At 68.5% G+C, this 57,671-nt stretch carries 49 protein-coding genes and 1 tRNA gene (2 of these 50 running past the window's edge); 28 read left to right on the forward strand and 22 right to left on the reverse strand.

Features of this window, described 5'->3' with window-relative positions; translation table 11 throughout:
• Together TA3x_RS14785 and modA are read right to left on the reverse strand one after the other, a co-directional pair.
• On the reverse strand, positions 1-819 hold the 5' portion of the coding sequence (locus tag TA3x_RS14785; RefSeq protein WP_435015419.1) for an MIP/aquaporin family protein. Its footprint begins 33 nt before the window's first position; the window shows 819 of its 852 coding nt (coding positions 1-819); it begins with the start codon at positions 817-819; its stop codon lies off the left edge, out of view.
• Positions 820-951: 132 nt separating this feature from the next.
• Positions 952-1,746: a molybdate ABC transporter substrate-binding protein gene (gene modA, locus TA3x_RS14790; RefSeq protein WP_435015420.1), complete on the reverse strand. Its 795-nt coding sequence runs from the start codon at positions 1,744-1,746 to the stop codon at positions 952-954.
• Between the two features lie 164 nt (positions 1,747-1,910).
• On the opposite strand from modA, the gene TA3x_RS14795 reads away from it, so the two are divergent.
• From TA3x_RS14795 to TA3x_RS14840, 10 genes are all read left to right on the forward strand, one after another.
• Positions 1,911-3,422, forward strand: coding sequence for a hypothetical protein (locus tag TA3x_RS14795; RefSeq protein ID WP_435015421.1), 1,512 nt, complete (start codon positions 1,911-1,913; stop codon positions 3,420-3,422).
• Positions 3,409-4,017 carry a pseudouridine synthase gene (locus TA3x_RS14800; RefSeq protein ID WP_435015422.1) on the forward strand — a complete coding sequence of 203 codons (609 nt, stop codon included), beginning with the start codon at positions 3,409-3,411 and terminating at the stop codon, positions 4,015-4,017. Before TA3x_RS14795 ends, TA3x_RS14800 begins: the two co-directional genes overlap by 14 nt.
• Before the next feature lie 61 nt (positions 4,018-4,078).
• Positions 4,079-4,618, forward strand: a complete 540-nt coding sequence (locus TA3x_RS14805; RefSeq protein WP_435015423.1) for a 2'-5' RNA ligase family protein — start codon at positions 4,079-4,081, stop codon at positions 4,616-4,618.
• A complete protein-coding gene (locus tag TA3x_RS14810) occupies positions 4,615-6,024 on the forward strand; it encodes a DEAD/DEAH box helicase family protein (protein WP_435015424.1) in 1,410 nt (469 codons plus the stop codon). Before TA3x_RS14805 ends, TA3x_RS14810 begins: the two co-directional genes overlap by 4 nt.
• 24 nt (positions 6,025-6,048) lie before the next feature.
• A complete protein-coding gene (locus TA3x_RS14815; protein ID WP_435015425.1) occupies positions 6,049-6,498 on the forward strand; it encodes an SMI1/KNR4 family protein in 450 nt (149 codons plus the stop codon).
• Positions 6,499-6,551: 53 nt separating this feature from the next.
• Positions 6,552-7,805, forward strand: coding sequence for a DUF790 family protein (locus TA3x_RS14820; protein WP_435015426.1), 1,254 nt, complete (start codon positions 6,552-6,554; stop codon positions 7,803-7,805).
• 266 nt (positions 7,806-8,071) lie between these two features.
• Complete coding sequence (locus tag TA3x_RS14825) at positions 8,072-8,941, forward strand: helix-turn-helix domain-containing protein (protein WP_435015427.1); 870 nt, start codon at positions 8,072-8,074, stop codon at positions 8,939-8,941.
• A gap of 60 nt (positions 8,942-9,001) precedes the next feature.
• On the forward strand, positions 9,002-9,979 hold the full coding sequence (locus TA3x_RS14830) for a sigma-70 family RNA polymerase sigma factor (RefSeq protein ID WP_435015428.1): 978 nt from the start codon (positions 9,002-9,004) through the stop codon (positions 9,977-9,979).
• 98 nt (positions 9,980-10,077) lie between these two features.
• Complete coding sequence (locus TA3x_RS14835) at positions 10,078-10,998, forward strand: site-specific tyrosine recombinase (RefSeq protein WP_435015429.1); 921 nt, start codon at positions 10,078-10,080, stop codon at positions 10,996-10,998.
• A 74-nt stretch (positions 10,999-11,072) separates the two neighbouring features.
• Positions 11,073-12,194, forward strand: coding sequence for a hypothetical protein (locus TA3x_RS14840; RefSeq protein ID WP_435015430.1), 1,122 nt, complete (start codon positions 11,073-11,075; stop codon positions 12,192-12,194).
• Here the strand turns inward: TA3x_RS14840 and ribF are convergent.
• The 11 genes from ribF to TA3x_RS14895 form a co-directional block, all read right to left on the reverse strand.
• Positions 12,181-13,125: a riboflavin biosynthesis protein RibF gene (gene ribF / locus TA3x_RS14845; protein WP_435015431.1), complete on the reverse strand. Its 945-nt coding sequence runs from the start codon at positions 13,123-13,125 to the stop codon at positions 12,181-12,183. The two genes, TA3x_RS14840 and ribF, sit on opposite strands and share 14 nt — an antisense overlap.
• A gap of 150 nt (positions 13,126-13,275) precedes the next feature.
• A complete protein-coding gene (locus tag TA3x_RS14850; protein ID WP_435015432.1) occupies positions 13,276-14,562 on the reverse strand; it encodes a hemolysin family protein in 1,287 nt (428 codons plus the stop codon).
• Complete coding sequence (gene ybeY / locus TA3x_RS14855) at positions 14,550-15,071, reverse strand: rRNA maturation RNase YbeY (protein ID WP_435015433.1); 522 nt, start codon at positions 15,069-15,071, stop codon at positions 14,550-14,552. Before ybeY ends, TA3x_RS14850 begins: the two co-directional genes overlap by 13 nt.
• Positions 15,071-17,299, reverse strand: a complete 2,229-nt coding sequence (locus TA3x_RS14860) for an HD family phosphohydrolase (protein WP_435015434.1) — start codon at positions 17,297-17,299, stop codon at positions 15,071-15,073. The genes ybeY and TA3x_RS14860 overlap by 1 nt, the downstream gene beginning before the upstream one ends.
• 147 nt (positions 17,300-17,446) lie before the next feature.
• Complete coding sequence (locus TA3x_RS14865) at positions 17,447-18,478, reverse strand: PhoH family protein (protein WP_435015435.1); 1,032 nt, start codon at positions 18,476-18,478, stop codon at positions 17,447-17,449.
• Positions 18,479-18,736: 258 nt separating this feature from the next.
• Positions 18,737-19,408, reverse strand: coding sequence for a metallophosphoesterase (locus TA3x_RS14870; RefSeq protein WP_435015436.1), 672 nt, complete (start codon positions 19,406-19,408; stop codon positions 18,737-18,739).
• Positions 19,405-21,972, reverse strand: a complete 2,568-nt coding sequence (locus TA3x_RS14875; protein WP_435015437.1) for a DEAD/DEAH box helicase — start codon at positions 21,970-21,972, stop codon at positions 19,405-19,407. The genes TA3x_RS14870 and TA3x_RS14875 overlap by 4 nt, the downstream gene beginning before the upstream one ends.
• Positions 21,973-22,048: 76 nt before the next feature.
• Positions 22,049-23,920 (reverse strand): hypothetical protein, encoded by a 1,872-nt coding sequence (locus tag TA3x_RS14880; RefSeq protein WP_435015438.1) that lies wholly within the window; start codon positions 23,918-23,920, stop codon positions 22,049-22,051.
• Positions 23,921-23,946: 26 nt separating this feature from the next.
• Positions 23,947-24,252: a DUF6881 domain-containing protein gene (locus tag TA3x_RS14885; protein ID WP_435015439.1), complete on the reverse strand. Its 306-nt coding sequence runs from the start codon at positions 24,250-24,252 to the stop codon at positions 23,947-23,949.
• Positions 24,249-24,608 (reverse strand): HYD1 signature containing ADP-ribosyltransferase family protein, encoded by a 360-nt coding sequence (locus TA3x_RS14890; protein ID WP_435015440.1) that lies wholly within the window; start codon positions 24,606-24,608, stop codon positions 24,249-24,251. The genes TA3x_RS14885 and TA3x_RS14890 overlap by 4 nt, the downstream gene beginning before the upstream one ends.
• A gap of 3 nt (positions 24,609-24,611) precedes the next feature.
• The gene (locus tag TA3x_RS14895; protein WP_435015441.1) at positions 24,612-25,580 is read right to left on the reverse strand and encodes an AAA family ATPase; all 969 of its coding nucleotides are present in this window, start codon (positions 25,578-25,580) and stop codon (positions 24,612-24,614) included.
• A gap of 329 nt (positions 25,581-25,909) precedes the next feature.
• Here TA3x_RS14895 and TA3x_RS14900 point away from each other — a divergent pair, with 329 nt between their 5' ends.
• The 6 genes from TA3x_RS14900 (at position 25,910) to TA3x_RS14925 (ending at position 33,585) form a co-directional block, all read left to right on the forward strand.
• A complete protein-coding gene (locus tag TA3x_RS14900; RefSeq protein ID WP_435015442.1) occupies positions 25,910-26,641 on the forward strand; it encodes an ABC transporter ATP-binding protein in 732 nt (243 codons plus the stop codon).
• A 143-nt stretch (positions 26,642-26,784) separates the two neighbouring features.
• The gene (locus TA3x_RS14905; RefSeq protein ID WP_435015443.1) at positions 26,785-29,682 is read left to right on the forward strand and encodes a Gldg family protein; all 2,898 of its coding nucleotides are present in this window, start codon (positions 26,785-26,787) and stop codon (positions 29,680-29,682) included.
• A gap of 69 nt (positions 29,683-29,751) precedes the next feature.
• Positions 29,752-31,293 (forward strand): DUF4340 domain-containing protein, encoded by a 1,542-nt coding sequence (locus tag TA3x_RS14910; RefSeq protein ID WP_435015444.1) that lies wholly within the window; start codon positions 29,752-29,754, stop codon positions 31,291-31,293.
• 163 nt (positions 31,294-31,456) lie between these two features.
• Complete coding sequence (gene ilvN, locus TA3x_RS14915) at positions 31,457-32,053, forward strand: acetolactate synthase small subunit (protein WP_435015445.1); 597 nt, start codon at positions 31,457-31,459, stop codon at positions 32,051-32,053.
• Between the two features lie 226 nt (positions 32,054-32,279).
• On the forward strand, positions 32,280-33,284 hold the full coding sequence (gene ilvC, locus TA3x_RS14920) for a ketol-acid reductoisomerase (RefSeq protein ID WP_435015446.1): 1,005 nt from the start codon (positions 32,280-32,282) through the stop codon (positions 33,282-33,284).
• 70 nt (positions 33,285-33,354) lie between these two features.
• Positions 33,355-33,585 (forward strand): ferredoxin, encoded by a 231-nt coding sequence (locus tag TA3x_RS14925; RefSeq protein ID WP_435015447.1) that lies wholly within the window; start codon positions 33,355-33,357, stop codon positions 33,583-33,585.
• Here the strand turns inward: TA3x_RS14925 and TA3x_RS14930 are convergent.
• A complete protein-coding gene (locus TA3x_RS14930; RefSeq protein ID WP_435015448.1) occupies positions 33,582-34,826 on the reverse strand; it encodes a sialidase family protein in 1,245 nt (414 codons plus the stop codon). The two genes, TA3x_RS14925 and TA3x_RS14930, sit on opposite strands and share 4 nt — an antisense overlap.
• A 217-nt stretch (positions 34,827-35,043) precedes the next feature.
• Here TA3x_RS14930 and TA3x_RS14935 point away from each other — a divergent pair, with 217 nt between their 5' ends.
• The 3 genes from TA3x_RS14935 to TA3x_RS14945 are packed head-to-tail and all read left to right on the forward strand — an operon-like array spanning position 35,044 to position 38,489.
• On the forward strand, positions 35,044-36,198 hold the full coding sequence (locus TA3x_RS14935; protein WP_435015449.1) for an aminotransferase class V-fold PLP-dependent enzyme: 1,155 nt from the start codon (positions 35,044-35,046) through the stop codon (positions 36,196-36,198).
• Complete coding sequence (coaD, locus tag TA3x_RS14940; RefSeq protein ID WP_435015450.1) at positions 36,195-36,716, forward strand: pantetheine-phosphate adenylyltransferase; 522 nt, start codon at positions 36,195-36,197, stop codon at positions 36,714-36,716. The genes TA3x_RS14935 and coaD overlap by 4 nt, the downstream gene beginning before the upstream one ends.
• A 36-nt stretch (positions 36,717-36,752) precedes the next feature.
• The gene (locus TA3x_RS14945; RefSeq protein ID WP_435015451.1) at positions 36,753-38,489 is read left to right on the forward strand and encodes a DUF4091 domain-containing protein; all 1,737 of its coding nucleotides are present in this window, start codon (positions 36,753-36,755) and stop codon (positions 38,487-38,489) included.
• Positions 38,490-38,517: 28 nt separating this feature from the next.
• On the opposite strand, the gene TA3x_RS14950 is transcribed toward TA3x_RS14945, so the two are convergent.
• The 4 genes from TA3x_RS14950 to TA3x_RS14965 all read right to left on the reverse strand — a co-directional run bounded on the left by TA3x_RS14950 (position 38,518) and on the right by TA3x_RS14965 (position 43,423).
• Positions 38,518-40,956, reverse strand: a complete 2,439-nt coding sequence (locus tag TA3x_RS14950) for a hypothetical protein (protein WP_435015452.1) — start codon at positions 40,954-40,956, stop codon at positions 38,518-38,520.
• A 370-nt stretch (positions 40,957-41,326) separates the two neighbouring features.
• A complete protein-coding gene (locus tag TA3x_RS14955; RefSeq protein ID WP_435015453.1) occupies positions 41,327-42,391 on the reverse strand; it encodes a protein arginine kinase in 1,065 nt (354 codons plus the stop codon).
• Complete coding sequence (locus TA3x_RS14960) at positions 42,388-42,879, reverse strand: UvrB/UvrC motif-containing protein (protein WP_435015454.1); 492 nt, start codon at positions 42,877-42,879, stop codon at positions 42,388-42,390. The genes TA3x_RS14955 and TA3x_RS14960 overlap by 4 nt, the downstream gene beginning before the upstream one ends.
• 31 nt (positions 42,880-42,910) lie before the next feature.
• On the reverse strand, positions 42,911-43,423 hold the full coding sequence (locus tag TA3x_RS14965) for a UvrB/UvrC motif-containing protein (protein ID WP_435015455.1): 513 nt from the start codon (positions 43,421-43,423) through the stop codon (positions 42,911-42,913).
• A gap of 325 nt (positions 43,424-43,748) precedes the next feature.
• Between TA3x_RS14965 and trpE the strand changes: the two genes are divergently transcribed.
• Together trpE and TA3x_RS14975 are read left to right on the forward strand one after the other, a co-directional pair.
• Positions 43,749-45,257 carry an anthranilate synthase component I gene (trpE, locus tag TA3x_RS14970; RefSeq protein ID WP_435015456.1) on the forward strand — a complete coding sequence of 503 codons (1,509 nt, stop codon included), beginning with the start codon at positions 43,749-43,751 and terminating at the stop codon, positions 45,255-45,257.
• Between the two features lie 49 nt (positions 45,258-45,306).
• Entirely contained in the window at positions 45,307-45,723 is a 417-nt protein-coding gene (locus tag TA3x_RS14975) for an organic hydroperoxide resistance protein (protein ID WP_435015457.1), read from the forward strand.
• Between the two features lie 120 nt (positions 45,724-45,843).
• Here TA3x_RS14975 and xylA read toward each other — a convergent pair whose 3' ends face one another.
• Positions 45,844-47,154, reverse strand: coding sequence for a xylose isomerase (gene xylA / locus TA3x_RS14980; protein ID WP_435015458.1), 1,311 nt, complete (start codon positions 47,152-47,154; stop codon positions 45,844-45,846).
• A 418-nt stretch (positions 47,155-47,572) separates the two neighbouring features.
• On the opposite strand from xylA, the gene TA3x_RS14985 reads away from it, so the two are divergent.
• A complete protein-coding gene (locus tag TA3x_RS14985) occupies positions 47,573-48,022 on the forward strand; it encodes a hypothetical protein (RefSeq protein WP_435015459.1) in 450 nt (149 codons plus the stop codon).
• A gap of 115 nt (positions 48,023-48,137) precedes the next feature.
• Positions 48,138-49,148 (forward strand): DUF1559 domain-containing protein, encoded by a 1,011-nt coding sequence (locus TA3x_RS14990; protein ID WP_435015460.1) that lies wholly within the window; start codon positions 48,138-48,140, stop codon positions 49,146-49,148.
• 84 nt (positions 49,149-49,232) lie between these two features.
• Here TA3x_RS14990 and TA3x_RS14995 read toward each other — a convergent pair whose 3' ends face one another.
• Complete coding sequence (locus TA3x_RS14995; protein ID WP_435015461.1) at positions 49,233-50,888, reverse strand: N-acyl-D-amino-acid deacylase family protein; 1,656 nt, start codon at positions 50,886-50,888, stop codon at positions 49,233-49,235.
• Positions 50,889-51,093: 205 nt separating this feature from the next.
• Between TA3x_RS14995 and TA3x_RS15000 the strand changes: the two genes are divergently transcribed.
• From TA3x_RS15000 to TA3x_RS15020, 5 genes are all read left to right on the forward strand, one after another.
• Entirely contained in the window at positions 51,094-52,410 is a 1,317-nt protein-coding gene (locus TA3x_RS15000; protein WP_435015462.1) for a serine hydrolase domain-containing protein, read from the forward strand.
• Positions 52,411-52,488: 78 nt separating this feature from the next.
• Positions 52,489-53,544: a ferrochelatase gene (locus TA3x_RS15005; protein WP_435015463.1), complete on the forward strand. Its 1,056-nt coding sequence runs from the start codon at positions 52,489-52,491 to the stop codon at positions 53,542-53,544.
• A 23-nt stretch (positions 53,545-53,567) separates the two neighbouring features.
• Positions 53,568-54,134 carry a UbiX family flavin prenyltransferase gene (locus tag TA3x_RS15010; protein WP_435022370.1) on the forward strand — a complete coding sequence of 189 codons (567 nt, stop codon included), beginning with the start codon at positions 53,568-53,570 and terminating at the stop codon, positions 54,132-54,134.
• Between the two features lie 86 nt (positions 54,135-54,220).
• Positions 54,221-54,291, forward strand: a tRNA-Cys gene (locus tag TA3x_RS15015).
• Positions 54,292-54,809: 518 nt separating this feature from the next.
• Positions 54,810-56,348, forward strand: a complete 1,539-nt coding sequence (locus tag TA3x_RS15020) for a WD40 repeat domain-containing protein (protein ID WP_435015464.1) — start codon at positions 54,810-54,812, stop codon at positions 56,346-56,348.
• A gap of 63 nt (positions 56,349-56,411) precedes the next feature.
• Here TA3x_RS15020 and TA3x_RS15025 read toward each other — a convergent pair whose 3' ends face one another.
• Positions 56,412-56,861, reverse strand: coding sequence for a TIGR03067 domain-containing protein (locus TA3x_RS15025; RefSeq protein ID WP_435015465.1), 450 nt, complete (start codon positions 56,859-56,861; stop codon positions 56,412-56,414).
• A protein-coding gene (locus TA3x_RS15030; protein WP_435015466.1) for a sulfatase-like hydrolase/transferase crosses the window boundary here: on the reverse strand, positions 56,858-57,671 show its 3' portion. It continues 575 nt past the right edge of the window; 814 of the gene's 1,389 nt are visible here — the last part of the coding sequence; the start codon falls outside the window, past its right edge — the gene reads right to left on this strand; the stop codon is at positions 56,858-56,860. The genes TA3x_RS15025 and TA3x_RS15030 overlap by 4 nt, the downstream gene beginning before the upstream one ends.

The raw sequence follows: 57,671 nt of genomic DNA on the forward strand, positions 1-57,671 counted from the left end.
GTCGCGGGGCGGCAGGTGATTGCCGATCGCCCAATCATACAGGGTGGAGCCAACCACGCCTCCCAGGAGGGGGGCGACGATCGGGATCCAGAAGTAAGAATTGTGCGACTGGAACACCGACGGGCCCCAGCCCAGGATGGCCGTCGCCAGCCTCGGCCCGAGGTCGCGCGACGGGTTGATCGCGTAGCCGGTCAGCCCGCCCAGCGACAGGCCGATGGCCCAGACCAACGCCCCCAGGGCGAGCGGCTCGACGTAGCCGCCCGGGGCGGCGTTGCGGCGATCGGTCAGGGCCCGGACGCCGAGCAGGAGGACGGCCGTCCCGAGGAATTCGCTGAAGACGTTCCGCCAGACGACGTCGAACGCGGGGAAGGTCGCGAAGACCCCGGCGCCGCCCGCCCCCGGCCCGGCGAGCTTGCCCTCGACCATCATCCCCCGCGTCAGGTGCTCGGCCGCCTCGAAGGCCCGGAACGCCTCGGCGTAATCGACGTAGATGATCAGGGCCCCGGCGAAGGCGCCCGCCGTCTGGGCGATCCAGTAGGGCAGGACCCGGGACCAGGGGAAGTCGCCGCGGACGGCCAGGGCCAGGGTCACCGCCGGGTTGACGTGCCCGCCGCTGATCCGCCCGCTGAGGTAGACGGCCAGGGTGACCGCCAGGCCCCACGCCGTGTTGATCATCAGCTGGCTGGACGTCTTGTTCAGGAGGAGGTCGCTGGCGACCACGCCGGTCCCGATTACGATCAGGAGGGCGGTCCCGAGGAATTCCCCAGACAGTGCCGCCCCGAGGGGGGGCACGGTCACGACCGGCGATCGCTTCGTCATGGTGATTTCGCAGCCCCTTGCACGACCCGAGCCCTGGAGACGAGGCCCGGATTATCCCCGGCGCGACCGGCGAATGCAAAGCCCGCGTCCGGCGAACTTCATCCATTCTTCACGGACCATCCCGACCGAGGTTCATCCGGCTGAGTTCGAGGATCTCCGCGAGAAGCCGAGTTCCACCAGGAGGGCCTGCCCGGCCTCGCCCAGCAGGAACCGGGCAAATGCCTCCGCCTCGGCGGCCCGTCTCGATCGGGCGACGCACCCCAATCCCTGGATGATCGGTGCGTAAGCGTCCGGGTCCACCGGGACGACCCGCAGGTTGCGGTCGCCGGCCAGGGCCCGGCCCACGAATCCGACCTCGGCGTTGCCGGTGGCGACGAACTGGAACGCCTGCCGCACGCTCTCGGCCCGGACGATTTTGGGCTCCAGCCGATCCCACAGCCTCGCATGCTCCAACGCCTGCCGGGCGGCGAGCCCGTAGGGGGCCAGGTCCGGGTTGGCGATCGCGATCCGGCGGATCTCGGGGCGATCCAGGTCGGCGATCGACCGGACCTCCACGCCCGCCCCCGGATGGACGACCATCACCAGCGAGCCCCGGGCGTATTCGCGCACCGAGTCGGGCCGGATCGCGCCGGAGCGCGCGAGCGTGCGGACGAAGTCCAGGTTGGCCGAGAGGAACAGGTCGAACGGGGCACCCTGCGCGACCTGCTCCGCGAGCTGGCCCGACGATCCGAACGTGGGCTCGACCGGGATCGGGTGATCCACCCGGAAGGCGGCGACGAGGATGGGTAGCGCGTGCTGGAGGTCGCTGGCGGCTGCGATCCGCAGCGGCTCCGGTTCGGGCGGCCCGGATCGGCCCCCGCAGCCGGCGAGCAGGCCGGCGGCCAGGGCGAGGACGTCCCTCCGACCGGGGTGGGAAGAGACCGCCATGCGGGGAGCGTTGGGTTGCATGGGCGGATTATGCCCCGGCCGGAAGGGCTCTGACAACAGGACGATGCGGCACATCCTGGGGCCGCGATGATTGTCGAAACGGGCAAAATCAGGTATCACGGTAGGATTGAATGATCGGACCAGCCCAGGAAAGGCGAGGCGGGATGAAGATCGACCAGTTCCTGAAGCATCACGGGATCGCCGGCAATCCGTTCAGCGAGGAAGACGCCCAGACCGACACGGTCTTCAAGCGGGCCTGCATCGAGACGATCCACCACCCCGCCTGGGATAAGTTCTTCGGAAGCCCCGCGGACCCCTCGACGGCCCTGGTCTTCGGCGAGAAGGGGAGCGGCAAGACCGCGCTGCGGCTCCAGGCCACGTCCGAGTTCGAGGCATACAACGCCGCCCACCCGGACGCTCGCGTCTTCGTGATCTCCTACGACGACTTCAACCCGTTCCTGGACCACTTCCGCGACGCGAACCGCTCGCGCGACGGCGGCGGGGGGCTGGAATCCTGGAAGCTCCAGGACCACATGGACGCGATCATGGCGCTGGGCGTGACCCAGCTGGTCGATGCCCTGTCGGGCGACCGCGTCGACCTGACCGCCCTGAGCCTGGACGAACGCCGCGACCTGCTGCTGCTGGCCGCGGTCTACGACCAGTCGACCCGCGAGCCGATCGAGAAGCGCTGGAGCCGGCTCCGCCGCCGCTCGGGCTTCCGTCCCCTCTGGAGCCGCCGCGACCTGCAGGTCGGCTTCGGGACCACCTTGGCGGTCATCCTCCTGATCGCGCTTTTCCCGGCGGTGCGATCGATGACGGTCCTGCCGTGGCTGCTGGTGCCGATCGTCCTGGGGTGGCTCTACTGGGGCTGGAGGCTGTTCCGCGCCGAGTGGCACGCCCGGTCGATCCGCAAGGCGGTCCGCGTCCTGAGCCGCGACAACGCCGCCCTGCGGTGGGAACTGCTCTGGTTCCAGCCCAGCGAACTGGGCGGCCAGCCGCTCCCCTCGACCAGCCGGGGAGGGGGCGAGGAACGCTACGAATTGCTCCGCAAATTCCAGGGGGTCCTGGAGAAGCTCGGCTATGCCGGGATCGTGGTGCTGGTGGACCGGGTCGACGAGCCGCAGATGATCGAGGGCGACCCGCGCAAGATGCGAGCCCTGATCTGGCCGTTGCTCGACCACAAATTCCTCCGCCACAAGGGCATCGGCTTCAAACTCCTCCTCCCGATCGAGTTAGCCTATTACCTCGAGAAGGAAGACAAGGAATTCTACGACCGCGCCCGGCCGGACAAACTCAACCTGGTCAAGCCGTTGCGTTGGACCGGGCCGTCGCTCTACGACCTGGCGGGCGACCGGCTCCGGGCCTGTGCCGCGCTGTCCAAGCAAGACGGTCGCGTGTCCGACGTATCGACGAACGGCAATGGGGCCGCCGACGGCCCGCGTCTCCGCCAGATCATCGACGAGGCCGTGCCCGACGAGTCCTTGAAGGACGCGCTCGGCAACCTCCGCACGCCCCGGCAACTGTTCAAGTTCCTCCACCGGCTCCTGGAAGAGCATTGCCACCGCCACACCGAGGACGCCCCGCGCTGGACGATCGACCCGGACACGTTCCGGACGACCTATTCCGCCCACTTGCGCGAACTGGATGCGTTCGACCGCGGCTATGGCCACGGTTAAGGGTAGGGGGGTGGGGCGTCATCGGGTCCTGGCCCTGTTCAAGCCCTATGACGTCCTCACCCAGTTCACCGACGAGGGGAATCGGCGCACGCTCAAGGACTTCGTCCCGGTCCCCGGCGTCTACCCGGTCGGCCGGCTCGATCGCGACAGCGAGGGGTTGCTCCTCCTGACCGACGACGGCCGGCTGGCGCACCGGCTGACCGACCCCCGCCACGATCATCCCAAGACGTACCTGGCCCAGGTCGAGAAGATCCCCACGCCGGAGGCCCTGGAGGCGCTCCGGCGCGGGATCGTCCTGGCGGACGGCCCGACCAAGCCGGCCGGCGCGGAGCTGCTGGAAAAGGAGCCGGACTTGCCCGAGCGGCCGGTGCCGATCCGGTTCCGCAAGAACGTGCCTACGGCCTGGATCCGCCTGATCCTCCGCGAGGGGCGGAACCGGCAGGTCCGGCGGATGACCGCAGCGGTCGGGTTTCCGACCCTCCGCCTGGTCCGGGTGGCGGTCGGCCCGATCGGCCTGGGGAACCTCGCCCCGGGCCATTGGCGCGACCTGACCGACGACGAGCGGAAGGCCCTGGATCGGGCCCGCGGGTGGTGAAACGGCCATTTGGGTGGTAAACTTGCGTCTACGTCCGCCCCGCGGCCCCAGGTGATCCGCCGTGCCCGTCGCGCCCGATGCCGTCCTGCTGGTGACCCTCGGTTTCGACTCGCCCACGTTCGCGAGGCTCGACGCCCTGCGCCGACGGTACTTCCCGCCCGAGCGCAACTTCATCCCGGCCCACATCTCCCTGTTTCATCACCTGCCCGGGTCGGAGTTCGCCACGATCGATGAGGCGCTGGCCGCCTCCGCCGCGTCGCGCGGGCCGATCGACCTGGCGTTCCGGACGATCCGCCGGATGGATCGCGGCATGATGGCGGTGGTCGAGGCGGCGGGTCTCGCGGCCATCCATGCCCGGCTCGCGGCCGCCTTCAAAACCTGGCTGACGCCCCAGGACCGCCAGCCGTTCCGGTCCCACGTCACGATCATGAACAAGGCAGAGCGGGACGACGCGGCTCGGGCGTTCGGCGAGCTCCAGGCGACGTGGAATCCCTGGGACGGCGTGGGGGATCGGCTCCTGCTCTGGGAATATCGCGGCGGGCCCTGGGACGCCGTGGCGGAATATCCGTTCTCGGGCACGCCCGGGGGTCGATCCTCATGAGCACCCAGACGGCCACCACGCCGGCCGCGCCGGCGGCCCTCCGGTTGACCTTCGAGGGGGGTACGCTCCTGGTCGAGGGTCTGATCGAGGGGGACACCCGAGGCCTGCCCGGACTGCGCTACGATCCCCGCGCCCGGATGCACCGGGCCGAGGCGATCCACTACCGCGACATCGTCCAGCAACTCCACAACAGCAAGACCCCCTACATCGACGAGGCCAAGGACTACGACAAGAACCCCTGGCCGTTCCGGGTCGTGAAGAACGCCTTCCCGCACCAGACGGAAGGGCTCGACGCCTGGTGGAAGGCGGGCGGGAAGGGGGTCGTCGTCCTGCCGACCGGCACCGGCAAGACCCACCTGGCCAACCTTGCGATCAACAAGACCGGCCGCGCCAGCCTGGTCGTCACCCCGACCATCGACCTGCTGAACCAGTGGTACGACGAGCTTTCGATGGCCTTCGGCGTGGAGGTTGGGCTGGTCGGCGGCGGCTATCACGACATCAAGCCGCTGACGGTCACGACCTACGACTCGGCCTATCAGAACGTCGAACGCCTGGGCAACAAGTTCGGCCTCCTGATCTTCGACGAGTGCCACCACCTGCCCAGCCCGACCGTGAGCGCCGCGGCGCTGGGGGCGATCGCGCCGTTCCGGCTCGGCCTGACGGCCACCCCGGAGCGGGCCGACAACGCCCACGAACGGCTCTACCACCTGATCGGCCCGATCGTCTATCGCCGCGAGATCACCCAGCTTCGCGGCCAGTTCCTCGCCGATTACCGGGTCGAGTCGCTGTTCGTGAACCTGTCCGACGAGGAGCGGTTCCGCTACGAATCCCAGCGCGAGACCTACCGAGCGTTCCTCTCCAGCTCGGGCATCGACATGCGTCGCCCCGGCGCCTGGGGCCAGTTCCTGTTCCAGGCGTTCCGCTCGGCGGAGGGGCGACAGGCCTACCTCGCCTATCGCGAGCAGCGGGCCCTGGCCCTGGCCGCCCCGGCGAAGCTGAGCCTGCTGGCCCGCCTGCTGGAGCGGCACAACGGCGACCGCGTGCTGATCTTCACGCACGACAATGCCACGGTGTACACGATCGCCCGACAGTTCCTGGTCCCGGTCATCACCCACCAGACCAAGACCAAGGAGCGCCGCGACATCCTGCTCAAGTTCAACTCGGGCGAGTACCCGATCGTGGCCACCTCCCGCGTCTTGAACGAGGGGGTGAACGTGCCCGAGGCCAACGTCGCGGTCATCCTGTCGGGCTCGGGATCGGTCCGCGAGCATGTCCAGCGGCTCGGCCGCATCCTCCGAAAGTCGGGCACCAAGGAGGCGACCCTCTACGAGGTCGTCACCCGGGGCACCGCCGAGGAATACACCTCGACCCGCCGCCGCCAGCACAGTGCCTATGGCGGCGAATGACCCTATGCGTTCATGGAGGGTTGAATGTCGATTGCGGATGAAGTGCGCCTGGTCTTCTCTGGATTCGACTTCGGTCCTCCTTGTGATGCGGAGGAAATAGATAGGGCAGAGAACGAGCTCGGCCATCCCCTCCCTGCACTTCTTCGAGAGCTTTACTTATCATTCGATGGATTTCGTGGCCCGACCGACGCTGGCTTCTTCTCTCCACTTTTACGCCGCGACAATTTGGGATCGGAATCTCTGGTCAGCTATACCCTTTGGCTTCGCTGCGAGGATTACTTCCCCGAGGTGCTGCAAGCATCCGTCGTCTTCGGTAATGACGGTTGCGGCTCAGATTGGGGGATGCGCTTCGACTCTGGTCATGAGGTTTTCGAGTGGCGGGCCGGGCAGGGTGAATCATACCTGGTCGTTGGTAAAAGCCCCCTTGATGCATGGCGCAGAGGGAAAGCTTTGTATTCCGACTCGATCACATAAAAATACCACGACGATTTGCACCTCCGGCCATATTTGATAGCGAGCATCGTTTCATGCTGACCGGCACACTCGTCCGCGTCCGGTTCTCCAAGCAGCGGGTGATACCGCTCTACCTCGACCCGGCCTCGCCCGAGTGGCTGGAGGTCGCCGAGAGCTTGCTGCTGATCTTCCGCGAGGGGGTCGGGCGGACCCGGGGCGAGATCGACGCCGAGATCGACGAGATGCTCGGCGAAGGGCTGGCGAACCTCGCCCATCGCGGGCTGGCCAAGACGCTGGAAGACCGCGCCGAGTTCGAGGTCGTGGCCGACGTCCCGCCCGAGGCCGTCCGCGAGAAGGTGTTCACGGCGGCGGCCGAGCACCGCAAGACGCTCCGCGCCGAGGGACGGGCCCGCGACCCGTTCCGCCGCGACGCCGTGCTGGAGGCCGTGGCCAAGGACCTGGGGATGCGGGTCGATGAGGTGGCCACGGCCATGTTCGCCGACCTCCGCGACGAGAACCGGATGCTCTCGTTCGACACCAACCTCGACGCCGAGCGCCTGATCCACCGCTACAACGTCAGCCTCGCCCAATCGATCTTGCTCCGCTCGGTCCTGATCGAGGCCGAGGTCCGCAACGAGCAGCCGGCCCGCTATCGCCAGTTGTTCCGCCAGATCAAGTTCCACCGCCTCCTCTGCCGGGTCGAGGGGGGGATGAAGGACGGCTATCGGCTGTTCATCGACGGCCCCCTGAGCCTGTTCAGCGCCACCAATAAGTATGGCCTCCAGATGGCCAACTTCCTCCCGGCGTTGCTGCATTGCCGCGACTTCCGCCTCGACGCCGAACTGCGGTGGGGGCCGAAAAAGGACCCGCGCACCTTCCATCTCGACTCCAACGACAAACTGGTCTCGCACTATGCCGACACCGGGACCTACGTCCCCGCCGAGTTGAAGGCGTTCGTCGATCGGTTCCGGCAGGTCGCCCCGGGCTGGGAGATCGCGGAATCGGTCGACGTGATCGAGCTGGGCCGCGAGGGCGTTTGGGTCCCCGACTACAAGTTCGTTCATAAGGCATCCGGCCTGGACGTCCACGCCGAAGTCCTCGGCTTCTGGAAACGATCGAGCCTGGATCGCGTGCTGAAGCTCCTCCCCGAACACGGGCCGCCCCGTTATCTCCTGGCCATCAGCGAACGGCTCAAGGTCGACGACGACGTGCTGGGCGAGTTGAACGGCCCCATCGTTCGGTTCAAGGAAATCCCCAACGCCTCCGAAATCGCTGCCCATCTGGATCGGATGATCCAAGAACGGCGAGCGCGGCCCTTGATCGACTGAGACCGCGCAGCGCACTGCTTCTCATTGCGCAGCTCACAGCCCGACAACCGTCCGGCCCCGCTTTCGGAACGGGCTTGAACCCTTTCCATCTCCTCTGCGCCAACCGAATCCGTCAAATCCGGTCAAGGATTCCGTGACTTCGGCCCAAATTCGTCCAAACCGTCCACGTTGGACGTTTCTGGCGCGGTCATTGCTGTATGCTCTCTCCAACTTCGACAGGGATGTCTCCCCCTCAGCCGACCAGTTGGAATCCCATGAAACCGTCCATGAGCGATTCGGACGCTTTGCTGAAGACGGGCCAGGTCGCCGAGGTCCTGGGCGTCAGCGTGAGCACGGCCAAGCGTTGGATCGATTCTGGCCAGATCCAGGGCACCCGGACGGTCGGCAAGCATCGACTCATCCCGATGTCGAGCGTGGTCCGATTCGCCCAGAGGGGGACCTTCCCGCTGGACAGGCTCGCCCCGCCGGCCCCCGTGGCGGCGGCCGACGAATCGCCCGATGCGCTGTGCCGCCGGCTTTACTCCGACCTCAAGGCGGGAGACGCACCCCGGGCGACGTCCCTGATCACCTCCGCCTACGCCTCGATGGGGGCCGCGATGCTGGGCGATGCCCTGATCCGCCCGGTCATGGAGCAGGCCGGCCATGCCTGGATGGTCGGGGATTGGGAGATTTATCACGAGCACCGCGCCTCGCGGATCGTTTCCACGGCGATTCGGACCCTGATCGCGGGCCTCCCGACGGGCGAATCCGGCCGGCCGATCGCGGCGGGGTCCGCGCCCGAGGGGGACATCTACGAACTCCCGGGCCTGCTCGCCGAGTTGACGCTGAGGGAGGGCGGCTGGGACGTCCACAACCTGGGGGTCGACCTGCCGCTCCGCTCGCTCGCGGCGGCCGTCCGCGACCTGAAGCCGCGATTGGCCTTCCTGACCATCAGCCACCTGCCGAGGCCCGACCATTTCGTCCAGGAATATGCCTACTTCTACGAGGCGGCCGTCCGGGCCGACACGGCCATCATCCTCGGTGGACGGGCCTGCGACCCTGCGATCCGCCCGCGTCTCATCTATGCCTCCTGCGGGGAGCGGATGACGCACCTCGCCGAATTTGCCCGACGCCTCCACGGCGTCCCCGGTTGTTGAACGTGATCGGTGTCGATGGAGTTTCGATCGAGTTCGCCCCCCGATGAAGGACAAGGCACGATGCGCACGAACGGACGATTCGACGACGCGGACGGGCTGACGGCCTTGGACAGCTCCGAGACCCAGGTGCTCGAGACCGCCGAGGAGCGGAGCCTGCTTCGGGAGTTGGCGATCTGCAAGGCCAAGCTGGCCGATGCCCTGGCCACGATCCCCGGCAGCGACGTGCCCACCGACGGGGACAACCCCCAGGCCATCGCCCTCCAGATCGCCGAATTTTACGCCTCGCACGATCCGGTCGAGGCTCGGCTCGGGGCCATCTACAGCCGTTATTCCGAGCTTCGCGGCAAGCTCGCCCTGGCCAACATGCGGCTGGTCGCCCACGTCGCCAAGCGGTTCCGCGAACGGGGCGTGTCGTACACGGACCTGATCCAGGAAGGTTTCTGCGGGCTCCTCGAAGCGATCGACCGCTTCGACCTGACCCACGAGACCAAGCTGGCGACCTACGCCACCTGGTGGATCCGCCAGTCGATGCAGCGTGCGGTCGCCTCCGGGGCCTACCCGGTCCGGCTCAGCCCCCGGCACCTCCGCCAGCTCGCGCAGAATCAGGAGGACGTGGCGCCGAATTCCGCCGCCCCGGGAGGCGTCGGCCTCGCCCCCGGCTCGCCGGTCAGCACCGAGACGATCCGCCACATCCATACTGCCACCCGGCCGACCATCTCCCTGGATGCGACCATCGACTCGGACAGCAGCTTCAACCTGATGCAGACGATGAGCGACCCGGAGGGGGACCGGACCTCCGACATCGACATGGACGAGACCGTCGGCAAGATGATGGAATCGCTCCGCCCCCGCGAGCAGCAGGTCCTGGCCCTCCGTTTCGGCCTCGGCGGCGAGGCCCGGCTGTCGCTGAGCCAGGTCGGCAAGGTCCTCGAAGTGAGCAAGGAGCGGGTGCGCCAGATCCAGGACCGGGCCTTGCAGAAGCTTCGCCAGGTGGCCGTCGAGCACAACTGGGACCTCTCGATGCTGGCCGACGCCTGAAGTCGGCCGGCCGTTCCGGTCGATACCACGAGGGGCGGGCGGGGCCGCGTGCCCGGCCCGGGGCCGATCGTCGTATCCCGGATCGAGGCCGTTTCGCCATGCCTCCGCAATTCGATCCCCACCGCGATCCGATCGGGCCGTTCCTCCACTATCTGATGGCCGAGTGCGGGCTCTCGCCCAACACCCTCGCGGCTTATCGGGCCGATATCGTCCGATTCGGCCGGTGGCGCAAGGCCCACGCACCGGGCCCCCTGGCGAACATCACCATCGCCACCCTGACGGGGTATGTGGACTATCTGCGCGAATGCCGCCTGGCCCCCAAGACGATCGGCCGGCACCTCGCCAGCCTGTCGACCTTCTATCGCTACCTGATCTACGACGGCAAGCTCTCCGAGAACGTCGCGAAGCTCCTGATCGCGCCGGCGATCTGGGACCGCCTGCCCACGGTCCTCGGACCCCAGTCGGTCGACCGACTGCTGGCGACGCCGAACCGGGAGACGACCCTCGGCCGCCGCGACCATGCCGCGCTGGAAACCCTGTATGCCACCGGCTGCCGCGCCTCGGAGGTCTCCAACCTCCGGCCCCGCGATCTCGACTTCGCGGCGGGGATCGCGCGGTGCGTCGGCAAGGGGGACAAGGAGCGGCTCGTCCCGCTCGGGAAGAGGGCCCGCGAGGCGTTGTCCGCCTATCTCCAGCGTGATCGCCCGGTGCTGGTGGCACGCCGGCCCGAGACCGCGACCGTCTTCGTGACCCGATACGGCCGCCCCATGTCGCGCGTGGCCCTATGGGGCATCGTCAAGAAGACGGCCCGGGAGGCGGGGCTGCCCGAGGCGGTCACCACCCACACCCTGCGGCACAGCTTCGCGACCCACCTCCTGGCCGGCGGGGCCGACCTGCGCGTGGTCCAGGAGATGCTCGGCCACGCTTCGATCGCCACCACCCAGGTCTACACCCGGGTCGAGTTGAGCCGGCTTCGCGAAGTCCACTCGCGATTCCATCCCCGCTCGGGCACGGGCTGAGTCGACGGTTGCCTCGGGCGGCCGAGATGCGAATACTGGGGGCGTCCCGAACCGGCCCCCGGAGTCCGCCCCGAATGAGCCCGAACGGGCCCGCCCTCGCCTCCCCGGACGTCGACGCGACGCTGGCCGCGACCATCACCCTGGCCTTCGCCTTCGACGTGGGCTATGAGATCGACCTGGATCGGGCCCGGGCCCTGATCCCGGGCGAGACCGGGCCGCTGGCCCGTCGGCGACGGACCCCGGAGTCGATCCGCTATCGCCCGGCCCCGCTGAGGATGGCCCTGGACGTCTCCGGCCTGGGCCTGCCCGGGGGCGAATCGGCGCGGGTCGGCCCCCCTCGCGGGGAATTGACCTTCTTCGACTTCGGTGCCCTCTCGGTCATGATCCGGTTCCCGGTCGAGGCCACGCCCGCCGGACTCTTGGAACTGGCCGGGCACCTGGCCGACCCCGCCCCCCTGACCGCCGCCGCGAGGCTGGCCATCGCCCCCTGGCTGGATCGGATCCGGCCAATGGTCGTCGAGTACGAGGTCAGCGAACTGAGCGAGGAGTATGTCGTCTTCCAGGTGGCCGGCGTCGATGCGGCCTGGCTGGAGGCCCATCGCGCCTGGATCGCCGGCCTGGTCCGGCTCGAATCCGGCCCGCTCAGCGAAGGGGAGATCCGCGAGGCGACCCGCCTGGGCATCTCCTACACGCCCGACGATCTCGTGGTCCTGGACTGGGCGGCCGGCTTCATCGCCGATCGCGACTGCGCCGACACGCTCCAGGTGATCGAGTTCGCCAACGTCCAGCTGCTCGAATTCCGCCACATCGACGACCGCCTCGACGACCGCCTGGAGGCGGCGTATCGGCTCATCCACATCGATAAGGGGACGAAGGGGCGGAAGAAGCAGACCGCCCAGCGTGCCGTGGTCCGCGAGGTCCGCGAATTGGAGATCGAGGCGACCAGCCTTTTCGAGCGGGCCGACAACAACCTCAAGCTGATCGGCGACCAGTACCTGTCGCGGGTCTTCGACCTGGCCCGGACCCGGTTCCACCTCGGCGAGTGGCAGAAGAGCATCCGCCGCAAGCTCGACATCGTCGGCGACGTCTATGATCTGCTGGTCAACCAGGCGGACCACAGCCGGGGCGAGTTCCTCGAAGTGCTGGTCGTGATCCTGATCGCCGTCGAGATCGTGGTCGCTTTCATCCACCACTGACCGGGCGGTCGCACACGAACCGGGCTTGCTCGATGTCGGACGCGATCTGCGCCAGGAGGTCTTCCAGCCCGGCGAACCGCCGGGTGGGGCGGAGCTGGGCCAGGAAATCGACCTCGACCGTCCGGCCGTAGAGGTCGCCCTGGAAATCGATCAGGTGGGCCTCGACCTTGCGGATCTGCTCGCCGAAGGTGGGGTTGGGCCCGATGTTGCACGCCCCCGCGCGGGGCGGTCCGCCCGGCTCCGTGTAGGCGTGGATGGCATAGACGCCGTCGGCGGGGATCAGGGTATCGATCTCATCCAGGTTGGCGGTGGGCACGCCGATGCCGGCCCCTCGGCCCGCGCCGTGGGTCACGATCCCCCGGATGCGGTGGGGTCGACCGAGGAGGGCGGCGGCCCCGACGGCGTCCCCCGCCCCGAGCGCCTGGCGGATCCGCGAAGAGGACACGATCCGCCCGTCCAGGTCGGTGGGCGTGGCCACCTCGAAGGCGATCCCCGCCCGCTCGCACCAGTCGGCCAGCAGGCGCGAGTCCCCGCCACGATCGCGGCCGAAACCGAAGGTCGGCCCCTCGACCATCCCCCGGGCCTTGAGCTGGCCCACGATCACGCGGTCGAAGAACTCGCGGGCGGACAGGCCGAGCAGCCAGGGCCCGGTGCGGAAGATCCCGACCTCGGTGGCCCCGGCCTGGAGCATCAGATCGACCCGGCGGGCGATCCAGGTCAGGGGCGCGGGGGCTTCCTCGGGGCGGAGCACGGCCACCGGGGACGGGTCGAACGTGAGGGCCAGGGCGGGCACACCCGCCGCATCGGCCCGGGAGCGGAGGCTCTCCAGGAGCCGAGCATGACCGTGATGGACCCCATCGAAATTGCCGACCGCGACGAAGGCACCCTGGATGCGAGCGGGGACGTCCGCGAAATTCTCGATCGTGATCACCGTCCCCAGTCCCCCATCCGACGGCCGTTCGCCGCGGCGCTCCGCCGGCCCGAAATCGACCGGTATCCGCCACGGATTATCGCCACCCGCCTCCCGCCCGGTCAATCCCGCCTCGGACCTCCGGGGGTCCGAAGCGGCCGGTCGGGAGGGTCAAGGGCTCGGCCTGGCTCCCACGTTGAGGTCGAGCCGAAGGCGGCGGACGGCGTGATCGACGACCTCGATGACCGTGAACTCGACGCCGTTGGACCGGAACGACTCGCCCAAAGAAGGCAGGCGGCCGAGGGCATTGAGCGCGAGCCCGCCGACCGTTTCGTAGTCCTCGCCCGTCGGAAGATGGGTCCCGAGGCGCTGGTTGACGGTCTCCAACTCGATCGAGGCGGGGACTTCGTAGCACTTCTCGCCGAGGGCGACCACGGGGTCGGGCGGCTCGCGGTCGTGCTCGTCGTCGATCGGCCCGACCAGTTCCTCGATCAGGTCTTCCAGGGTGATCAATCCGGTGACGCCGCCGTATTCGTCCAGGACGATGGCGATCTGCACCTTGCGCGACCGGAACTCGTTGAGCAGGTCGTTGGCCGGCATCGTCTCCGGGATGAAGTAAGGCCCCCGGGCCAGCTTCCGCGCCGAGACCTCGTCGAAGCTGGCCGCCTCGGTCATCGCCGGGAACAGGTCCTTGGCGAACAGGATCCCGATGATGTCATCCCGGTTCTCGCCGAAGATCGGGATCCGGCTGAGGCCCGACTCGGAGAACGCACGGGCGGCGGCCTGGGCCGAGGTCGTCGCGGGGAGGAGGATCATCGACGACCGCGGGGTCATGATCTCCGAGACATCGCGGAGCGACAGGGCGACGACGTGTTCGAGCATGGCCCGGGTGGCCGACGGGATGTCGGCATCGATCTCCTCGTCGATCTCTGCGTCCGAGGGGTACTCGACCTCGACGCTGGCCGGGCGCGGGGCGACATCCTCGGGGCGCGACAACCGCGCGGCGATCAGGCCGAACAGGTTGCCCAGGCCGGTCATCGGCCGGGCCGCCAGCCGCACCGGGCGGGCGATCGGCCAGAGGGCGTCCAGCAACGGCTCGGCATAGACCCGACCGACCACGCTGGCGAGGATGTGCGTCAGCGAGGACAGGCCGATGGCGCAGAAGAACGCGACCGTGCCGTTCAGGGCCGGCCAGACTTCGGGCACCGAATGGGCGAGCAGCGAGGCCAGGGTCAGCCCCGCGAGGATCCCCAGCGACTCGGCGGCGCGCTCGGTCACCTCGTCGCCGTGGGCGATGGCATCGGCGCGGGCCGGGCGGCCGTGGGCCGAGCAGACCTCTTCGAGGCGGCTCCGGGAGTAAGTCCGCAGGGCACGGCCGAAGGCGATCGCCAGGGCCTGTCCGGCCAGAAGCAAGGGCAAGCCGACGCCCAGGATCCAGGCCAGGTTCAACGATCGCAACGCACGTCCTCCCGGCCCGCGTCGGCGGTCGGCCCGACCAGCGGGAATGGATTGGTCAGCCCGTGGGCCTCCAGGATCTCCGCCTCGCGGCGGCGCATGATCGCCGCGTCGGATTCGTCCCGATCGTCGAGCCCGCACAGGTGCAGCAAGCCGTGGACCACATACAGGGCCAATTCGGCGTTCGGGTCCGCCCCCGCCTCGCGCGCGGTGGTCGCGGCCATCTCGGCGGAGACGACCAGCTCGCCGCTCAACACCGGCTCGTCGGGCTCCGAGAGGACGAAGCTGATGACGTCGGTGGGCCAGTCGTGCGCGAGGTGGCGCCGGTTGATCGCGTGGATCGTGGGATCATCGACGAGGGCGATCGAGATGGAGGCGGCGTCGACCCCTTGGGCGGTCAGGGTGCGGCGGACCAGTGCGGATAAATCGGCGTGGTCGACGCGGAGGAATCGCTGGCCGTCGCTGATCTCGACCTCGATCTCGGTGTTCGGGGGGGTATGGTCGATCTCCATCAGGCAGTCCGTTGCTCCGGATATTTGACGCGGCCGTGGTAGATGCCGATCAGGGATTTGATGAGGCTCTCGCGGATCTCGGAGATCTCCCGGAGGGTGAGCCCACATTCGTCGAACTGGCCGTCGTGGAGCCGCTTGTTGATGAGGTCGCGGACCAGCCCCTCGATCCGGGCGGGGGTGGGCTCGGAGAGGGTCCGGCTGGCGCTCTCGACGGCGTCGGAGACCATCAGCAAGGCCGCTTCCTTGGATTGGGGCTTGGGCCCGGGGTAGCGGAACGCCCCTTCCAGCACCGTCGCCCCGTCCGGGTTGCCCCCGCTGCGGCGGGTCGCCTCGTGGAAGAAGTATTCGACCAGGGTCGTGCCGTGGTGCTGCTCGATCAGGTCGATGATCGGCTCGGGCAGGTGGTGCTGCCGGCCGAGGTCGACCCCGTCCTTGACGTGGCCGATGATGATCAAAGTGCTCATCGCCGGGGCCAGGTTGGCGTGGCGATTGGTCGCCCCGGCCTGGTTCTCGACGAAGTAGTGCGGCTTGAGCATCTTGCCGATGTCGTGGAAGTAGGCGCCGATGCGGACCAGCAGCGAGTTGGCCCCGATCCGCTCGGCGGCGGCCTCGGCGATGGTGCCCACTGCGATCGAGTGGTTGTGCGTGCCCGGGGCACGCCGGACCAGTTCCTGGAGCAGAGGATGGGCGATGTCGCCCAGTTCCAGGAGGCTGATCCCGGTGACGATGCCGAAGGCTGTCTCGACGAAGGGGAGGCTGCCCCCCAGCACGAACCCCGCCATCAGCCCCCAGCCGGCCCGCGCCAGGCTCTCGGCGATGACCAGCTCGATCGGCTGCCCGCCCCAGAGCCCGGAGGCCCAGGTCAGCAGGCCATAGCCCAGGGCGCACGCAACGCCGACCTTGATCAGCTTGGTCCTGGTCCGGACCTCGTGGAGGCAGAGGACGCCGACCGCCGTCCCGCCCATCAGGGTGATGAAGCTGCCGATGCTCCCGTTGGTCGCCAGGGTCGTCAGCAGGCAAAGCCCGAAGGTGACCATCAAGGCGAAGTTGGGATTGTAGGCGATCGCCAGGATCATCGCGGCGATGGCCACCGGCACCAGTTCGGCGTCCCAGGGCTGCATCGCCAGCAGGCGGGCCAGGCCGATCGCCGCGACGCAGAGCGTGCAGATCGACGCGATCCGGCCGATATCCTGGGCGATCCTGGGCTCGTGGCGATAGACGTAGTAGCCGATCAGGGCGAACAACGCGGCCGACAGGATGACCACCGCGCATCCACGCCGCAGCCGCTCCTCCAGGGCCCGCGAGGCGTTGGCGATCTGGTGTTCCGCCCGCAGCAGGGTCAATTGGTCGTCGCCGATCTTCTGGCCCTGCTCGACCAGGACATCCCCCTTGCTGAAGGTGTCGTAGGCGTCGGCCACCTGGTCGCGGGCCTCTTGCCGCCGCCGGGCCGTCGTGTTCGCGTCATACTTGAGCGTCGGCGTGCCGGCGAGCTTGTCGGCCACCAGCGCGAAGAGTCCCTGGCCCAGCGTGTTGGGCAGGAACGTCGCGATGAAGTCCCGGCCGACCGGTCCGTCCGGCTTGTCGATCCGCTCACGCATGACGCGATCGCGCGGGACGAGATATTCGACATCGCCGCGACGGACCGAGAGGGTGCGGCTCGCGTCCTCGTTGCGCGGGAGGATGTCCGGGCCGAGCACGCCGTCGCGGATCAGGGGCTCGAAGGCGGCGACGATCTTGCGCCGGAGTTCTTCGTGCCGCTCGGGCGTGTCGCTCGCCTCGCGGATGTCGTCGTAGGTGTACTGGGTCAACTTCCAGAAGTTGCGGAACGCCTCGGGCACGGCGGCGAAGGTCGGGGCCTTGGCGATGGCGTCGACCAGATCGTCGAGGCGATCGGCGAGGTCGCGGATCGGGGCCGGGTCATTGACCATGGTCGGCGGGACCTGGTCGGCCCTGGCCTGGCGCTCGGCCGAGGTCTTCGACTGGTTGAAGCGGCGGAACTCCGGCACCTTGACGCGGATCTCGCGGTCGGGGACCTGCCCGTGCCGGTAGGTGAAGAACGGGCCGGGCCCGTGGACGATCGCGGCGGTGACCAGGACGGCCGCGGCGACGACGGCGAGTCGGGCCAACCGGCCCCTTTGCTGGGCGAGGCGGCCTTGCCGGATGGCGATCGGGTTGGAGGGCCGGAGGTGCGCCCGGGTGAGTTTGGGACGACGTTTGCCGAAGCTCATGGATGATCTCGACCACGCGCGGTCAACGGGCCCGAGGCCCATCCCGCGCCGGAGTGTGCCACGCCCACTACGGCGTGGCATCCGACCGGCCGAATCCCCGCCCTGCGGCCGAAGGGGCCGTGGTGGGGGGCGGGGCCGGGGGCCGCCTCACTCCGAGGCGGTAACGTCGGCCTGGGCCGGGGGAGGTTCGGAGCCGGGCGGGTTGGCCGCCGGCCTCGACTCGACCCGGCGGGCCGGCTCGTTGGCTTCGTAGGCATTGACGATGGCCTGGACCAAAGGATGGCGGACGATGTCGCTCCGATCGAGCGTCGTCACACCCACCCCCGGCACGTTGCGCAGCTTCTCGACGGCATCGGCCAGCCCGCTCACGGTCTCGGGCGGCAGGTCGACCTGGGTGACATCGCCGGTGACCACGATCCGGGCATTCTGGCCCATCCGGGTCAGGAACATCTTCATCTGCGGGATCGTGGCGTTCTGCCCCTCATCGAGGATGATCACCGCATCGTTCAAGGTCCGGCCTCGCATGTAGGCCAGCGGGGCGATCTCGATCAGATCGTTGCCCATGTAGCGCCGGAGCTGATTGTAGTCCATCAGGTCGTGCAAGGCGTCCAGGAGCGGGCGAAGATACGGGTTGATCTTCGCTTCGAGATCCCCGGGCAGGAAGCCGAGGTGCTCGCCCGCCTCGACGGCCGGCCGCACCAGGACGATCTTCTTGATCTTGCCGCGTTTCAGCTCCGAGACGGCCTTAGCCACGGCGAGATAGGTCTTGCCGGTGCCGGCCGGTCCGATGCAGAACACCAGCTCGTGGTCGCGGAGGCAGGCGAGGTAGCGGGCCTGGCCATCCGTGCGAGGGCGGACGACCTTGCCCCCCTCGTGGAGGTCCACGCCCGGATTACCATTCTCCGCCAGCCCGTGTCCGACGCTGATCTGGTTGTCGATCAGGCCGGCCACATCCCCCGCCGAGGCGGTGCGACGCTTGCGGTGCCAGCCCCGAAGTTCTTCGAAGACCTGGCGGGCCTGTTCGATCTTCCCGGTCTCTCCCTCGACGCGGACCTCGCCATGCCGCGCCACCACCCTGACGCCGAATGCATCACGCACCTGGCGGAGGAACTGGTCGCGGCTGCCGAAGACGGCCAACTCTTCGTCGTGGCTGTCGAGCGTGATCGTGACTTCCGGCATGCCCTGCCTTTCGACCGACACGGCGTGACGCTGGCGGGCGCGTCAACTGGCGTGAATCACTGGCGCGAGGCGGCTCGTCCCGCCCGACCATTATGGGGGTCATCCTCGGAAAAACGCAACGTCGGATAGATTTCCGAGTCGCGGTTTTTCTTCACTCAAACTGAATATACGCACCCCAAAGGACGCATGTTCGTGGATCGGCATCGAATTCCGCCGCAGGTAGCCGACCCGTCGCTTTCGTTTCGCTCGACCGTCGGATCATGGGGCGACCCCTTGCCGCAAACCGGCCAGCAGGGCGGGGAGGGGCCCGAAATCGAGGACCGCATCCCCCAGGCCGGCGACGCAGCGAAGCCCATCGCTGAGCCAGGATCGGGGCATATCGGGGGATCCCAGCGGGAGGCCGGCGGCGTTCGGGGTGAAGGCCGGCAGGACGATCGTCGTCGGGCCGACCAGGAAGCAGGGGGCCGTCAGCCCCTGGGCCCGGAGGACCGGGTGATGGTGCCCCGAGATCGTCCGTTCGCCCGCGATCGGCCGGTGGCCGTGGGCGATCGTCCAGCCGGCGACTTCGACCGACGCGGGCGCCGGGGATCGCCTCGGGTCGTGGTTCCCCTGGATCAACTCCGGCCGCACCCCCCGGCGAGCGAGCCAGTCGACCATGCCCCGGACGTCGGCCGCGGTCCGAAGGCACGGCTTGGCCGACTCGACGAGATCGCCGGCGATCACCAGCCGGTCGACCTCCGGGACGCGATCGAACAGGGTGGCCAGCTTCGCCAGGGTCTCCCGGAGCGAGTGGGCGGGCAGGCAGTCGCCCCCCCGAGCGCGGGCCCACTCGTAGCCGAGGTGGACGTCGGCGATCACCGCGACCCGCTCCCCGGGATGGATCGCGGCCCCCTCGGGCGCGAGCTGCCAGCCGTCGGGCCCGGCGATCATCGGGGCACCAGCCGTTCGTGGAGCCGCCGGAGGGCGTCGGCGGGGGTTTCGTACCGGACAGGCTCCGGCCCGCCCGGGTCGATCCAGGCCGAGGCGAAGGGGGAGGGCCCGTCGAGCTGGCGGAACCGGACCCGAGGCCGACTCTCCAGCCAGGCCCGCGCCGTGGGGGCGTCCAGGATCTCTTCGAGAACCTCGCGGCGGGTCTCGCGGAGCAGGGGATGGTCGGGGCAGGCGGCCTTGACCAGGGGGTAGAGCCGTTGGGCGACCCAGAGCAGGCCGCCGACCTTGGTCCGTCCCCCCTCGGGCCGGCGCAGGACCATCAGGGCGGTGGCCGCGACGTGGCGGAACCGCCGCGCCGGCAGTTCGCCGCGATCGAGCCCTTCCAGCACGTCGTCCTCGAAGCCATCGGCGACGAGCAGCCCGGCGACATCTCCCGGCTTGATCTCGGCCCCCTCGGGCAGGGCGATCGACCAGCCGAGGTCGGCAACGACCAGCTGGAGGTCCCGGCCGAATCGCCGGCCCAGGCGGGCGGCCACGGCCCGGCCGGTCGCTTCGCAAGCGGGCCGGCCGAGCGGGGCGTGGAAGGCATAGATCAGCCCGCCCCCCTGGAGATCGGGCACTTCCTCGACCAGGACCGCATCCTCGCCGGGGATCTCGCTGACCTGCTCCTGGGCGGCGAACAGGGCTTCGAGGACGCCGACCTCGTCGATCCCCAGGTGATGCCCCTCGCCCAGCCAGGCGCGGAGCGCCGAGGGGCCTTCGGCGAGGATCGACCCGGCCTCGGACCGGAAGCGAGACAGGTCGCGGGCCAGCTCGGCCGACAGGCCCTGGCGATCGCTCGACCAGCGCGGCAGGTTCGGCTCCCCCCCGGTCGCGCGGGCGTGGACGGTCAGGCCGTCGAGCCGGACGAACTCCAGGGCCCGGCCATCCAGGATGAACCGGTCGCCGGGCTGGAGCTTCTCGGCATACGCCCCCTCCAGACTCCCGATCACCCCGGTCTCCAACTGAACCCGGACCGACTCCTCGGAGGTGATCGTGCCGACGTTGGACCGGAACCAGCGCGGGATCAACCCGTTGCGGACGCCGAACAAGCCGTTCTTCTTCCAGATCCGGGGCGCGGTCCACCTCGGGGTCGATCCCGGCTCGGGCTCGTAGGCGCCCGGCGGTGCGGCGAGTTCCCCGGCGAGGAAGGCGAGGCAATCGTCGAAGTCTCTCCGCGACAGGTCGGCCATCGTCGAGGACCGCCGTACCAGCGCGAACGCGTCGTCCGACGCCCACTCGCCGCCGCAGGCCATCCCGATCAATTGCTGGCAGAGGACATCCAAAGGCCGGAGGACCGGGCGGAGCGGCTCGACCTGCCCGAGCCGGGCCGCATGGGCCGTGACGACCGCCCCGGCCAGCTCGGCGGGGGTGGCGGCGAGCAGCCAGCCCCGGGTAGCGATGTCGACCGCGTGCCCGGCCCGGCCGACTCGCTGGAGGCAGCGCGACACACCGCCCGGCAGCCCGACCAGGACCGACAGGTCGGCCTGTCCGATGTCCACGCCCAGTTCCAGGCTGGTGCTGGTGACCACCGCGCTCAGCTCGCCGGCCTTGAGCGACGCCTCGACCTGACGGCGCCGCTCGGCGTCGAGCGCCGAGTGGTGGGCGGCCACCTTGTCCCCGAGGTCGTGTTTCAGGTCGTGGGTGATCTTCTCGGTAAACGCCCGGGTGTTGGCGAAGATGACCGTGGTCCGGGCCCGGTGGGTCGCGTCGCGGAGCTTGCGGAGCAGTCGGCGGTACGTCAGACCGCGATGCGGCGCTTCGTCGGCCTTGAGCAGCGAGGCCACCTCGATTTCCAGGCCCGGCGAGCCCTCGGGCGGGGCCGCCTCGACGACGCAGCAAGCTCGATCCGGGCCGACGAGATACCGGGTCACGATCTCGGCCGGGCGGCAGGTCGCGGACAGCCCGATCCGGCTTGGGTCCACTGCCGCTCTGGCCGCGATCCGTTCGAGCGAGACGCTGAGATCCGCCCCCCGCTTGGTCGGCACCAGGGCATGAACCTCGTCGACGATCAGGTGGCGGACCCCGCGCCAGGCGTCGTGCCACACGGCCTGGCTGAGCATCAGCGACAGGCTTTCGGGCGTGGTGATCAGGAGGTGGGGCGGCTCGTCGCGGAGCTTCCGCCGATGGTAGGCCGACGTATCGCCGGTGCGGACCCCGATCGTCACCGGCGACTTCGCCAGGCCCAGGTCGCGGCGGATCGCGTCGAGGGGATCGGTCAGGTTCCGCTCGATGTCGTAGCCCAGGCTCCGCAGCGGCGAGACGTAGAGGCAGCGGAGCCCCGGCGTGAGCGTCCCGGCGGCATGTTCCCGGTAGAGCCCGTCGATGATCGCCAGGAATGCGGCGAGGGTCTTGCCCGTCCCCGTGGGCGAGATCAGGAGCGTATTCTCGCCGTCACCGATCGGGGGCCACGCCAGGCGCTGGGCCGGCGTGGGCCCGTTCGGGAAGGTCCGCGCGAACCAGTCGCGCACCGGTCCGGCGAGCGCACCGAGCGGGTCCGCGATGTCGACTCCCGGCATGAGCATCCTTCTCGATCATCTCGGGATGGGGGCGGCATTCCATCTTATCCCACCCCGCCCCGGCCGGTCGAGTCCGACCGCGTCAGGCATCCCGGATGAAGTCGGCCGCATAGGATCGCACCACCTTACCGTTGAGGACGTGGAATCGGCGGAGGCGTTCGATCAGCTGTCCGCCGAACCGCCCGAGCGGCAGGTGGACGATCTTCCGGCCGTAGCGGCTGGCCAGCCGCCGCCACGCGGCCGAAGGGGGCTTCGCCGAGACGACCGCGACGTGCTTCTCCCGGCTGTGCAAAAAGGCTCCGGCCAGGAGCCGGTCTTCCAGGGTGTCGGCGAAGTCGAGCCGGGGGTCGTCCCAGAGGTCGGGGATCGGCCGGGGCGGGAAAAGGAACAGGGCCCCGCCGTAATCGGCCTGCGCGATCCCGGGGCCGACCAGCGTCTTCATCGGATCGGTGGCGAAGAAGGCGAGCGTCGATTCCTCGGAGTGCTCGGCGTACCAGGTCGTGCGGTTGGTGTAGACCCGGGGGTCGGCCGGGGTGTCGAACAGGAAGACGACGGCCTCGATCGACCCCCGGCTGGGGGGCAGGACCTTCACGTAGAGGTCGCCGGTGTGCCAGTTCCGCAGCGTTTCGCGGATGTCCAGGCCGTCCATCACGCTCGACGTGAACTTCTCGGAGCGGGCGAGGTCGGCCCCGAGGATCGCCTTGGCCTGATCGCGGACGTGGCGCTGGAAGCTCTCGATCCGGTCGTCTTCGGGCGGCCAGGAGCACATCCCATAAGGGTTCCAGCGCTGTTGCCACCGGGCCTTGTCGCGATCGGCGGGCTTGGTCTTGAGCTGGCACGATCGCCACGACAGGGCCTGGCCGGGCAGGCGGCTCACCATCCGGCCCGTCCCCCAGATCGGCACCTCGGCGCGATCGACGCCGATCCGGACCGAGGCATCGAACACGCCATCCCCCTCGTGCGGATAGGTCCGTGCCGACTCGGCGATGGCCAGGGCGAAGTCGTCGCCGGCCGTCTGCTGGGCCGCGACGACGAGGGAGTAGAGGTCGGGAGTCAGCCGCCGCTCGATCAGCGAAAGGTTGCGGACGTACCGGAAGTAGACCGAGAGCAACTGCGGGGTGACCCGGGCGGCCACCCTGGGGAGCTTCTGCTTCAGGGCGTCGCGGGCGTGGAGCACCATCTCCTTGACGCCATCGACCGACAGATTGTCGTCCGGGGTCAGTTCGCGCCGGCCCCTCTCGTAGAGCCCCGTCAGGAAAGGCAGTTCGCCGAGGACGAAGATCAGCGTCTTGGGATCGACCCCGAACGTCCGGATCGGGGCGAAGAACGGCGCCGGCTCGTCGACCTCGACCTGCCTCTCGTAGGCGTCGCGGATCCAGGGCCAGTCGGCCAGCGAGCAGACCAGGAGGATCGACTCGTGAACCGCTTCCAACTCCCTCAAGCGGGCCGCCATCCAGGCGATCCGGTCGGCATGCTGCCCCGGTTCGGGCGGGGGCAGGGCGGGCAGCAGGGCCGCGGCGAATCCTTCGGGGCTCACCACCTTCAAGGCATACGGGTCGGGATAGGTCGCTTCCGACGCCTCGAACCGGGGCGTCTCCCGATCGATGAACGCCCGCGCCATCCGCTCGCCCATCGCCAGCCGAAGGGCCGCGATCACCCCCTGGCAGGGGTCGATCGGGACGTAGCTGAACCCGCCCTCCTCCGGCTCTTCCTCGTCATCCTCGGCGTCGGCATCCCGCTGGACGACGACCGAGATGACCGGCAACTGCTCGATGGCGGCCTCGACATCCTCCTGGAACGATGGGGGCAACGGCACCGCCACGCAGTCATATCGTCGCGACAGGAGTTCCTCCCGAACCCTCACGGCGCAGTCGCCCGAGCCGTGGATGATCGGCATGACCCGGACGCGAGTGCCGATCCGGAGGAAGTCATCAGCGGTGGGGCGAGGCGGCATCTGATATGGCTCCTGGAAGCCCCGTTTCACCCGATCGAGGACCCTGCCCTGGCGGACGCCAGCGCCAGTTCCCAGACTCGGTCGAATTCGGCGCGGGAGATCATTCGAGGTTGGAATTGGGGATCGAGGGCGATCTCTTCCGGCGGTGGGATCGGCTCCAGCCCGAGCCGGGTTGATTCCGAATTCCTTTGCGAATCGGCGAACCCAAAGGTCCCATCCCGGAATCGCTCCACCTTGCGAAGTTCCTGGGACTGCTCATCGAGTTCGCTGAACAGCTCGATCGGTTCGTCGGGGAAATCATGCAGCCAGACCACGCGGAGATAACGCATCATGAGCCCCGTCTGGATTCAGGTGGTGCGGAGTTCTCGCCGAATCCGACGAGCCGCCGCCCCAGTTCGAGCGGCCGAACATTCGGGATCACGCAGACGCCGGGGCGGCCCCAAATCAGTTCCAGCCCTTCCACCTCGATCGCGATATAGTGGGTGAACTTTCGACCCTGGAAGGGCTGGTTCAGAGACTCCCGGGATAACTGGGCCGGAGTCTTGGTTCCCGGAACCACGTTCGAGAGGTACTGCCCATCACCGTAGCGGACATCTTGCGGATTGGCCGCCGCGGTCGAAGCGAGCAACCGGCCCGATTCCAGGATCGCACGCATCCCTTTCGCATCCGTGTAATGATACAGGATCATCGATCAATCATCGTCTTCGTCCTCGTCGTCCGCGTCGGGGTGGAGCGGGTCGTCGGGGTCGAAGAAGAGGTCGCCGAGGCCCATCGGGGAGTGCTGGCCGCCCATCGCGCGACGCTTGCGGCGGGCGAGGTCTTCGAGGTCGGCCGCCTCGTCGCCGAGGACGCAGGCCAGGGACTCGCGCCAGGCGGCATCGCGGCCGAGCGGGTGATCCGGGTCCTGGGCCATCCGCTTGAGGGCGTAGCGGAGGAGGTTGATCCCGTCCCGGGGTGAGAAGTCGAGCTTCAGCTCGTGGGCTTGCTGGAGGAAGTCGACCGTCAGGGCCAGCAGCTCCGGGGCGGCGAACGGGAGATGGTACTGGAGGATCTGCATCTCGTCGTCGCGGTCCGGGAAGCCCAGGCCGAGGGTGGGCTGGAGCCGCGACAGGATGTAGTCCGGGACCTCGTAGGTCGACTCGTCCTCGTTCATGGTCACGCAGCAGCGGAAGTCGGGGTGGGCGGGGATCGTGATCCCGGCCACCACGCTCTCGACGTAGCGGCGATGGTCGAGCAGCGGGGCGAGGCTGGCCCACGACTTCTCGTTCATCCGGTTCCCCTCGTCGAGCACGCAGACGCCGCCGGTGAGCATCGCCGCCACCAGGGGGGAGGCGTGGTAGGCGATCTTGCCCGACTCGGCCAAAACCGGAGTCACCAGCAGGTCTTCCGGCCGGGTGTCGGCGGTGCACTGGTTGATGTAGAGCGGCTGCTTGCGGAGTTTCGCCGCGGCCATGGCCAGCGTCGTCTTGCCGATGCCCGGCGGCCCGACCAGGCGTGGCGAGAGGGGGCGGTCGCGGGGGTCGACCACCAGCCAGCAGGCGAGGAGTTGCTTCAGGACCTGATCCTGGCCGATCCAGCTCTGATCGGTGGCATCCGGGGGGCTGAGGTGCAACGTCACGCCGCCCACCTCGACGGTCCTGGATTGGGTCGGAATAGCCATGAGTCTCCGGTGGCGAACGACCGTCCGGTCGGGGCGGCCTCGCGATGGCGGCCCGATCCCCATCCGGCATCTCCCCAATGTAACGGATTGTCCGGACCCTAACGAGGGTGCGACCCGGGGATGTTCGGTCGCCTCCACGCCGGGCGGTCCGATCTCCGGACGATCGGCAGGATCCGCTTACATCCCCCCCGGTTAGGGTCGCGCGGGCCGACCGCTCGCCGGCCGACCTTGGCGGTTGCGTCGGCCCTGAGGGGCCGGCATAATGGCGGTTTTCTCCGGTCCCCGACGAGGCGAGCGGGGTTCTGATGGGATCGAGGGATGACGACGCGATGCCTACGCCCGTGATGATCGAGGCCCACAACCTCACCAAGCAGTTCGGTCCGTTCATGGCAGTCCGGGACGTTTCGTTCTCGATCCCCAAGGGGGAAGTCGTGGCCTTCCTGGGGCCCAACGGGGCCGGCAAGACCACCACCATGCGGCTCCTGACCGGCTTCGTCGCGCCGACGCGCGGCTGGGCCCGGATCGCCGGGATCGACGTCCAGTCGGATCGGATCGGCGTGGCCCAGCACCTCGGCTACCTCCCCGAGAACGGGCCGCTCTACACCGACATGACCCCGATGAGCCTGCTCAAGTTCTTCGGCGCGGCCCGCGGCCTGGATCGGCCCACGCTGGCCCGGCGGATCGACGCGGTCATCGATCAGTGCTCGCTGGACACGGTCGCCTACAAGCCGATCGGCAAGCTCTCCAAGGGGTATCGCCAGCGGGTGTCGATGGCCCAGGCGATTTTGCACGACCCCGAAGTCCTGATCCTGGACGAGCCGACCAGCGGCCTGGACCCGAACCAGATCCGCGGCGTCCGCCAGCTGATCCGCGAGCTGGGGCAGAGCAAGACCGTGCTGGTCTCCACCCACATCCTCCAGGAAGTCGAGCCGATCGCCGGCCGCGTCCTGTTCATCCACGACGGCCGACTGGTCTTCGACGGCAAGCCGAGCGAGATGATGGCCGGGGGCAAGACCCTAGAAGATCAGTTCCACGCCCTGACCGCCGAACCCGCCAAATAACCCGGACGTAATTAAGCAAAACCGGGGCAAGCCCGGGGATCGAGGGGCTTCCTGGCCTTTCTCCCCGCCGGTGCCCCGTCGAATCCATTGCCCCGACCCGCCTCTGATCCCCCCCGAGCCCGTCGGGACTGCGAGGAGCCACGGTGAGCAGCCGCAACAATCGCAACCGCAGCAACCAGAATAAGAACAACCAGAATCAGCCCAAGGCGGCCCCGAAGCCGCCCGCCCCGGCATCGGCCAAGCCGCCGGCGCCGGTCGACGTCCCCCTGCCTCCGGCACCGCCGGCCTCCGCCGCGACGGCCCCGGCCGGGCCGGCCCGGCCCGCGTCCCAGCCGATCCCGCCGCGCCGTTCCTCCGGCTGGCCGCTCCGGCCGCACGTGATCGGCGCGATCTTCGGTCGGAACTTCCTGAGCTATTTCAGCAACCCGGCCGGCTACGTCTTCATCACCCTGTTCGTGCTGGTCGGCGCCTGGGCGGCGTTCTGGCGGCCCGAGTTCTTCGCCAACAACCTGGCGAACCTCGGCACCCTGAACGAGTGGATGCCCTATCTCCTCCTGTTCTTCATCCCGGCGATCACCATGAGCGCCTGGGCCGAGGAGCGGCGGCAGGGGACCGACGAACTCCTCTTGACGCTCCCCGCTCACGACATCGAGGTCGTGCTGGGCAAGTACCTGGCGGCGTTGGGCATCTACACGGTGGCCCTGATGTTCTCGCTGACCCACGTCGCGGTCCTGGCGTGGCTGGGCTCGCCCGACCTGGGGATCATGGCCTCGACCTTCCTGGGCTACTGGCTGATGGGCGCGATGATGATCGCCATCGGCCTGGTGGCGTCGCTGCTCTCGTCCAACGTGACGGTCGGCTTCATCCTGGGCGCCCTGTTCTGCGCCATCCCGGTGTTCGCCGGGCTGGTCGGCCTGCCGTTCGGCCCGTCGGTCCGCACAGGCATCGAGGATCTTTCCATCCCGTCGCAATTCCGCGACTTCGGCGAGGGCAAGATCCCGGCGTCCGGGCTGTTCTACTTCCTGTCGATGGCCGCGGCGATGCTGTTCCTGAACATGATCCTGCTCGGCCGTCGCCACTGGGCGGGCGGGGAGCGGAGCAAGGGCCTGTGGGCCCACTCGCTGATCCGGGTCGTCGCCGTGGTGGCAGCGCTGGTCGGCGTCAACACCATCGTCAAGGCCACCGGCCTGCACCACGACAACAGCCTGGAGAAGCTGTTCACGCTGAGCGATGAATCCCGGAAGCTCATCAAGGAAATCCCCGCCGATCGCCCGGTCTACATCCAGGCCTACATCAGCCCGGAAGTCCCCCGCGACTACATCCAGGCCAAGAACACGCTGGTCGGCCTGCTCCGCGAATATGCGTCGGAGGGTGGCAGCCGGATTCACCTGAACATCGTCGAGGCCGAGCCCTACTCCGAGGCGGCCCGCGATGCCCAGAAGCGGTTCGGCATCGAGCCGCGTCCGGTCTTCAGCGCCGAGGAAGCCCGTCAGTCCCGGTCGGAGATCTTCCTGGGCGTGGCCTTCACCTCCGGTCTGGAGGAGGTCGTCGTCCCGTTCTTCGACCCCGGACTGCCCATCGAATACGAGCTGACCCGCTCAATCCGGGTCGTGAGCAAGAGCGGGCGGAAAAAGATCGGCATCCTCGCGACCGACGCCAAGATGCTCGGCGGCTTCGACTTCCGGTCGATGGGCCAGGACCAGGAATGGCCGTTCGTCACCGAGTTGAAGAAGCAGTACGAGGTCAGCTCGGTGGCCGTCGATGCCCCGCTGCCCAACGACATCGACGTGATGCTGGTGGCCCAGCCCTCCTCGTTGAATCAGAAGCAGATCGAAGACCTGACGGCCTACGTCAAGGCCGGGCACCCGACCCTGCTGTTCCTCGACCCGCTGCCGATGTTCAACGCCCAGCTCGCCCCGGAGGTCCCCAAGCAGCCGCCCGGCGGCCCGTTCGGCGGCGGCCAGCCGCCCGAGCCGAAGGGGGATCTCAAGCCCCTGCTCGACGCGCTGGGGATCGATTGGCCGACCACCGAGATCGTCTGGAACCCGTACAACCCGCTGGCCAACATCCCCGAACTCCCGCCCGAGTATGTTTTCGTCGGCAAGGGGAGCGGCGGCGATGACGCCTTCAACCCCAACCAGTCGGCCACCTCGGGCCTGCAGGAAGTCGTCCTGATGTTCGCCGGCACGCTCCGTCCCAAGGGGAGCAGCCCGGAGTTCACGCCCTTGCTGACCGTCGGCGACCTGGGCGGGACGATCTCGTTCGGCGAGACCGTCCAGCAGAGCTTCATGGGCGTGGGTGGGTTCAACCCCAACCGTCGTCACATCCCCTCGGGGATGGGCTACACCCTGGCCGCCCGCGTCGACGGCAAGCCGGCGACCGCCGCGCCCGCCGATCCGGCCAAGAAGGATGCCGATGCCAAGGTCCCCGACGTCCACGCGATCGCCATCGCCGACCTCGACCTGATCAACGAGCAATTCTTCGAGATCCGGCGCCGCAGCAACGAGAACCCGCAGCTCAACTTCGACAACATCTCATTCGTGCTAAATTGCGTGGACGTCCTCGCCGGGGACGAGGCCTTCGTCGGGCTCCGCAAGCGGAGGCCCAAGCATCGCACCCTCTCCTGGCTCGAGCAGCAGAGCCGGGCCTTCATCGTCGAGGCCCAGCAGGCTTCGAAGCAGGCCGAGGAAGAGGCCCGCAAGGAGCTGGATGAGGCCCAGGCCAAGCTGGACGAGGCCGTCGCCAAGGTCCGCGACGAGAAGGACATCGACGAAAGGACCAAGGAAATCCGCCTGGCCAACCTCCAGGCCGCCGAGAATCGCCGGCTCGACGTCAAGAAGGCCGCCATCGAGGACCAGAAGCGGGTCAGGATCCAGGACGGAAAGACCGCGATGGAAACCTCGATCCGCAAGATCCAGAATCGGGTCCGCACGGCCGCCATCGTGATCGCCCCGCTGCCGGCGCTGATCCTCGCCCTGTTCGTCTTCTTCGTTCGCGCCGGGCGTGAGAACCGCGGGGCCAAGCCCAGCCGCCTGGCCTGAGCCCCCGCCGTGTTCCTCGTCGTCAACGAAACCCTTGGAACGCATCGACCCGCGCGAGAGACCCCGACGATGAATCGCGAGATGTCCAAGACCCTGGTGTTCGTCGCCGTCGCCGTCGTGATGATCGGCGCGGCGTACTTCACCCACGCCGACCGATCGGTCACGTCGTCGGCCTTCGACGACCAGGGGCAGAAGTTCTTCCCCGAGTTCACCGACCCCAACGCCTGCACCACCCTGGAGGTCGTCGACTACGACCCGGCGACCGCCGACATCCTCCCCTTCAAGGTGACGCTCAAGAACGGCAAGTGGACCATCCCGTCACACTACGACTATCCCGCCGACGCCAAGCAACGGCTCGTCGATACCGCCTCGGGCGTTCTGGACCTGCACAAGGACTCGATCCGCTCGGATCGGACCGAGGACCACGCGGACTTCGGCGTGATCGACCCGCTCGACACCAAGGCCACCGCCAGCCTCAAGGGGATCGGCAAGAAGGTCACCCTCCGCGACGCCTCCGACAATGTGCTGGCCGAGTTCATCATCGGCCAGCCCGTGAAGGACCATCCGGAGCAGCGGTACGTCCGCGTCCCGGGCCAGAAGCGGACCTACGGCGTCAACGTGAAGGTGGATCTCTCGACCCGGTTCGCCGACTGGATCGAGACCAACCTCCTCAAGCTCGACGCCTCCAAGGTCCACCGGGTCGTGATCGACCACAAGAAATTCGACCCGGACACCGGCCGCCTGATCCCCGGAGAAGTGGTCACCCTGACCCGCAAGGATGCGTCGAGCCCCTGGGCCCTGGAAGGGATGCCCGAGGGGAAGGAGACCAACACCGAGACCCTGTCGGCGCTCACCACCGCACTGGCCGACCTCAAGATCGCCGGCATCCGGCCCAAGCCGGAAGGGCTCACGGGCGACCTCAAGGAGGCCCCCGGCGAGGTCAAGCCGACCACGCGCCAGGCCCTCCTGTCTCTGGTGGCCAAGGGGTTCTACCCCACCAAGCAAGGGCTGCTCTCCAACCAGGGCGAGGTGACGGTTTCCACCGATGAAGGGGTGGTCTACACCCTGCGTTATGGCGAGGCCTTCTTCGGGGCCGGCAACGAACTCTCGTCGGGCGAGACGAAGTCGGCCGAGGCCGAGAAGGGGAAGGACGCGACCAAGGACAAGCCCCCGGGCGCGACCGAGGGCCGCTACCTGTTCGCCACCGCCGCGTTCGACCCCAGCCTGATCCCCCCGCCCAAGCCGCCGACCGGCGATGCGGCCTTCCCCGACGACCCGTTCCACTACGACGAGGGGGATTCGAAGATCCTCGTCGAGAGCCAGGCGGAGAAGGACCGGGTCGCGGCGCTCCAGGCCGAGCAGGACAAGGTGATCGCCGACGGCCAGAAGAAGGCCAAGGAACTGAGCGACCGGTTCGCCCCCTGGTACTACGTGACCCCGAACGAGGGCTTCCGGGCGATCGTGCTCGATAGCGCTTCACTGATTCGGGACAAGGGGTCCAAGCCGGCCGGTCCCGCCGGGGGCATGGGCCTGCCGGGCGGCCTGGGTCTGCCCGAGGGGCTGAATTTCCCGGGCGGGATGGGCGGCGGGCGGCCCATCAACCCCCATTGAAATCGATCCCTCGACGCGTGAAGGCGGGGCCGGGCGGCGAACCCGCCCCGCCTCACCCTTGTCGATGGGGCGTCCACACGTCACAATAGCCGCTTGCCTTCCGCCGGCACCCCCGAGTCGCCGGCGCAACGGCCGGTCATTCCTCCAGGGAGTCGTCGTCGCGATGGGGTCGCAGCCAGGCCAATCCTCCTCCAGTCCGTCCGCACGCCACGTCCTCTCGGCCCTGGTCCAGAACCAGCCGGGCGTCCTGGCCCACGTGTCGGGCATGATCGCGTCGCGCGGGTTCAACATCGACAGCCTCGCCGTCGGCGAGACCGAAGATGCCCACCTGTCGCGGCTGACGGTCGTCGTCCACGGCGACGATCGGACCCTAGAGCAGATCCGCAAGCAACTCGAGAAGATCGTGACCGTGGTCAAGGTCCTCGACCTTTCCCGCGAAGACTTCGTCGAGCGGGACCTGATGCTGATCAAGGTCGACGCGCCGCCCGCCCAGCGCGGCGAGCTCCAGAGCCTGGTGCAGATCTTCCGGGGCCGGATCGTCGACGTCTCGCCCGACCAGATCATGGTCGAGATCTCCGGCCAGGAGCGGAAGATCGAGGCCTTCATCGAGGCCGTCCGCCCCTACGGGATCCGCGAGCTGGCCCGCACCGGCCGGATCGCCCTGGCCCGCGGCGGCGACCTCGCCGACCCCGACATGCAGCAGCCGGTCGTGCTCGACCTCGAAGAGGCCCCCGCCGTCGTCGGCCACTCCAGCCTCTGATGAACCGTCGCGGTGGCCGGCGTGATGCCGGGCCCCGGGGCGATGGTCCTCCTCGTCGGATCCCGGCGGGGGCGATCGTCGGCCCTCGGCGACCCGGGACGATCGGCGACGACGCGGGCGGCCAGCGCCGCCCCCCGTCGCACCGGCCGAGCCGGCCCCGTTGGACCCCCGCCCGCGACTCCGTCCGCTGACCCCTCGCTTTCCTTTTTCCGAGAGATTCGCACTGATGCCGGCCACGATGTTCTACGACCAGGATGCCGACCTGGGGCTGCTCAAGGGCAAGACGATCGCCATCATCGGCTATGGCAGCCAGGGGCACGCCCATGCCCAGAATCTTCGCGACTCGGGCTGCAACGTCGTGGTCGGCCAGCGGCCGGGCTCTGCCAACTATGACCTGGCGGTGAAGGACGGCTTCAAGCCCGTCTCCGCCGCCGAGGCCGCCAAGCTCGGCGACCTGGTCAACATCCTCCTGCCCGACGAGGTCGCGGCCGAGGTCTACGAGAAGGACATCAAGCCGAACCTCAAGCCGGGCAACCTGCTGCTCTGCTCGCACGGCTTCAACATCCACTTCGGCCAGATCGTCCCGCCCCAGGGCGTCGACAGCGCCCTGATCGCCCCGAAGGGCCCCGGCCACCTGGTCCGTAGCGAGTACGTCAAGGGGGGCGGCGTCCCCTGCCTGATCGCCTCCGGCGAGGGCTGCACCCCGGCCGGCACCGCCCTGGCCCTGGCCTACGCCAAGGGGATCGGCGGGACCCGCGGCGGCGTGCTCCAGACGACCTTCGCCGAGGAGACCGAGACCGACCTGTTCGGCGAGCAGGTCGTCCTGTGCGGCGGCGTGTCGGCCCTGGTCAAGATGGGCTTCGAAACGCTGATCGAGGCCGGCTATCAGCCCGAGTCGGCCTACTTCGAGTGCATGCACGAGCTGAAGCTGATCGTCGACCTGATCTATCAGGGCGGCCTCAACTACATGCGTTATAGCATCTCCAACACGGCCGAGTACGGCGACTACACCCGGGGCCCCCGGATCGTCACCGAGCAGACCCGCGCCGAGATGAAGAAGATCCTCGGCGAGATCCAGTCGGGCCAGTTCGCCCGCGAGTGGATCCTCGAGAACAAGGCCGGCCGCCCCGGCTTCCTCGCCACCAAGCGCCGCGAGCGCGAGCATCCGATCGAGCAGGTCGGCAAGCGGCTCCGCGGCCTGATGAGCTGGATCGATAGCAAGACGGTCTGATCGCCTAAGCCTCCGCGCCCGCCGCGTCGGGAGACGACGCGGCGGGCCCATCCCTTGCCGGACCCGGGCCATGGCCGACATCGAGCAGAAGGTCGCCGAGAATATCCAGGGACGCTTCTTCGTCGACGCGACCTGCATCGATTGCGAGTTGTGCCGCGAGACCGCCCCCAAGAACTTCACCCGCCAGGATGACGGCGGCTACAGCTACGTCAACCACCAGCCCGAGACCTCCGAGGAGGAGGCGGCCTGCCTGTTCGCCCTCGAAGAATGCCCCGTCGAGGCGATCGGCGACAACGGCTAGACCGGCCCGGGCGGCCTCCAGGAGCGATTGGGCCGGCGCCAGCGGATCCGGGCCAGGATCGTGTCTCCCTTCCAGCCATCCTTCGGCCTCTCCTCGCCCACCGTCACCCACGACTCATCCGGCGAGACGTCGAGGGTGTGGAAGTTGCCCATCCGGGCCACGCGATCGGGTTGGTTCGCCGGGTCGCCCGCCAGGGGCACGACCACCCTCTCCGACGCCCGCACCAGGCGAAGCGTCCGGGGATCGACCTCGGCCACGAAAAGGGGCGCCCGCCAACGCATCACCCGGGCGTTCGCCTCGGTCTTGCGGGTATAGACCAGGAACAGCCCGTCCGAATGGGTCAGCCAGTGCTGCTGGGTCGTGGACAGGGACAGGGGCGATCCATCATCCCAGCACCACGCTTGCCGGGGCGCCCACCGGAGGCCATCCTCCGAGACGCTGACATAGCCCCGGTCGTCCTCGGCCCGGATGGTCATGAAGTAGCGGCCCTGGAATCGGGCGAGCGAGGGTTCCAGCAGACCGCGGCGGATCGGTAGCTCCAGCGTGTTGCCGACGGTGCGAATCCGGAGGTCACGCCCATCGAAGCCACACCGGGCGGACGTGACCGAACGATCTTCGCGGCCATCGGCCCCGAAGGTCAGCGGGACGAGGATGTCCCCGTCGTCCAGCACGAGGCGTTGCGAGCACCCGCAGGAATAGATCATGGACGCCCGGAGGTCGTCCCAGCGCAGGGGTTTCGGGTCGGACCATCGGCCTTCCGGGGATCGGACGACGTAGATCGGCCACCGCTTCGGCTGGGGTTTTTCCAGGACGCCATCGCGATAGACCACGTTATGGCCGATGGCCAGCACGGTCCCGGTCGGCGGGTGGAATTCCGGGACCACGTCGCAGACCCCGGACTCCCGGCCGCTCCCCAGGTCGTTCCGTCCCAGCCCGGGGATCGACTCGGGACGAGACCACGTCTTTCCCAGATCCGAGGAGATCGTCCACTGCACCGGCCCGAACACGTCGGAGCCGCTGATCGACTGGACGGTCATCAGGACGTGCGACCCCTCGACGCCCGGGACCAGGCAGGGACGCGGGTGGAACCAGGTGCCGCCGTCTCGGCGTCCGGGAACGATCACGTCCCGATCGATGCTCGCGATCGGGCCGGTTGCGAATTCGTCCCGGAACATCCCGGGCATCAGGGCCGAGGCGGTGAACGCCCGCCCGCCCAGATCGAGGAACCGTCGGCGATGCATTGTAGCGGTGGGCCCAGGTCGAGTCATAGCGCCCCCGATGGGTCTTCGAGCCCCTCCCGGGGCCTGGCGTTGGCTTCGATTTTGCGCGGCCCGGACATCGGCGTCAAATGGCGATTGGCACGGCCCATCGCCACGCGGCGAGGATGAAAACTGTGGTCGATCGGAGGCCGAGCCGTTAGGCTGGGCCCAACAATTCATGGGGTTGCGGAGGTCGGCGATGGACTGGGACGGGTTGAGGAAGCGGGAATTCCCCGTCGCGGAGCGTTGGGCCTATTTCGATCACGCTGCCGTCGCCCCGCTCCCCCGGAGGTCCGGCGAGGCGATCCGATCGTGGGTGGCCGACCAGGAGTCCAACGGGGTCGTCCACTGGCCGAACTGGGGTCGGAAGATCGAGGAGGCCCGCGCCAATCTCGCCCGCCTGATCGGCGCCGAGGTTTCGGAGATCGCCTTCATCCCCAACACCACGACCGGCATCGGGATCGTGGCCGAGGGATTCCCCTGGAAGCCGGGCGATTCGGTCGTGACGGCCGCCGAGGAATACCCCTCGAACCTGTATCCCTGGATGAACCTCGCCGATCGGGGCGTCTCGCTCCGGACGGTGCCGACCCGCGATGATGGGCGGATCTGGGTCGAGGACCTGGCCGACGCCATCGACGGCTCGACCCGGCTACTGACGATCAGCCACGTCGAGTTCGCGTCGGGGTTCCGCAACGACCTCGACCGACTCTCGGAGCTTTGCCGCGAGCGTGGCGTGGCCCTGTTCGTCGACGCGATCCAGGGGCTGGGGCCCTTGACCCTCGACGTCCGCCGCACCCCGATCGACTTCCTGGCCGCCGACGGGCACAAGTGGCTGCTCGGCCCCGAGGGGGCGGGGGTCCTTTATCTGCGAAGCGACTGGATCGAACGACTCCGGCCGATCGGGGTCGGCTGGAAGAGCGTGGTCTCGTCGTACAACGTGGCGGGGGCCAAGTTCGCCCTCCGGCCCGGCGCCGAGCGCTGGGAGGGGGGCTCGTTCTCGATGGCCCCGCTCCAGGCGTTCGCGGAGGGCATCAAGATGTTCCTGGAGATCGGCCCGGAGGTCGTCTCCGAGCGGATCCTCGACCGGGCGGAGGCCGTCCGCGAGTTGGCCCGGTCGGCCGGGTGGACGATCGCCGGATCGGCCCGGCCCGAGGATCGATCCGGGATCGTCGCCCTGGAGCATCCGTCGGTCGACCCCGACGCCTTCGCCCTGGGCGTGCGCGACCGGGGGATCGCTCTGGCCTGCCGCCGGGGCCGGGTGCGGGTCAGCCCCCACATCTATAACGACGCCGACGATCTCGGGCGGCTCGCCGAGGCCCTGGCGTCGGCCCAGACCATCGCGGGGCGTGCATGAACCGGCCATCGATCGACCCGTCGCGCGTGGCCGTCTTCACCGGCACGTTCGACCCCTTGACCCTCGGCCACCTCGACGTGATCGGCCGGGGCCGGCTCCTGTTCGATCGACTGATCGTCGGGATCGGCGTGAATCCCAACAAGCAATCTTTGTTCACTGTCGAGGAACGCGTCGCGCTAGCCCGCGAGGTCGTGGCCCCGTTCCCCAACGTCGAGGTCGAGGCCTTCGAGGGGCTCACCGTCCACTTCGTCCGCCGGATCGGGGCGCGGGTCATCCTCCGAGGTGTCCGGACGCTCTCGGACATGGAATACGAGTTCTCGATGTCGATCACCAACGCCCGGCTCGACCCCACGCTGGAGACCGTCTTCCTGATGGCCGACGGCGAGTACTCGCACATCTCCAGCAGCCTGATCCGCCAGGTGGCCAAGTTTGGCCAGGAGGATGCGATCCGCCTGTTCGTGCCAACCGAGGTGGTCGGGCCGGTGATGCGGAAGATCCAGGAAACGGCCGCCCCTTGAAGATCCCCGAACCTCTGCGACGATGAGCCTCCGCCCATGACGAACCACTTCCGACTCGTAGCGGTCCTGATGGCCTTCACCTGGGTCGGCTCGACCGCCCATGCCGAGCCCGCGCCCAAGGGCCCGATCTCGGTCGAGATCGGCCCGAGCAAGGCCCGCGCCTCGTGCTGGCTGGCACCGTCGGTGCGGAGGGTCTACCCCGCGACCCGGCCCGGATCGGCCGAACTGAGCCTGCTCGCCGCCAGGAACGGCAAGGTCTCCTTCCAGGTGTGCGTCCGCAACGAGAGCCGGGTCGGGATCGGCTTCGATTGCTCCCTGGTCGGGGCCGATGACCTGAAGCCTCGGGTCCGCCAGGTCGGCCTGGTGCCGCTCGGCCACGTCACTCCCAACACCGATCTCGCCGACCTGGAAGGCGCCGAGCATGGGCCCGGGCTGGTCCCCGACCCGCTCCTTCCCGAGTCCCGCGTCCTCACCGGCCCGGACGAGAGCCGGTCGTTCTGGGTCTCCCTGCGGATCCCGCCCGACGCCACGCCGGGACCCCGGACGATCACGGCCCGACTCATGCCATTCGGCGGGACGGAAGCGGACCGGATCGAATTGCCCGTCGCACTGGAGATCGCACCGCTGGTCATCCAGCCCCGACGCGACTTCCCGGTGATCCACTGGTGGCGCGGAGAGGCGACCTGGGATCAGTATCAGACCGGGATGTTCGACGACCGCTGGTTCGACCTGACCCGCGCCCAGCTCGAAAACATGCTCGACCACGGCTCGGACGTGGTTTATGTGCCCATGTTCTTCGACCGCCGCGAGACCTTCCGGCGACCGTGCCAGTTGCTGATCGTCGAAGAGACCTCGCCGGGCGTCTACAAGTTCGACTGGTCGCGGGTCAAGAAGTTCACGGATCTGTGCAAGCAGATCGGTTTTACCCGATTCGAATGGTCCCACCTCTGGATCTACTGGGGGGCCGAGAACCCGGTCCGGGTCTACACGGCGGATGGCCCCGACAAGTTCAGGATGCTCTGGCCGCCCGAGATCAGCGGGTTCTCGGAGACGTTCCTCGGCTTCCTCCGCCAGTTCCTGCCCGAGTTCAAGGCGTTCCTGGACCGCGAGGGATTGCTCGAAACGTCGTACTTCCACCTTTCCGACGAGCCCGGGGAAGGGCAGCACATCGCCAACTACAAGAAGGCCCGGCAGATCCTCAGGGATCTCGCCCCCTGGATGAAGGTGATGGACGCCCTGAGCGACATCGAGTACGGTCGGCAGGGCCTGACCGATCAGCCGATCCCATTGGTGTCGTCCGCCCAGGCCTACATCGACGCCAAGATCCCGCACTGGGTCTATTACTGCTGCGCCCCGCGGGGGCCCTGGATCAATCGCTTCCTCGACACGCCCCTGACCAAGATCCGGGCCTCCGGATGGCTGTTCTATCGCCTGGGGGCCCGGGGCTTCCTCCACTGGGGCTTCAACTACTGGCATCGCCTGGAGACCGAGACGCTCGTCGATCCGTTCCGCGATGCCTCCGCCGGACTTTATCCATTGATCCCCTATGGCGACCCCTTCGTGATCTATCCTGGGCCGGATGGGCCGATCGACTCGATCCGCTGGGAGGTCTTCGCGGAGTCGCTCCAGGATTACGCGATCCTCCAGACGGCGGGGATCTCGCCCGACGATCCCCTCCTCGCCGAATTCAAGACGTATGCGGAATTTCCTCGCGGCGAGGAGTGGTTGCAGAAGGCTCTGGAACGCGTCCTGAAGGGCACCAACTCCCGCTGACTGTCCCAGGCGGCATGGCCCGGTCGTTTCAGCCGAACGAGACGTGGCGGATCGCGATCGGGCCGGCCGTGGGGTCGGTCGACTTGACCGACAGGATGTTGTCGACCACCGTCACCGGCCCCTGGATCTTGACGTTCCGCCACCGCAGGGCGATGTGGCCGAGACCGCCGCCGGAGAACTGGCCCCCGGCCAGGATGCCGTCGTTCCGGGCTCGCCGGACGATCTCAGGTGCGCGGTCGGGCGGTGCGATGGTGGCCGGGATCGGCCCCGAGGGATCGCCGATCGGGGCTCCGCTGTGGAAGGCCACGTTCTCGACGTTGATCGGCCCCGTGGCCGTCCCGGTCACGTTCACCGAGAGCGAGTTGTGGACCACGGTGACGGGACCGGCCACCTTGACGTTGCGCCACTGCATGCCGATGTCGCCGAACCCGCCGTCGTTGAACTGCTCCCGGGACAGGATCCCGCTGTTGGTCGCGGCGTTGACGGCCGTCGCACCGGAGGCCAGCCCCGTCGCGGGGCGGCTGGATTGCGGAAATCGGACATCCTCGAAGGTGACGCGGGTCCCCGCGCCAACCTGCATGATGTTGTTCACGACCAAGAGCCCGTACCGTCGCGTGGTCCGGTCCCACTGGAGATAGACGGAGGTGTCGGCCGTCCCCGTCGCCTGGCGGGAGATCAGGACTTGATCCCTCGCCCGGACCGATCCGGGTGAGGCCGTGGCCGGATTGCCGAACGCGACGTTCGAGACATTGACGCCGGCCAGACCGGACCCTTCGGGCTGGATCGACAGCGAGTTGTGGACGACGCGGACCTGACCCTTCACCTCGACGTCCTGCCACTGGAGGCCGACGTCGCCGAAACCGCCGTCATTGAACTGCGAATCGCGGATATCCCCGCTGTTGGTGGCTTCGTTTTTCGCGAACGGGTTGACGAACGAGCGGGTCCGGGCGGGCAGGGGGGCCGTGACCGGGTTGCCATCGCGGCGAATCTTTGGGAGGTTGTCGGGGAGGGTCCGCCTGGTCGTGAACGTCGGCGCGGGCAGGTCGGCCGGGTCGGCGGGGAAGCGGATGTCGCGGACCGTGATCCGCCCCTGGCCGGCGTTCTCGGGCTGGACCGAGAGCGAGTTGTGGACCGTGCCGACCGCGCCGACATGGACCCTCCGCCACTGGAGGCCGATGTCGCCGAATCCTCCGTCGTTGAATTGCGACCGTGTCAGGAGACCGCTATTGGTCGCGTCGTTGGTCCCAACCCCGGTCGGCGGGGGGGCGGTCGCGCCTGTCCCGGGACCGGTGTTCCCGGCCACGGGCGGCGGAGGCGTGCCGACGGAGTCCGAAGGCCGACCACGACCGAAGGCGAGATTGGTCGCGTTGATCGCCCCCGTGTTGGCGAGCCTGGGTTGGATCGAGAGCGTATTCGCCGACGCCGCGACGTTCCCGCGGACACCGACCTTCGACCACTGATAGCCGACATCGCCGAACCCGCCATCATTGAACTGGCTGTCCAGGATCCGACCCGAGTTGGTCGCATCCAGCGGGTTGATCGGCCGTCCTTCGCGGACGACGCCGGGATTCGCATCGTGCGAGACATCCGTCGCGGTCCTGGGATTCTGCACCAGCCAGCGTTCCAGACCGACCCCGACCGAGCCCCGCACCCGCACGCCTCGGAACTGCAGGCCCACCTTGCCGAATCCGCCGTCGTTGAACTGCGAGTCCCGGATCAGCCCGGTGTTGACCGAGGCCGGCCCCCGGACGATCCCGTTACCCGATCCGACGCCCGGCGACGGACGGTTCACCAGCAACGCGGGCCCGGGAGTCCCGTCGGGGTTGCGGACGAAGGTTTGCGAGGAAGCGAGCACATCGCCCCCGACCTGGACCCGTCGCCACTGGACGCCCACGTTGCCGAACCCGCCGTTGTGGAACTGGGAATGGATGATATCCCCCGAATTCGTCGGCTCGCCCGGCGGCCCTCCCACGCCCGGCCCCTCGGGGCTGGTCGACCCCGCCCTGACGATCGACTCGTCCCGGACGTTGATGGCCAGCGCCCCGGCGATGCTCACTTTCTCCAGCATCGCCCCGAAGCCGAAGAAGGCGCCGTCCGCGTACTGAGATCGCTCGATGTTGCCGGTGTTGGAAATCGGCGTGAACCTGGGCGACGGATCCGGCGTCGCAGCCGCGCCGGCATCGATCGAGAGCGGGCCGCCCAGGGTGAGCAGACGCCACTGGGCGGCCACTTCGGAGAAGCCATCCACCTGGAACTGGCTATCGCGGATGAACCCGAGGTTACCCGGGACCCGGGGCGCGGCCGACGTTCCTGCATCGACGGCCTGGACCTTCGCGGCCCCTCGCTGCCAGCGGGACACCTCGGCGGGCACGCGGGCTCCGGCCACGGACAGGAGCGATCGCGCTTCCAGGCGATCCCAGAGCGGCGACCTTTTCGGCACAGGCTGGGTCCGGCCCATCGCGGTCATCTACCTGGTCCAGTTGTCGAAGGCCGCCGACCCTGTACGGGATCAAGCGAGATACCGAAACGGAGCTTGCTCGGGACGACATGGCGGTCGCTTCGAGCCTCGCCACCGGCCCGACGGCGCATGCCAAGCCGGGACCGACCACCGGGCCGATGGGCTTCAAGCAGGCATTTCAGGAAACATAGGACACGCAGGCCGGATCCGCCGGCAATCCAGGCCGAGGGCTCGATTTCATCGAGGGATCATCGGGCGACGATCCCCCGAGGATCGGTCGCGGCCGATGACGATCCGCGCCGACCACCATCGGAATCGTTCTAAGTCCAGGCGTTCCCCAATCGGCGCGGTCCGCATCGTGGGGTCCGGCGGGGGAGCCTCACTCGTCCTCGGCCGGCTTGCCGTTGGTCAGGCGGGAGCGCAGGTAGGAGGCCCGGGCGACGTTGCGTTCGTCGACCTCCAGGGGCGACCCCTGGATCTTCTGGAGGTGGGCGGGCTGGGTGTGGATGAACAGCTCGTTGACCGTGGCGATCTCCAGGTCATCGATCAGCCCGAGGTTGATCCCCATGCGGATCTTCGAGAGGAGGAGCATGGTCTCCTCGCTGGAGATCGTGTGGGCCGTCTTGAGCACGCCGTAGGCGCGGCTCACCTTGTCGTGGAGATGCTGCCGGCGCTCGCTGACCAGTTGCTGGCGGGCCTTGCGCTCGTAGTCGATGATCTGGGGCACGACCTCGGTGAGGTTGCGGATCAGCTCCAGCTCGCTCTTGCCCAGGGTCTGCTGGTTGGAGATCTGGTAGAAGTCGCCGAAGGCCTGGGTCCCCTCGCCGTAGAGCCCGCGGACGGCGAGGTTGATCTTCTGGAGGGCGCGGAACACCTTGTCGATCTGCTTGGTCTCGACCAACGCGGGCAGGTGGAGCATCACGCCGACCCGGATGCCGGTGCCGACGTTGGTGGGGCAGGCGGTCAGGTAGCCGAGCTGGGCGCTGAAGGAGTAGGACAGCTTCTCTTCGAGCTGGTCGTCGACCTGGTTGATCCGGTCCCAGACCTCGTGGAGCGACAGGCCCGACATCATGACCTGGATGCGGAGGTGATCCTCCTCATTGACCATGATCGAGACGTTCTCGTGGGGGGCGATCGCCACCCCGCGCGGGCCATCGGCGTTGACCAGCTCGCGGGAGATCAGCTGGCGCTCGTTGAGGAACAGGGCGTCGAGTTTGCTCATCGCGTTGACGTCGAAGAAGCGGAGGTCGGCGCCGACCTGGCCCAGGCTCCCCTTGACGATCGACTCGATCTCGGCGCGTTCCATCCGGTTGGCCCGGTTGATGAACGGGAAATCGTTGAGGTTGCGCGCCAGCCGGATGCGCGAGCACATCACGATGTCGCTCTCCGGCCCGGTGCCGCGGAGCCATTCGCCGGAGGTGCGAGTCAGGTCGTCCAGGTTCATCGGTCGGCGTCCTTGGGGCGGAGCTGGTCGCGGAGGCTCGCGGCCCGTTCGTAGTCTTCGAGGGCGATCGCGGTGCGGAATTCGGAGCGGAGTCGGAGCCGGGGCCGGTCGGCCGCCTGGGCGGGACGCCGGGGGGCCTTGCCGACATGCCGGGTCGCCCCGTGGGCCCGGGCGACCAGCGGCTGGAGGCCCCGGGCGAAGACGAGATAATCGGTCGGGCAGCCGAGGCGCCCGGTGGCCCGATACTCCATGAAGCGGAGGCCGCAATCGGGGCAGGCCATCTCCGCCAGCTCGCCGACCAGTTCGCCCACGTGGGCGATGATCAGGCCCTGGACCGCGGCGTCGAGCCCGAGCGGCGGCGGGGCTTTCGGGAGCACGAGCCCGGCGGCGCGGGCGCACTTCGGGCAGAGGTGGAGTTCGCGATGGCGGCCGTCCACGGTCTCGGTCAGGTGGACCGCCGCCTCCTCGCTGCATCGCTGGCAAGTCATGAGGCCACACGCCCGGGGGGGCGTCCCCCGATCAACGGCCCATCTCCTGCTCGATCGCCTTGATCTTGTCGCGGACCCGGGCGGCCATCTCGTAATCCTCGGCGGCGACGGCCCGCCTCAGTTCGTTGCGGAGCTGGATCAGCTCGGTCTGCCGGACCGGATCGCGCGGGGCGCGATGGGGGACCTTGCCGGTATGGCGGGTCTCCTCGTGGATGTTCTCCAGGAGGGGCATCAGCTCATCCCGGAACACCTCGTAATCGTAGGGGCAGCCGAGCCGGCCGGTGTTGCGGAACTCCTGGAAATTGATCTGGCAGACCGGGCAGGTCTGCTTGTCCACGGACGAGCCCGATTCGCGAGGCGCCTCGAAGCCGCCCTGGCCGAGTTTCTCGGCCAGCAGGCTGATGTCGGCCTTCTCGCCGGCCTCGGGGCCGGGGGCGAGGTGCTGCCGAGCATGCTCGTCGCAGAAGTGGAATTCCTTGGGGTTCCCACGCTCGATATCGGTGATGTGGAAGGTGGCCGGCTTGGAGCATTTCTGACACTTCATCACAATCCTCCTCCGTTCCGGCGGGGCCGGTGCCCCGCCTCACACCCCGAATCGCCAGGCTTCGTCGGGACTTGGGGGATCGTGGTTGGCAGTTTTTATTGTAATCGCCCCCCCCGACCTGTCAAGCAACCCAGGCACGCGATTGGTCCGGGTCGCCCCGACGACCCGCAATGCTTAACATCCCCCCGCATCGGGCCTTAGCCGAACCTCGGGGCCGCCCGGCATGTCCGACCGCCAACCACCTCGGCTTGCTTGTCGGGCCCGGGAGGGGGTGCTAGGATCGTTCCCACGTCGACGCCCACCGATCCCGACCGAGATCCCGTTCATGCCCGTGCATCGCCCCGACTTCGCGGAGTTCGCCCGGAGGGCCGCCCACTCGGCTTGCGTCCCGGTCTATCGTCAATTGACCGGGGACGGGCTCACCCCGACCTCGGCCTTCCGCCGGATCGAGCGCGGCACGCCCTCCTTCCTGTTCGAGAGCGTGGTCGGCGGGGAGAAGGTCGGCCGGTACAGCTTCCTGGGGACCGAGCCTTTCCTCCGCTTCGAGGCGCGGGGCAAGGAGATCCGCGTGACCCGGCCGGACGACCCCGCCGAGGTCCCGTGGACGGCCTGCGACGACCCGTTCCGGGCGATGGAAGACCTGCTGGACCGATACAAGGCGGTGCCGACGCCGGGCCTCCCCCGCTTCACGGGCGGGGCGGTCGGATTCGCCAGCTACGACTCCGCCCGCTACACCGAGCATCTCCCGGACGCCCCCCCGGACGACCGGGGCCTGCCCGATCTCTCGTTCGCCTTCTTCGACCGCATGGTGCTGTTCGACCACGTCCGCAAGACCGTGCTCGTGGTCGCCCACGCCCACATCATCCCCGGGGAAGACCCGAGCCTCGCCTACGAGCGTGCCACGGCCCGCGTCGACGAGTTGGTCGGGCGGCTCGGCGAGCCGGGCCCGGAATTGCCCCTGGCCGACATCGACGGCGACGGCCCGATCAGCCTCATCCCCCGGTCGAATTTCACCCGCGAGCAGTACGAGGCGGTGGTCCGCCACTGCCAGGAATACATCCGCGCCGGGGACATCTTCCAGGTCGTCCCGAGCCAGAGGTTCCAGGTCGAGACCCAGGCCGACGCGTTCGACATCTACCGGGTCCTCCGGGTCGTGAATCCGAGCCCGTTCCTGTTCTACCTGGACCACGGGGACTATCAGCTGGTCGGCTGCTCCCCCGAGATCCTGGTCCGGGTGGAGGACGGGCAGGTGACGGTCCGGCCGATCGCCGGGACCCGCCGGCGCGGCCGCGACGAGGCCGAGGACCAGGCCCTGGCCGAGGAGCTGCTGGCCGACCCCAAGGAACGCGCCGAGCACATCATGCTGGTGGACCTCGGCCGCAACGACGTCGGCCGGGTGGCGATCCCGTCGACGGTGCGGCTGGACGACCTGATGACGGTCGAGCGGTATTCGCACGTGATGCACATCACGTCCAACGTGACCGGCACCCTCGCCGAGGGGAAGACGGCGTTCGACGCCCTCCGCGCCGGGCTTCCGGCGGGCACCGTCTCCGGCGCGCCCAAGATCCGCGCGATGGAGATCATCGACCAGGTCGAGCCCCAGCGTCGCGGGCCCTACGCCGGGGCGGTCGGATACATCGATTTCACCGGCAACATGGATACGTGCATCGCGCTCCGCACGATGGTCCTGGTCGGCCGGACGGCCTATGTCCAGGCCGGCGGCGGGGTGGTGTACGACAGCGTGCCCGGCGACGAGTATGATGAGACCGTCAACAAGGCCAGCGGCCTGCTCAAGGCGATCGAGATCGCCGAGACCCAGCTTCGCCGCCCCTGAAGACGACGACCTGTCCTTCTCCTCTCCCCCAGGTGAAAGGAACTCCCCGATGGAACCGCTCTACACCGCCGTCGCCAAGGCCACGTCCGGACGAGACGGCCGCGCCACCACCCAGGATGGGACCCTCGACCTCGCCCTGGCCATGCCCAAGGAGCTGGGCGGGAGGAGCGGGCCGGGGACCAATCCCGAACAACTGTTCGCCGCCGGCTACGCCGCCTGCTTCGGCTCGGCCCTGAAGCTGGTCGCCGGCAAGAGGAAGATCACGGCCACGCCCACGGTCACGTCCCGCGTGACCATCGGCAAGGACGAGGCCGACGGCGGGTTCAAGCTGGCCGTCGAGCTGATCGGCAAGATCAACGGCCTCCCCGCCGAGCAGGTCAAGGAGCTGATGGAGGAAGCCCACCAGGTCTGTCCGTACTCCAAGGCGACCCGCGGCAACATCGACGTTACGCTTTCGACCGCCTGAACTGGGCCGCCCCTTTCCCACGGGGCGGGGGGTCGAACCCCATCGGCGCAGCAAAAGGGCTCGGGCTGGGAATAGATCCCGACCCGAGCCCTTCCGTGCTTCAGGACTGTTGCAACGGCATCAGATGAACTCGTTGATCAGGTTCTCCAGCATCTCCTGACGCCCGCTGACGTTGGTGATCTCGCCCTTGGCCAGGATGTACTGTTCCAGGTCGGCGAAGCTGGATTCGCCCGCCTCGATCCGGCGGCCGAGTTCACCGTCCCAGCTCTTGTAGCGCTCGGAGACGAACGACGCGAGACGGCCATCCTCGCGGATCGCATGGGCGATCTTGAGGCCGCGGGCGAAGGCATCCATCCCGCCGATGTGGGCGTGGAACAGGTCGACCGGCTCGAAGCTCTCGCGCCGGACCTTGGCGTCGAAGTTGACGCCGCCGGTGGTCAGCCCGCCCATCCCCAGGACGGCCAGCATGCACTTGGCGGTCAGGTAAATGTCGGTGGGGAACTGGTCGGTGTCCCAGCCCAGCAGGGGGTCGCCGGTGTTGGCGTCGAGCGAGCCGAGGGCGTTGGAGTCGGCGGCCACCATCAGCTCGTGCATCATCTCGTGGCCGGCCAGTGTGGCGTGGTTGGTCTCGAGGTTCAGCTTGAAGTGGGGGAGCAGGCCGTACGTGCGGAGGAAGTTGAGGCAGGCCGCCGCGTCGGAGTCGTACTGGTGCTTGGTCGGCTCCTTGGGCTTGGGCTCGATGTAGAACGGGCCGCTCAGGCCGATCTGCTTCTTGTAGTCGACGGCCATGTGGAGGAACCGGGCGAGGTGATCGACCTCACGCTTCATGTCCGTGTTCCACAGGGTCTGGTAGCCTTCGCGGCCTCCCCAGAAGGTGTAGCCGCCGCCGCCCAACTCGACGGTCACTTCCATCGCCTTCTTCACCTGCGCCGCGGCGTAGGCGAAGGCGTCCACGTTGGGGCTGGTCGAGGCCCCGTGGGCGTAGCGGGGGTTGGAGAACAGGTTGGCGGTGCCCCACAGGAGCTTGACGCCGGTGCGGCCCTGCTCATCCTTGAGGGCCTTGACGACCTCATCGAGGTTGGCGTGGCTCTCCTTCAGCGTCTTCCCCTCGGGGGCGACGTCCCGGTCGTGGAAGCAGTAGAAGCCGACGCCGAGCTTCTCGAAGAACTCGAAGGCGACCTTCACCTTCTTCAGGGCGTTGGCCACCGAGTTGGTGCCATCGTCCCAGGGGCGGACGGCGGTGCCCGGGCCGAACGGGTCGCCCAGCGGGTTGCTGAAGGTGTGCCAGTAGACGACCGAGAACCGGAGGTGGTCCCGCATCGTCTTGTCGCCCACGACCTCGTCGGGGTTGTAGTGCTTGAACTCCAACGGGTTGCGAGATCGAGGGCCGCCATACTGGATCTTCGGGACGCCTGCGAAGAATTCGGACATCGGACCGCCACCCCGCTCTCTGTAGACCCCGACCGGAAATCGATAAGGCCCTCAGTCTAGGACCCGGGACGACCTCGGGCAACCCCCTACCCCGGGGTGCCTGCGACGGCAAGGCCTTGCGCCTAATTCGGTCGGATCTCATCAGGGATGATTTCTGATTGTGGCAAGCATGGCTGCGTGAGCGATCCCTGTCTAGATTTTGTTCATGTCATGAGTTGCGGCGGAAACTGCCATGGGGTTGACACGAAGATCCGGGGGGATTGGGGCTGGTGAGGGCCACGTCGAGCGTTATAAATAGCATCTAGACGACCCTTTCTGGGCGCGTCCATATCCTGGCCCCATCAAGTCATCTGACCCATCCCGGGTCGGCCAGGGTCGATTCGATCAGCCAATCCAGTCCGCATGATGGGTACGAACCATGCAAACCAACCGGAAACGGGTGATCTTCCCGCTGCGCCTGCTCGCGCTCATCGCGTTGTGCGGCTGCGGAGGTACCGGGGATGGCCTGGCCCGCCAGGCCGTCTCCGGCAACGTCACCCTGGACGGCAAGCCCCTGGCGGCCGGCGGGATCACCTTCGATCCCGTCGACCCCGGCAAGCCCGGCAGCGTCTCGGGATTCGCCCCGGTTTCGGACGGCTCCTATGCGATCGACCGATCGGCCGGCCTCACGCCGGGCTCCTACCGGGTGTCGATCGTCGCGTCGTCGGGCGACGCCCCGGCGCCGTCGAATGAGCCGCCGGGCGGATCCAAAAAGAAAGGGGCGACCAAGGCCGCGATCCCTCCCAAGTATAACACGAATTCGACCCTGAAGGCCGAGATCAAGCCCGGCGCTTCCGACCCCATCGACTTCACCCTGACCAGTCGCTGACCCATCCGAATCACCCGTCCCGCTCCTCTCCCAGCCCCTGGCGCCCTCCCTCGGCGTCGCTCTCATCGAACGGCATTCGCCTGACCTTCTTCTCCTCTACGTGGAAGGGCCCAAGATGAACCGAATCGGCCGGAATCGCGGTTTCACGCTGATCGAGCTGCTGGTGGTGATCGCCATCATCGCGGTCCTGATCGCCCTGCTCCTCCCCGCCGTCCAGGCCGCCCGCGAGGCCGCCCGCCGGATGCAGTGCACCAACAATCTGAAGCAGATCGGCCTGGCCATGCACAACTACCAGTCGGGCAACAACTGCCTCCCGCAGGGGGTCAAGGGTTGCTGCTGGGGGACCTGGCTGGTGGCGGTCCTCCCCTTCGTCGAGCAGCAGGCGATGTACAACGCCTGGAACGCGTCGGGCAACAACTCCATGTCCGGGCCGATCAACGACGACTTCCGCTATGCGGGGATCGCCAACACGACGGTCACGACCTCGCGGATCAGCGCCTACTCGTGCCCCTCGGACCCGAATGCCCAGGCCCTGTCCAACATCAGCTCCGGCGGCAAGAAGATCACGTCGCACAACTACGTGGTCAACTTCGGCAACACGACCCACCAGCAAGGCCCGGTGACCGTCAATTCGATCACCTACACCTTCATGGGGGCCCCGTTCGGTGACGTGGGATCGCCCCTGTCCGACCAGGATTCAGGCTCCGGGAAGGGCGCGGTCACCTCGGCCATCGACTTCAACTCAATCATCGACGGGTTGAGCAACACGATGATGGCCTCGGAGGTCCTGGTCGGCCAGTCGAGCACCAACAACGACCTCCGCGGGTTCTCGTGGTGGGCCTTCGGCTCCACGTTCACCGGGCAATTGACCCCGAACTCGACCAAGCCGGACTGGATGCAGAGCTCCGGCTATTGCAACGTCGCCGCCATCCCCACCAACCCGCCTTGCATCGAGGGAACCGGCAGTCTGGTCTTCACGGCCGCGAGGAGCAAGCACCCGGGCGGCGTGAATGTCACCTTCTGCGACGGCAGCGTCCGGTTCATCAAGAACACGGTCAACCCGCTGACCTACCTCGGACTTTCCTCGTCCAAGGGCGGCGAGGTCATCAGCTCCGACGCCTACTGAGTCCCCGCGACTCATCCGAAACCGACGGAAGCAACACGGCCGGGACCCGCGTCCCGGCCGTCTTCGCTGGCCAGTCGGCCGATCTCAGGGCTTTGCGTTCGGGTCGTAGCCGGGTCCCCGGACGGCCCGGCCCGGCTTGGCCCCGGTGTGCTTGCCGTCCTCGACGACCGGCACGCCGTTGACGAAGACGAGGCGGATGCCGACCGAGGTCTGGTGCGGCTTCTCGAAGGTCGCCTTGTCGGCGATCGTGTCGGGGTCGAAGACGACGACGTCGGCCTTGAACCCCTCGCGGAGCAGCCCGCGGTCGCGGATCGAGAGCCGGGCGGCGACGGCCGAGGTCATCTTGCGGATGGCGTCCTCAAGCGGGATCACCTTCTCGTCGCGGACGTACTTGCCCAGGATCCGGGTGAAGGTGCCGTAGGACCGGGGGTGGACCAGGCCGGTGGCCTTCTCGGGATTGTGCCCCGAGGCGTCGGTGCCGAACTTGATCCAGGGCTGCTGCAGTTGAAGCTTCACGTTGGCCTCGTCCATCATGAAATAGATGGTGCCGACCCGCTGGCGTTCGGCGGAGATCAGGTCCAGCGCGGTGTCGATCCAATCCTTGCCCCGATCCGCGGCGACCTCGGACAGCCGCTGGCCGGCGTACTTCTTGTGCTCCGGCTTGTCCAGGCCCAGCAGCATGACGCCTTCGGGGGTGGTCAGTTCGGCGAGGTTCTCCCACTCCGAGGTCGGGTGGAGGATCTCCTCGCGGATCCTGGCCCGGATGGCCGGATCGGCCAGGTTGGCGTACAGCTTGCCGTCCGCCGAGGCCCAGGGGGGGAGGCATGCGGTCAGGCCGGTCCCTGCGGCATCGTAGGGATACATGTCGGCCCCGACGTCCTGGCCCCCGGCGCGTGCCTGCTCGATCCGGGCGATGGCCGCGGCCGCCTTGCCCCAGTTCCGCTTGCCCGCGGCCTTGAGATGGTAGATCTCCACCGGGACCCCGCCGTCGCGGCCGATCTGGATCGCCTCGTCGATCGCTTCCAGGAGGCGGTCGGCCTCGGACCTCATGTGCGTGATGTACACCCCGCCGAACAGGGCCATGACGCGGGACAGCTCGATCAGGTCCGAGGTCGAGACGAAGCTATCGGGCGGATAGATCAGGGCCGAGGCGAGCCCGAACGCCCCATCCTTCATGGCGTCGCGGACCAGCCGCTTCATCAACTCCAGCTCGTCCGGGGTCGGGGCGCCCGGCGTCATCCCCTTGGCATACTCGCGGATCGTGGCCGACCCGACGAACGAGCCGAAGTTCACCGACCCGCCGTGGGCTTCCATCGCCTTCAGCCAGGCGTCGAACCCGCGTGGCCCATCGAACCGGGCGACCTCGCGCGACGGGGCGTTGGAATGACCCTCGCCCAGGATCTCCGTGGTCACCCCCTGCGTCACCTTCCCGATCAGTCGGCCGTCGCCATCGAGCAGCTCGCCCCGAGAATGCCCCTGGATGTCGATAAACCCCGGCGCGATCACCAGCCCCTTCGCATCGACGCGGCGCCCGGCGGGTGCATCATGGAGTTGACCGACGGGGGCGATCCGCGCGATCACATCCCCCCGGATCGCAACGTCCCCCAGGAACCAGGCGTTGCCGGTCCCATCCACGACGCGACCCCCTTCCAGGATCACGTCGTACGGCCGGTCCTTGGCGCCATCGGCCGGGTTGGAGATCGCCAGGACGGCGAGGATCGCGAGTGCGGCACGGCTCATGGAGTCGTCTCGTGGTTCCGGGAACGCCGTCCCGGTTCACCGCGATCCGAGGCCGATCGTTCCCGCGTGGCGACGCCGAGCATAGTCGCGGGGCCATGCCGGGGCAACCTCGCAGCGGCCGCTCAGGCTTGAGCCGAGGCCGAGGGCCGACCACAATGGGAAGGAATACGGCGTGATGCCGACCGATCCCCCGCCGGGTCCCCCGATGCTCCGACCGCTCCCGGATCGTGATCGATCCACCTCGATCGTGTTCGTCGTCCTCCTGCTGGGCTTCCTGCTGGCCTTCGGACGGATCACTCCCGACCCCGCCACCCTGGCCGGGTTCGACCCGGACAAGCTGGGCCGGATCGATGAGGCGCTGGAGGAGGCCGTGGCCAGCGAGCAGATTCCCGGCGGGGTGGCCCTGGTCTTCAGCCGGGGGAAGGAAGCCTACCTGGCGATCGCAGGCTACCGCGATGGCAGTCGGCGGAAGCCCGTCGAGCGGTCGACCCTGTTCCGGATCGCCTCGATGACCAAGCCGATCACGGCGGCGGCGGCCCTCACCCTCGTCGATGACGGCCGGATCGGGCTGGATGACCCGGTCGCCAACTACCTGCCCGAGTTCGCGGCGATGCAGGTTTTGGACGGAAAGCCCGACGCGGGCGACGCGCGGGTCCCGGCCGACTGCCCGATCACGGTCCGGCACCTCCTGAACCACACGGCCGGGTTCACCTACCGCTTCGCCGATCATCCGGTCCTCGGGCCGCTCTACGCGGAATTCGGCATCTCCGACGGCCTGGCCGAGACGCCGGGGACGATGGAGCAGAATGTCCGGCGGCTGGCACGGCTCCCGCTTGCGTCGCAGCCGGGGACGGCCTGGACCTACAGCCTGTCGAGCGACGTCCTGGGACGGGTGATCGAGGTGGCTTCCGGCCAGCGTCTGGATGACTTCATCCGGGATCGGATCACCGGCCCGTTGAAGATGGTCGACACGCACTTCGTCGTCCCCCGGGAGAAGCGCGGCCGGCTGGCGGATCTGTTCACGCTGGGCGAGGATCAGAAGGTCCGACCCCATGCCCCGGGCCTGATCCAGGAAGGGCCCCTGATCTTTTCGGGGACCTTCCCGACCTGGGACACCGGGACCTATCGCTCCGGGGGCGCCGGGTTGACCTCGACCATCGACGACTATGCCCGGTTCGTCCGGATGCTGATGAACCGGGGGGAACTCGATGGCGTCCGGATCCTCAGGCCCGAGACCGTCGCCGCGATGACCTCGGATCAATGCGCGCCGGTCCTCGTGCCCGACTGGGGGCATGGAGACGGCTACGGCTTCGGCCTGGGGGTGGTCACGCCCGCCAACCGGTTTCACAACCCGGCCGGCGTCGGCACGTTCGGCTGGGCCGGATTTTTCCATACTTTCTTCTGGGCGGACCCGAAAAATGGATTGTTCGGCATCCTCCTGACCAACATCCAACCTTCGGGACACCTCACCCCGTTGCGCGAGACTTTCAAACGGACCGTCTACGAGGCGCGGCTCCGATGACGATCCCGCCCCTCTCGACTATAACGTGATGCCCGAGTTCGACCGCACCATGCAAACCCCCGACCCCAGGCGCAGGGCATGACCACGGAACAACCCACCTACGATGCGATCCTCGTGGTCGGCTTCGGCGGCCCCGAAGGCCGGGACGACGTGATCCCGTTCCTGGAGAACGTCCTCCGAGGGCGGCCCGTCCCGCGCGAGCGAATGCTCGAAGTGGCCGAGCATTACTACCACTTCGGCGGGGTCAGCCCGATCAACGGCCAGGTCCGCGACCTCATCGCGGCGCTCCGGCCGGAACTCGACCGGCACGGCATCGACGTGCCGATTTACTGGGGCAATCGCAACTGGCAGCCGATGCTCGCCGACACGACGCGGGCCATGGCCGAGGCCCGGGTGGGCCGCGCCCTCGCTTTGGTCCTCTCGGGCTACAGCTCCTATTCGGGCTGCCGCCAGTATCGCGAAGACATCGCGAAGGCCCAGGAGGCCGTCGGCCCGGAGGCCCCGGCCGTCGACAAGATCCGAGTCTTCTACAACCACCCCGAATGGATCGCCGTCAACGCGGAGCGGGTGGCCGAGGCCGTGTCCCAGATCCCGCCCGAGCGGCGAGACGCCGCCCACGTCGTCTTCACGGCGCACAGCATCCCCGAGTCGATGGCGGTGGGCTGCAACTACGCCCAACAGCTCGAAGAAACATGCCGCCTGGTGGCCGAGGCTTCGGGCGTCGACGCCGGCCGGTGGACGCTCGCCTACCAGAGTCGCAGCGGGCGCCCCACCGACCCCTGGCTGGAGCCCGACATCCTCAAGCACCTCGCCGACCTCAAGGACCAGGGCGTGCAGGACGTGGTGGTGCAGCCGGTCGGCTTCCTGTCCGACCACATGGAAGTGCTGTTCGACCTCGACGAGGAGGCGAAGACCACCGCCGGGGAACTGGGCCTGAACCTGGTCCGGGCCGGGACGGCGGGCACCCACCCCCGGTTCGTCGCGATGCTCCGCGAGTTGATCCAGGAACGCCTCCAGCCCGGCACCGAGCGTCGGGCCATCGGGCGGTTCCCCGCCAACCATGACCGTTGCCCGGCCAACTGCTGCCCGGCACCGGCCCGGCCGGCGGGCCCGCCCGGGGGTGGCCGACCGTGAGCGATCCTCGACCGCCCCGGCGGATGATCGTGGGGATCTCGGGCGCCACCGGCATCGTCTACGGGATCCGGCTCCTGGAGATGCTCCGGGCCGAGGGCGTGGAGACGCACCTCGTCGCCTCCAAGACCGGCCAGCTCACCCGCGCCTACGAGACCGACCTGTCGGCCGGCGACCTCGCCGCGCTGGCCGACCACAACTACCATCCCGGCGACTTCGCCGCCGCGATCGCCAGCGGGTCGTTCCGGACGATGGGCATGATCATCGCGCCGTGCTCGGTCAAGTCGCTCTCGGAGATCGCCTGCGGCGCCACCAGTTCCTTGCTCACCCGCGCCGCGGACGTGTGCCTCAAGGAACGCCGGCGCGTCGTGCTCCTGCTCCGCGAGACCCCGCTCCACGCCGGCCACATCCGGTCGATGCTCGCCGTGACCGAGATGGGGGGCGTCATCATGCCGCCCGTCCCGGCCTTCTACAACCGGCCCCAGACGATCGGCGAGATGGTCGACTTCACGGTGGCGCGATCCCTGGACCTGTTCGACATCAGCGTCCCCGGTGTCCCGCGCTGGGGGGAGCCGCCAGGCTCGGCGGATTGATCGAGGGGCCCGCAAGCTCTTCCCAGACTCGTCTTGCCAGGCCCCGCACCATCCGGTAAGATCATCCCTCCTCAGAACCAGTCTCCGGCGCCGTAGCCAAGTGGCAAGGCAGAGGTCTGCAAAACCTCGATCATGGGTTCGACTCCCATCGGCGCCTTCGATCGAATCAAACCCGCCTCACGGCGGGTTTTTTCATGGGTTTGACGCGGCCCTGATCTGGCCTATCCCCGGACTCCAGCGACGAGATCGATCACGGGAGTCGCCCCCGACCCGGATCGGCACCCTCCGCCGGCCGGCCCGCGCCGAAGTTCCTCTCCTCAGACGTCGCCCGCCATCAACTCGTCATCCGGGCCGGCTCAGGCGACCCGCGACGCCGCTCCCATCACGGCGGGGGGCGGCGACGGACGGCTGGCGTCCGGGATGAGCGTCCCGGTGACTGGGAGTCCTCGCGCAGCTTCAACGGACCATGCCGTCGGGAGGGGATGAGCAGGGATCCGGCTCGATCCGCCGGCGTCGATCCAGCATCACCGGCTGGGCGGCCGCGCGCGGCTTGGCCCTGGCATGGGGCGGTGGGCATGGATACCCTTGCTGACTCTTAAGCTTCTCGGCCCCGGACGGAGCGCCTGAATGCGACACCCTTCGCGGAACTCGCGATCGATTCTTGGGATCGGTCTGATGCTCGTCCTGGCAGCTTCGGGCGTGGTCGCCGCCCAGGAGGGGCCTCTGCTCTCCAGCCTGGGCAAGGCTCACGCCCTGCGCCAGAAGATCGACGGGTCGAAGGATGACGACGAGAGATCGGCACTCGGCGAAGAATTCGACGCGACGATCCGATCGGTCGCCCCGGCCTTCATCGAGGTGCCATTCTCGGTCGGGAAAGTTCCGCCGGCCTTCACGAAGGTCGTTCTCAACAAACGCCACCGCGGCATCGACGGCATCCGCTTCACGGCACCCCGGGCCGACGTCCCCTGGGACCTCTATTGGGACTTCGTCATGCCGAGCGGCAAGGCGGGGGGCACCTTCGAGGGATGGTACATCGTCGCGCGCGACGGCCCGATGCAGGGCTTCCGGGAATACGTCCCCGCGGAAAACGTCTCGATCCCGGGGGTCGACCTGCCCGCCGAGAACTCGCACATCAGCCAGGAACTCAAGGATGGCGCCCTGAAGCCAGGGGGCGAGTCCCTGATCTGGTTCAGCTTCGCGGACGAGAATACCGAGGTGCCGGTCTACCTCCGGATCTGGATCGTGCCGAAGGGGGCGCCGAATCCGATGCCCCCTCCGAAGGGGGACGAATCGCACACCTTCCACTTCGACGGGCCGGTCCTCGGCGCAGCGTTCCTGCCCGACGGCCGCACCGCGGTGCTGGGCGTGGACAAGGTCGTGCACATCGTCGACACGGCGGCCGGCCGCGAGGTCGGGAAGGTCGATGTGGGGCACGGCGTCTGGTCGCTGGCGACGGTGCGGCCGGGACGCGAGAACCTGGCCGCGACCGGCAATGAGGACGGCAAGATCCGACTCTGGCGGGCGGATGGCGGCGATCCGGCCGCGACGCTGGCCGGCCACGCCGGCCCGGTGACCGTGCTCATCGCCACGCCCGACGGCCGACGGCTCCTGTCCGGCGGTTCCGACCGAACGATCCGCCTCTGGGATGTGGCCGCGCGGAAGGAGGTCCGCAGGTTCGAGGGGCACGCCGGCGAGGTCTACGCGCTGGCGTTCGCGCCCGACGGCCGACGGTTCGTCTCGGGGTCGAACGGCAAGGACGGCGGCGTCGCTCGCGTCTGGGATGCGACGACCGGCAAGGTCTCCTTGCGTCTCGAAGGGCACAAGGGATCGGTCAACGGCGTGGCCTGGTCGCGCGACGGCCGCCACATCCTCACGGGGGGCGAGGACGATACCCTGCGGCTCTGGGACGCGAAGGAAGGCCGCGAGTTGGGCCAGTTCAAGCCGACGGGGGGGAACGTCAATTCGGTCGCCTTCCTGCCGGACGGGCGCCGCGCCGTGTCTGCGGGGGACGACAGGACCGTCTACCTCTGGGACATAGCCTCGGGCCGCCTCGAGAGGGTCTACCGGGGGCACACCGGATGGATCGGCCTGCGCTGCCTGGCGGTTTCTCCCGACGGTCGCCGCCTCCTGACCGCAGGTTCGGACTCGGCCGCGCGGGTCTGGGATGCCGCCGGGACCGGCGACGCGGCCACCCCGGCGAAGAAGGCCCGCTGATCCATCTCGGGAATCATGGCCGAAAGCCCCTCGCCGCTCGACGAGGGGCCTCGGCCATCCGGTTCATTTCGCCGAGGCCCCGGCTCGTTCGAAGAGGACCACCGAGGCGAGCGGGCCGTCACCGTCGGTGAACGTGGTCGGGCGGCCATTGTTCGGCCCGCCGTTGCAGACCCGCAAGGATCCGTCCTTGAATTCGTAGATCCCCTGGATCTCCGGGAGTTCCGAGCCGTCGGGTGCGGAGAATCTGACCCAGTCGAGCGACCGGGGGCTCGCCGATTCGTCGACCGACAGCTCTCCGCTGGCGGCCAGCGAGAGGCCCCCCGGCAGGGCGATCTTGACCTTGACCCGCCGGCCTTCGACGTCGAGCCGGACGCGGAATTCACCGTTGGGTCCGGCGTTGGCCACCCACCCCCCCTGGAGTCGGGCGAGGTCGCCCGAGGGGGCCGGTTCGACGGCCGGGGCGAGTTGGTTCCACGAGAGGAGCACGAGCAGGGCTGCCGAGGACCGTTTCATCGGAGGGGCTCCATCGATTGTGAGGATCGGCTCGGGGAGAGATTCGCCACGGGATGCGGGTCGGATCGCCGTTCGGTGGCGATCCACGTCATCAAGGCCTGTTCGAGATCTTGGGCCAGGGCCGGATTCGTCGCGGCGAGGTCCCGGAGTTCGCCGGGGTCGGCGACGACGTCATAGAGTTCGGGCTTGCCGCCCCGGGTCACGACCAGCTTGTGGTTGCCTCGGAGGGCGGCCCGCTGATCGGCCCCCTCGCACCTCCACTCCCAGAACAAGGTCCGCTCGGGGGCGGGGGACTGGCCCGTCCAGGAGGGGAGCAGGTCCACGCCGTCGATTTGCCAGGATGATTCCGCGTGTCCGCCCGCCGCCGCGAGGAAGGTCGGCATGAGGTCGATCATCTGGACCACCTCGGCCGAGACGGCCCCCGCCGCCACTTGGCCGGGCCACCGGACGGCCGCCGGGACGCGGACGCCCCCTTCCCAGAGCGTGCGCTTCTGCCCCCGGAACGGATGGTTGCTGCCGAGCGCCTGGCTGGTGCCGAGATTGCCCGCCTCGAAGCTCGCGCCATGATCGCTGGTGAACACGACGATCGTGTCGTCCGCCAGCCCTTGCTCATCGAGGGCGGCGAGGATCCGCCCGACGTTCTTGTCGAACCTCGTCACCATCGCCGCATAGGTGGCGTTGAGCGGCCGGGCCGGGTCGGCCTCGGCGAACTTGCCCCGATGCAGCTCCACCTCGTCGGCCGGGGCGGCGATGGTGAAGTGGGCGGAGATGTAGGGGAGGTACAGGAAGAACGGTCGGTCGTCCTGGCGA

Origin of the sequence: Tundrisphaera macrotermitis (assembly GCF_051175315.1) — a bacterium.
In the GTDB taxonomy this organism is placed as follows: Bacteria; Planctomycetota; Planctomycetia; order Isosphaerales; family Isosphaeraceae; genus Tundrisphaera.

Coding starts and splice junctions, on each gene's coding strand:
- TA3x_RS14960 (WP_435015454.1), bottom strand. CDS start 42,879: ATGACTTGCCAGCGATGCAGCGAGGAGGCGGCGGTCCACCTGACCGAG.
- TA3x_RS14825 (WP_435015427.1), top strand. CDS start 8,072: ATGAGCGATTCGGACGCTTTGCTGAAGACGGGCCAGGTCGCCGAGGTC.
- TA3x_RS14965 (WP_435015455.1), bottom strand. CDS start 43,423: ATGAAGTGTCAGAAATGCTCCAAGCCGGCCACCTTCCACATCACCGAT.
- TA3x_RS14975 (WP_435015457.1), top strand. CDS start 45,307: ATGGAACCGCTCTACACCGCCGTCGCCAAGGCCACGTCCGGACGAGAC.
- modA (WP_435015420.1), bottom strand. CDS start 1,746: ATGGCGGTCTCTTCCCACCCCGGTCGGAGGGACGTCCTCGCCCTGGCC.
- TA3x_RS14955 (WP_435015453.1), bottom strand. CDS start 42,391: ATGAACCTGGACGACCTGACTCGCACCTCCGGCGAATGGCTCCGCGGC.
- TA3x_RS14930 (WP_435015448.1), bottom strand. CDS start 34,826: ATGCATCGCCGACGGTTCCTCGATCTGGGCGGGCGGGCGTTCACCGCC.
- TA3x_RS14800 (WP_435015422.1), top strand. CDS start 3,409: ATGGCCACGGTTAAGGGTAGGGGGGTGGGGCGTCATCGGGTCCTGGCC.
- TA3x_RS14945 (WP_435015451.1), top strand. CDS start 36,753: ATGACGAACCACTTCCGACTCGTAGCGGTCCTGATGGCCTTCACCTGG.
- xylA (WP_435015458.1), bottom strand. CDS start 47,154: ATGTCCGAATTCTTCGCAGGCGTCCCGAAGATCCAGTATGGCGGCCCT.
- TA3x_RS14860 (WP_435015434.1), bottom strand. CDS start 17,299: ATGAGCTTCGGCAAACGTCGTCCCAAACTCACCCGGGCGCACCTCCGG.
- TA3x_RS14950 (WP_435015452.1), bottom strand. CDS start 40,956: ATGACCGCGATGGGCCGGACCCAGCCTGTGCCGAAAAGGTCGCCGCTC.
- TA3x_RS14865 (WP_435015435.1), bottom strand. CDS start 18,478: ATGCCGGAAGTCACGATCACGCTCGACAGCCACGACGAAGAGTTGGCC.
- TA3x_RS14935 (WP_435015449.1), top strand. CDS start 35,044: ATGGACTGGGACGGGTTGAGGAAGCGGGAATTCCCCGTCGCGGAGCGT.
- TA3x_RS15020 (WP_435015464.1), top strand. CDS start 54,810: ATGCTCGTCCTGGCAGCTTCGGGCGTGGTCGCCGCCCAGGAGGGGCCT.
- ilvC (WP_435015446.1), top strand. CDS start 32,280: ATGCCGGCCACGATGTTCTACGACCAGGATGCCGACCTGGGGCTGCTC.
- TA3x_RS14895 (WP_435015441.1), bottom strand. CDS start 25,580: ATGGCTATTCCGACCCAATCCAGGACCGTCGAGGTGGGCGGCGTGACG.
- coaD (WP_435015450.1), top strand. CDS start 36,195: ATGAACCGGCCATCGATCGACCCGTCGCGCGTGGCCGTCTTCACCGGC.
- TA3x_RS14885 (WP_435015439.1), bottom strand. CDS start 24,252: ATGATGCGTTATCTCCGCGTGGTCTGGCTGCATGATTTCCCCGACGAA.
- TA3x_RS15010 (WP_435022370.1), top strand. CDS start 53,568: ATGATCGTGGGGATCTCGGGCGCCACCGGCATCGTCTACGGGATCCGG.
- TA3x_RS14810 (WP_435015424.1), top strand. CDS start 4,615: ATGAGCACCCAGACGGCCACCACGCCGGCCGCGCCGGCGGCCCTCCGG.
- TA3x_RS14830 (WP_435015428.1), top strand. CDS start 9,002: ATGCGCACGAACGGACGATTCGACGACGCGGACGGGCTGACGGCCTTG.
- TA3x_RS14880 (WP_435015438.1), bottom strand. CDS start 23,920: ATGCCGCCTCGCCCCACCGCTGATGACTTCCTCCGGATCGGCACTCGC.
- TA3x_RS15000 (WP_435015462.1), top strand. CDS start 51,094: ATGCTCCGACCGCTCCCGGATCGTGATCGATCCACCTCGATCGTGTTC.
- TA3x_RS14985 (WP_435015459.1), top strand. CDS start 47,573: ATGCAAACCAACCGGAAACGGGTGATCTTCCCGCTGCGCCTGCTCGCG.
- TA3x_RS14870 (WP_435015436.1), bottom strand. CDS start 19,408: ATGATCGCCGGGCCCGACGGCTGGCAGCTCGCGCCCGAGGGGGCCGCG.
- TA3x_RS14840 (WP_435015430.1), top strand. CDS start 11,073: ATGAGCCCGAACGGGCCCGCCCTCGCCTCCCCGGACGTCGACGCGACG.
- TA3x_RS14995 (WP_435015461.1), bottom strand. CDS start 50,888: ATGAGCCGTGCCGCACTCGCGATCCTCGCCGTCCTGGCGATCTCCAAC.
- TA3x_RS14900 (WP_435015442.1), top strand. CDS start 25,910: ATGCCTACGCCCGTGATGATCGAGGCCCACAACCTCACCAAGCAGTTC.
- TA3x_RS14815 (WP_435015425.1), top strand. CDS start 6,049: ATGTCGATTGCGGATGAAGTGCGCCTGGTCTTCTCTGGATTCGACTTC.
- TA3x_RS14795 (WP_435015421.1), top strand. CDS start 1,911: ATGAAGATCGACCAGTTCCTGAAGCATCACGGGATCGCCGGCAATCCG.
- TA3x_RS14835 (WP_435015429.1), top strand. CDS start 10,078: ATGCCTCCGCAATTCGATCCCCACCGCGATCCGATCGGGCCGTTCCTC.
- TA3x_RS14925 (WP_435015447.1), top strand. CDS start 33,355: ATGGCCGACATCGAGCAGAAGGTCGCCGAGAATATCCAGGGACGCTTC.
- TA3x_RS14820 (WP_435015426.1), top strand. CDS start 6,552: ATGCTGACCGGCACACTCGTCCGCGTCCGGTTCTCCAAGCAGCGGGTG.
- ybeY (WP_435015433.1), bottom strand. CDS start 15,071: ATGGAGATCGACCATACCCCCCCGAACACCGAGATCGAGGTCGAGATC.
- TA3x_RS15005 (WP_435015463.1), top strand. CDS start 52,489: ATGACCACGGAACAACCCACCTACGATGCGATCCTCGTGGTCGGCTTC.
- TA3x_RS14875 (WP_435015437.1), bottom strand. CDS start 21,972: ATGCTCATGCCGGGAGTCGACATCGCGGACCCGCTCGGTGCGCTCGCC.
- trpE (WP_435015456.1), top strand. CDS start 43,749: ATGCCCGTGCATCGCCCCGACTTCGCGGAGTTCGCCCGGAGGGCCGCC.
- TA3x_RS14910 (WP_435015444.1), top strand. CDS start 29,752: ATGAATCGCGAGATGTCCAAGACCCTGGTGTTCGTCGCCGTCGCCGTC.
- TA3x_RS15025 (WP_435015465.1), bottom strand. CDS start 56,861: ATGAAACGGTCCTCGGCAGCCCTGCTCGTGCTCCTCTCGTGGAACCAA.
- TA3x_RS14890 (WP_435015440.1), bottom strand. CDS start 24,608: ATGATCCTGTATCATTACACGGATGCGAAAGGGATGCGTGCGATCCTG.
- ilvN (WP_435015445.1), top strand. CDS start 31,457: ATGGGGTCGCAGCCAGGCCAATCCTCCTCCAGTCCGTCCGCACGCCAC.
- TA3x_RS14990 (WP_435015460.1), top strand. CDS start 48,138: ATGAACCGAATCGGCCGGAATCGCGGTTTCACGCTGATCGAGCTGCTG.